Origin of the sequence: Aquabacterium sp., from assembly GCF_041915145.1 — a bacterium.
Taxonomy (GTDB): Bacteria; Pseudomonadota; Gammaproteobacteria; order Burkholderiales; family Burkholderiaceae_C; genus Aquabacterium.
This window is the reverse complement of record NZ_JAYSBZ010000013.1, coordinates 1-54,667: the sequence shown is the minus strand read 5'-3', so window position 1 is coordinate 54,667 and position 54,667 is coordinate 1. Positions and strand designations below refer to the sequence as shown.

49 protein-coding genes and 1 other RNA gene are annotated in these 54,667 nt (G+C 67.9%); 17 read left to right on the top strand and 33 right to left on the bottom strand.

Annotated elements, in window-relative coordinates:
- Positions 1-155 precede the first annotated feature (155 nt).
- Together ACE3SS_RS04285 and ACE3SS_RS04280 are read left to right on the top strand one after the other, a co-directional pair.
- The gene (locus ACE3SS_RS04285; protein ID WP_374591698.1) at positions 156-845 is read left to right on the top strand and encodes a response regulator; all 690 of its coding nucleotides are present in this window, start codon (positions 156-158) and stop codon (positions 843-845) included.
- Positions 846-861: 16 nt separating this feature from the next.
- The gene (locus tag ACE3SS_RS04280) at positions 862-2,754 is read left to right on the top strand and encodes an ATP-binding protein (protein ID WP_374591696.1); all 1,893 of its coding nucleotides are present in this window, start codon (positions 862-864) and stop codon (positions 2,752-2,754) included.
- A 55-nt stretch (positions 2,755-2,809) separates the two neighbouring features.
- On the opposite strand, the gene ftsZ is transcribed toward ACE3SS_RS04280, so the two are convergent.
- The 16 genes from ftsZ to ACE3SS_RS04200 all read right to left on the bottom strand — a co-directional run bounded on the left by ftsZ (position 2,810) and on the right by ACE3SS_RS04200 (position 20,879).
- Positions 2,810-4,018, bottom strand: a complete 1,209-nt coding sequence (gene ftsZ / locus ACE3SS_RS04275; RefSeq protein ID WP_374591694.1) for a cell division protein FtsZ — start codon at positions 4,016-4,018, stop codon at positions 2,810-2,812.
- A 57-nt stretch (positions 4,019-4,075) separates the two neighbouring features.
- On the bottom strand, positions 4,076-5,305 hold the full coding sequence (gene ftsA / locus ACE3SS_RS04270; RefSeq protein WP_374591692.1) for a cell division protein FtsA: 1,230 nt from the start codon (positions 5,303-5,305) through the stop codon (positions 4,076-4,078).
- 8 nt (positions 5,306-5,313) lie between these two features.
- Positions 5,314-6,135 (bottom strand): cell division protein FtsQ/DivIB, encoded by an 822-nt coding sequence (locus ACE3SS_RS04265; protein WP_374591690.1) that lies wholly within the window; start codon positions 6,133-6,135, stop codon positions 5,314-5,316.
- 8 nt (positions 6,136-6,143) lie between these two features.
- Positions 6,144-7,103, bottom strand: coding sequence for a D-alanine--D-alanine ligase (locus ACE3SS_RS04260; protein ID WP_374591688.1), 960 nt, complete (start codon positions 7,101-7,103; stop codon positions 6,144-6,146).
- Positions 7,100-8,518: a UDP-N-acetylmuramate--L-alanine ligase gene (murC, locus tag ACE3SS_RS04255; RefSeq protein ID WP_374591686.1), complete on the bottom strand. Its 1,419-nt coding sequence runs from the start codon at positions 8,516-8,518 to the stop codon at positions 7,100-7,102. The genes ACE3SS_RS04260 and murC overlap by 4 nt, the downstream gene beginning before the upstream one ends.
- Positions 8,515-9,612: an undecaprenyldiphospho-muramoylpentapeptide beta-N-acetylglucosaminyltransferase gene (gene murG, locus ACE3SS_RS04250; protein WP_374591684.1), complete on the bottom strand. Its 1,098-nt coding sequence runs from the start codon at positions 9,610-9,612 to the stop codon at positions 8,515-8,517. Before murG ends, murC begins: the two co-directional genes overlap by 4 nt.
- 82 nt (positions 9,613-9,694) lie before the next feature.
- Positions 9,695-10,972: a putative lipid II flippase FtsW gene (ftsW, locus tag ACE3SS_RS04245; protein ID WP_374591682.1), complete on the bottom strand. Its 1,278-nt coding sequence runs from the start codon at positions 10,970-10,972 to the stop codon at positions 9,695-9,697.
- Entirely contained in the window at positions 10,969-12,828 is a 1,860-nt protein-coding gene (gene murD / locus ACE3SS_RS04240; RefSeq protein ID WP_374591680.1) for a UDP-N-acetylmuramoyl-L-alanine--D-glutamate ligase, read from the bottom strand. The genes ftsW and murD overlap by 4 nt, the downstream gene beginning before the upstream one ends.
- Positions 12,829-12,838: 10 nt before the next feature.
- A complete protein-coding gene (gene mraY, locus ACE3SS_RS04235; protein ID WP_374591678.1) occupies positions 12,839-14,017 on the bottom strand; it encodes a phospho-N-acetylmuramoyl-pentapeptide-transferase in 1,179 nt (392 codons plus the stop codon).
- The gene (murF, locus tag ACE3SS_RS04230; RefSeq protein ID WP_374591676.1) at positions 14,007-15,452 is read right to left on the bottom strand and encodes a UDP-N-acetylmuramoyl-tripeptide--D-alanyl-D-alanine ligase; all 1,446 of its coding nucleotides are present in this window, start codon (positions 15,450-15,452) and stop codon (positions 14,007-14,009) included. The genes mraY and murF overlap by 11 nt, the downstream gene beginning before the upstream one ends.
- A complete protein-coding gene (locus ACE3SS_RS04225; RefSeq protein WP_374591674.1) occupies positions 15,449-16,963 on the bottom strand; it encodes a UDP-N-acetylmuramoyl-L-alanyl-D-glutamate--2,6-diaminopimelate ligase in 1,515 nt (504 codons plus the stop codon). The genes murF and ACE3SS_RS04225 overlap by 4 nt, the downstream gene beginning before the upstream one ends.
- Positions 16,963-18,711 carry a peptidoglycan D,D-transpeptidase FtsI family protein gene (locus ACE3SS_RS04220; RefSeq protein WP_374591704.1) on the bottom strand — a complete coding sequence of 583 codons (1,749 nt, stop codon included), beginning with the start codon at positions 18,709-18,711 and terminating at the stop codon, positions 16,963-16,965. The genes ACE3SS_RS04225 and ACE3SS_RS04220 overlap by 1 nt, the downstream gene beginning before the upstream one ends.
- Before the next feature lie 89 nt (positions 18,712-18,800).
- Complete coding sequence (ftsL, locus tag ACE3SS_RS04215; protein ID WP_374591672.1) at positions 18,801-19,121, bottom strand: cell division protein FtsL; 321 nt, start codon at positions 19,119-19,121, stop codon at positions 18,801-18,803.
- Complete coding sequence (gene rsmH, locus ACE3SS_RS04210) at positions 19,118-20,149, bottom strand: 16S rRNA (cytosine(1402)-N(4))-methyltransferase RsmH (protein ID WP_374591670.1); 1,032 nt, start codon at positions 20,147-20,149, stop codon at positions 19,118-19,120. The genes ftsL and rsmH overlap by 4 nt, the downstream gene beginning before the upstream one ends.
- 6 nt (positions 20,150-20,155) lie before the next feature.
- The gene (gene mraZ, locus ACE3SS_RS04205; RefSeq protein ID WP_374591702.1) at positions 20,156-20,584 is read right to left on the bottom strand and encodes a division/cell wall cluster transcriptional repressor MraZ; all 429 of its coding nucleotides are present in this window, start codon (positions 20,582-20,584) and stop codon (positions 20,156-20,158) included.
- A 154-nt stretch (positions 20,585-20,738) separates the two neighbouring features.
- Positions 20,739-20,879 (bottom strand): hypothetical protein, encoded by a 141-nt coding sequence (locus ACE3SS_RS04200; RefSeq protein WP_374591668.1) that lies wholly within the window; start codon positions 20,877-20,879, stop codon positions 20,739-20,741.
- Positions 20,880-20,913: 34 nt separating this feature from the next.
- Here ACE3SS_RS04200 and ACE3SS_RS04195 point away from each other — a divergent pair, with 34 nt between their 5' ends.
- Positions 20,914-21,636, top strand: coding sequence for a GntR family transcriptional regulator (locus ACE3SS_RS04195; protein WP_374591666.1), 723 nt, complete (start codon positions 20,914-20,916; stop codon positions 21,634-21,636).
- On the opposite strand, the gene ACE3SS_RS04190 is transcribed toward ACE3SS_RS04195, so the two are convergent.
- On the bottom strand, positions 21,633-22,325 hold the full coding sequence (locus tag ACE3SS_RS04190; RefSeq protein ID WP_374591664.1) for a DUF4197 domain-containing protein: 693 nt from the start codon (positions 22,323-22,325) through the stop codon (positions 21,633-21,635). The genes ACE3SS_RS04195 and ACE3SS_RS04190 overlap by 4 nt on opposite strands.
- Positions 22,326-22,557: 232 nt before the next feature.
- Here ACE3SS_RS04190 and ACE3SS_RS04185 point away from each other — a divergent pair, with 232 nt between their 5' ends.
- The 4 genes from ACE3SS_RS04185 to ACE3SS_RS04170 all read left to right on the top strand — a co-directional run bounded on the left by ACE3SS_RS04185 (position 22,558) and on the right by ACE3SS_RS04170 (position 26,711).
- A complete protein-coding gene (locus ACE3SS_RS04185; RefSeq protein WP_374591662.1) occupies positions 22,558-24,048 on the top strand; it encodes an ATP-binding protein in 1,491 nt (496 codons plus the stop codon).
- A 31-nt stretch (positions 24,049-24,079) separates the two neighbouring features.
- Positions 24,080-25,306, top strand: a complete 1,227-nt coding sequence (locus ACE3SS_RS04180; protein WP_374591660.1) for a hypothetical protein — start codon at positions 24,080-24,082, stop codon at positions 25,304-25,306.
- 23 nt (positions 25,307-25,329) lie between these two features.
- The gene (locus ACE3SS_RS04175; protein WP_374591658.1) at positions 25,330-25,773 is read left to right on the top strand and encodes a hypothetical protein; all 444 of its coding nucleotides are present in this window, start codon (positions 25,330-25,332) and stop codon (positions 25,771-25,773) included.
- Positions 25,774-25,946: 173 nt separating this feature from the next.
- On the top strand, positions 25,947-26,711 hold the full coding sequence (locus tag ACE3SS_RS04170; protein ID WP_374591656.1) for a GntR family transcriptional regulator: 765 nt from the start codon (positions 25,947-25,949) through the stop codon (positions 26,709-26,711).
- A gap of 13 nt (positions 26,712-26,724) precedes the next feature.
- Here ACE3SS_RS04170 and ACE3SS_RS04165 read toward each other — a convergent pair whose 3' ends face one another.
- Positions 26,725-27,198 (bottom strand): AtaL-like protein, encoded by a 474-nt coding sequence (locus tag ACE3SS_RS04165; RefSeq protein WP_374591653.1) that lies wholly within the window; start codon positions 27,196-27,198, stop codon positions 26,725-26,727.
- 177 nt (positions 27,199-27,375) lie between these two features.
- Here ACE3SS_RS04165 and bioB point away from each other — a divergent pair, with 177 nt between their 5' ends.
- Together bioB and ACE3SS_RS04155 are read left to right on the top strand one after the other, a co-directional pair.
- Positions 27,376-28,392 (top strand): biotin synthase BioB, encoded by a 1,017-nt coding sequence (gene bioB, locus ACE3SS_RS04160; protein WP_374591651.1) that lies wholly within the window; start codon positions 27,376-27,378, stop codon positions 28,390-28,392.
- Positions 28,393-28,666: 274 nt separating this feature from the next.
- On the top strand, positions 28,667-29,359 hold the full coding sequence (locus ACE3SS_RS04155; RefSeq protein WP_374591649.1) for a PEP-CTERM sorting domain-containing protein: 693 nt from the start codon (positions 28,667-28,669) through the stop codon (positions 29,357-29,359).
- A 10-nt stretch (positions 29,360-29,369) separates the two neighbouring features.
- Here the strand turns inward: ACE3SS_RS04155 and ACE3SS_RS04150 are convergent, their stop codons facing one another.
- Both ACE3SS_RS04150 and rnpB read right to left on the bottom strand, forming a co-directional pair.
- A complete protein-coding gene (locus tag ACE3SS_RS04150) occupies positions 29,370-30,572 on the bottom strand; it encodes a carbonic anhydrase family protein (protein ID WP_374591647.1) in 1,203 nt (400 codons plus the stop codon).
- An 80-nt stretch (positions 30,573-30,652) separates the two neighbouring features.
- Positions 30,653-31,032: RNase P RNA component class A (gene rnpB / locus ACE3SS_RS04145), an RNA gene on the bottom strand.
- A gap of 67 nt (positions 31,033-31,099) precedes the next feature.
- On the opposite strand from rnpB, the gene ACE3SS_RS04140 reads away from it, so the two are divergent.
- The gene (locus ACE3SS_RS04140; RefSeq protein ID WP_374591645.1) at positions 31,100-31,441 is read left to right on the top strand and encodes a Rieske 2Fe-2S domain-containing protein; all 342 of its coding nucleotides are present in this window, start codon (positions 31,100-31,102) and stop codon (positions 31,439-31,441) included.
- Between the two features lie 4 nt (positions 31,442-31,445).
- On the opposite strand, the gene ACE3SS_RS04135 is transcribed toward ACE3SS_RS04140, so the two are convergent.
- Both ACE3SS_RS04135 and dsbD read right to left on the bottom strand, forming a co-directional pair.
- Positions 31,446-32,243: a GAF domain-containing protein gene (locus tag ACE3SS_RS04135; RefSeq protein WP_374591643.1), complete on the bottom strand. Its 798-nt coding sequence runs from the start codon at positions 32,241-32,243 to the stop codon at positions 31,446-31,448.
- 91 nt (positions 32,244-32,334) lie between these two features.
- Positions 32,335-34,242: a protein-disulfide reductase DsbD gene (gene dsbD, locus ACE3SS_RS04130; RefSeq protein WP_374591641.1), complete on the bottom strand. Its 1,908-nt coding sequence runs from the start codon at positions 34,240-34,242 to the stop codon at positions 32,335-32,337.
- 111 nt (positions 34,243-34,353) lie between these two features.
- Here dsbD and cysK point away from each other — a divergent pair, with 111 nt between their 5' ends.
- A complete protein-coding gene (cysK, locus tag ACE3SS_RS04125) occupies positions 34,354-35,271 on the top strand; it encodes a cysteine synthase A (RefSeq protein ID WP_374591639.1) in 918 nt (305 codons plus the stop codon).
- Positions 35,272-35,283: 12 nt separating this feature from the next.
- Here cysK and pyrC read toward each other — a convergent pair whose 3' ends face one another.
- The 5 genes from pyrC to ACE3SS_RS04100 all read right to left on the bottom strand — a co-directional run bounded on the left by pyrC (position 35,284) and on the right by ACE3SS_RS04100 (position 41,463).
- Positions 35,284-36,327 (bottom strand): dihydroorotase, encoded by a 1,044-nt coding sequence (gene pyrC, locus ACE3SS_RS04120; RefSeq protein WP_374591637.1) that lies wholly within the window; start codon positions 36,325-36,327, stop codon positions 35,284-35,286.
- 91 nt (positions 36,328-36,418) lie between these two features.
- Positions 36,419-37,243, bottom strand: a complete 825-nt coding sequence (locus tag ACE3SS_RS04115) for a PEP-CTERM sorting domain-containing protein (protein WP_374591635.1) — start codon at positions 37,241-37,243, stop codon at positions 36,419-36,421.
- A 36-nt stretch (positions 37,244-37,279) separates the two neighbouring features.
- A complete protein-coding gene (locus ACE3SS_RS04110) occupies positions 37,280-38,392 on the bottom strand; it encodes a hypothetical protein (protein ID WP_374591633.1) in 1,113 nt (370 codons plus the stop codon).
- Between the two features lie 92 nt (positions 38,393-38,484).
- Positions 38,485-39,393: a hypothetical protein gene (locus tag ACE3SS_RS04105; RefSeq protein ID WP_374591631.1), complete on the bottom strand. Its 909-nt coding sequence runs from the start codon at positions 39,391-39,393 to the stop codon at positions 38,485-38,487.
- Between the two features lie 243 nt (positions 39,394-39,636).
- A complete protein-coding gene (locus ACE3SS_RS04100; RefSeq protein ID WP_374591629.1) occupies positions 39,637-41,463 on the bottom strand; it encodes an ABC transporter ATP-binding protein/permease in 1,827 nt (608 codons plus the stop codon).
- Between the two features lie 94 nt (positions 41,464-41,557).
- Between ACE3SS_RS04100 and ACE3SS_RS04095 the strand changes: the two genes are divergently transcribed.
- Together ACE3SS_RS04095 and ACE3SS_RS04090 are read left to right on the top strand one after the other, a co-directional pair.
- Positions 41,558-41,977, top strand: a complete 420-nt coding sequence (locus ACE3SS_RS04095) for an acyl-CoA thioesterase (protein WP_374591627.1) — start codon at positions 41,558-41,560, stop codon at positions 41,975-41,977.
- A gap of 166 nt (positions 41,978-42,143) precedes the next feature.
- Complete coding sequence (locus ACE3SS_RS04090) at positions 42,144-42,791, top strand: glycine zipper 2TM domain-containing protein (protein WP_374591625.1); 648 nt, start codon at positions 42,144-42,146, stop codon at positions 42,789-42,791.
- 3 nt (positions 42,792-42,794) lie between these two features.
- Here the strand turns inward: ACE3SS_RS04090 and ACE3SS_RS04085 are convergent, their stop codons facing one another.
- The 6 genes from ACE3SS_RS04085 to ACE3SS_RS04060 form a co-directional block, all read right to left on the bottom strand.
- Entirely contained in the window at positions 42,795-43,568 is a 774-nt protein-coding gene (locus ACE3SS_RS04085; RefSeq protein WP_374591623.1) for an enoyl-CoA hydratase, read from the bottom strand.
- 125 nt (positions 43,569-43,693) lie between these two features.
- Positions 43,694-44,917 carry an acetyl-CoA C-acyltransferase gene (locus ACE3SS_RS04080; RefSeq protein WP_374591621.1) on the bottom strand — a complete coding sequence of 408 codons (1,224 nt, stop codon included), beginning with the start codon at positions 44,915-44,917 and terminating at the stop codon, positions 43,694-43,696.
- A gap of 18 nt (positions 44,918-44,935) precedes the next feature.
- Complete coding sequence (locus ACE3SS_RS04075) at positions 44,936-47,335, bottom strand: 3-hydroxyacyl-CoA dehydrogenase/enoyl-CoA hydratase family protein (protein ID WP_374591619.1); 2,400 nt, start codon at positions 47,333-47,335, stop codon at positions 44,936-44,938.
- Between the two features lie 63 nt (positions 47,336-47,398).
- Positions 47,399-47,842 (bottom strand): DUF2147 domain-containing protein, encoded by a 444-nt coding sequence (locus tag ACE3SS_RS04070; RefSeq protein ID WP_374591617.1) that lies wholly within the window; start codon positions 47,840-47,842, stop codon positions 47,399-47,401.
- 90 nt (positions 47,843-47,932) lie between these two features.
- Positions 47,933-49,723: an acyl-CoA dehydrogenase C-terminal domain-containing protein gene (locus tag ACE3SS_RS04065; protein ID WP_374591615.1), complete on the bottom strand. Its 1,791-nt coding sequence runs from the start codon at positions 49,721-49,723 to the stop codon at positions 47,933-47,935.
- 39 nt (positions 49,724-49,762) lie between these two features.
- Positions 49,763-50,452: a TetR/AcrR family transcriptional regulator gene (locus ACE3SS_RS04060; protein WP_374591700.1), complete on the bottom strand. Its 690-nt coding sequence runs from the start codon at positions 50,450-50,452 to the stop codon at positions 49,763-49,765.
- A gap of 321 nt (positions 50,453-50,773) precedes the next feature.
- Here ACE3SS_RS04060 and ACE3SS_RS04055 point away from each other — a divergent pair, with 321 nt between their 5' ends.
- From ACE3SS_RS04055 to ACE3SS_RS04040, 4 genes are all read left to right on the top strand, one after another.
- A complete protein-coding gene (locus tag ACE3SS_RS04055; RefSeq protein ID WP_374591613.1) occupies positions 50,774-52,072 on the top strand; it encodes a glutamate-5-semialdehyde dehydrogenase in 1,299 nt (432 codons plus the stop codon).
- Positions 52,072-52,773 carry a 7-cyano-7-deazaguanine synthase QueC gene (queC, locus tag ACE3SS_RS04050; protein ID WP_374591611.1) on the top strand — a complete coding sequence of 234 codons (702 nt, stop codon included), beginning with the start codon at positions 52,072-52,074 and terminating at the stop codon, positions 52,771-52,773. The genes ACE3SS_RS04055 and queC overlap by 1 nt, the downstream gene beginning before the upstream one ends.
- 105 nt (positions 52,774-52,878) lie before the next feature.
- The gene (locus tag ACE3SS_RS04045) at positions 52,879-53,454 is read left to right on the top strand and encodes a LemA family protein (RefSeq protein WP_374591609.1); all 576 of its coding nucleotides are present in this window, start codon (positions 52,879-52,881) and stop codon (positions 53,452-53,454) included.
- Positions 53,455-53,487: 33 nt separating this feature from the next.
- On the top strand, positions 53,488-54,667 hold a 1,180-nt coding region (locus ACE3SS_RS04040; protein ID WP_374591607.1), incomplete at its 3' end, for a M48 family metalloprotease.

The following is a 54,667-nucleotide window of genomic DNA, read 5'->3' as shown; positions in this document are numbered from 1 at the left end:
CGACCGCGCCCCTCACCACCAAGAGGCCCGCGGGCCTCTTTTTTGTTGCTTGCCCCCTTGTGGGGGAGTCCGCCACAATCGCGCGTTGACGCCCGCCGGATCAGCCGGCAGGCGGCGCAGCCCCCCTTTTTCAGACGTTCTCCGCCGTCACCCGCATGAATCCCCCGGTATTCAAGCCCCGCCTCTCCACCAGCTACCTGATCGTCGACGATCACGCGCTGGTGCGCGAAGGCATCGTGCGCGTCGTCACCAACACCTGGCCGCATGCCCATCTGTCGCATGCGGCGTCGCTGCACGAAGCCAACAAGCTGCTGGCGGAGCCGGGCGCGTCGTTCGACACCGTGGTGCTCGACCTCAACCTCGGCGACAGCGACGGCATCCAGACGCTCAAGACCCTGCGCGCCGCCGCGCCCATGGCCCGCGTGGCGGTGGTGTCGGCCAACAACGATCTCGACCTGGCCCTGGCCTGCCTGCACGAAGGCGCCTGCGCGTTCATCCCCAAGATGGGCAGCATCGACCACTTCGTGCGCGGCCTGCAGACGCTGGCCTCGGGCGGCACCTACTTCCCGCGCGATCTGCTGGCGCAGGCCCAGCAGCGCGAAGGCGCGCCGACCGGCGTGCAACCGGTGGCCGCGATCAGCCTCACGCCGCGCCAGCACGAGGTGCTGCACCTGCTGCTGCAAGGGCTGACCAACACGCTGATCGCGCAAGAGCTCGGCATCAGCGCCGAAACCGTGAAGCTGCACGTCAGCGCCATCCTGCGCTCCTACGGCGTGGCCAACCGCGTGCAACTGCTGTTGGTGTGCGCGGGGCAAGACGACTCGACCGCGCCGCAAACGCACTGAGCCCGGACGCCCCACCGTGTCCGCCCCGCGCCTGCTCTGGTCGCCCCTGCGGGCGCGGCTGTCGATCCACAACCGGCCCGAGATCGACCAGGCGATCTACCTCGAAAACCTGCGCAACCACTGGCAGATCGACATCTGGTCGATCCCCGGCCAGCTGATCGCGCTGCTCGCCATGAGCCGCGTCATCGCCCAGACCGCGCTGACGCCCGCCGAGTGGGGCGGCCCGGTGGCGCTGCTGCTCGGCACCTGGGCCTGGGGCAGCCTCTCGCTGTGGCGGCTGCGGCGCATCGCCCTGACCGTGTCCAACTACCCGCTGTGGCGCGGCGTGACGCTGCTGCGCGAGGTCACGCAAAGCATCGGCTGGGGCTGGCTGGGGGCGATTCTGTGGGGCGCCCTGGCGCCGCAGTGGCACCTGCTGCTGCTCACCGGGCTGATCGTGTTCGCCTACACGGCGATGTTCTTCACCACCGACGACTGGGCCGTGGCGGCCTGCGGCAACCTGCCCATCCTGCTGATCCTGGTCACGCGGCTGCTCACCGACCCGAGCGACGGCAACGGCTACATCGTCCTGATCCTGGTGCTGTCGATGGTCACCTGCCTGATCGTCGGCCGCGTGCTTGAAACCCGCCTGATGGACGCCGCGCGGCTGCGCATCCACAACGAGCGGCTGGCGCGCGAGCTCACCGAAGAGGTCCACAAGGTGCGGCTGGCGCGCGACGAGGCCGAGCAGGCCAACCGGCAGAAGAGCGAGTTCATCGCGGCCGCCAGCCACGACCTGCGCCAGCCGCTGCACAGCCTGTCGTTGCTGTCGGGCCTGATGGAACAAAGCCAGCGCGGCCTGCCGCAACACGACCTGGCCGAGCGCATGTCGGCGGCCGTGGGCGCCTTGCGGGTGATCTTCGAGCAGCTGTTCGACATCGCCCGCGTCGAAGCCAACAAGCTGCAGCACCGCCCCGGGCCCTGCTCGGTGCAGGAGATCTTCGACACCCTCGACAACGAATTCGGCCTGCTGTGCGAGCAGCGTCATCTGCACTGGGAGGCCCGCCCCACGCCGGCCTGGATCATGGCCGACGCACTGTTCGTGCAGCGCATCCTGCGCAATCTGCTCGACAACGCCCTGCGCTACACCCCCTCGGGCGGCGTGCTGCTGCGCGCGCGGCAACGCGGCCCGCACCTGGTGCTGCAGGTGTGGGACAGCGGCATCGGCATCGCGCCCGCCGACCGGGCCCGCATCTTCGACGACTACTACCAGGTCAGCAATCCGGCGCGGCGGCTGCGCGACGGCCTGGGTCTCGGCCTCGGGTTGGTGCGTCGGCTGGCACAAGGCGGCGGCTACCGGCTGGCCGTGCGGTCGCGTCCCGGCCGCGGCTCGTGCCTCATGTTGGTCGTGCCGCTCGGGCGCGCGCCTTGCGAGTCAGACGACCTCGGCCTCGACACCGACGACCCGGCGCTGACGGCGCGTGACTCAACGCACGCCGCCCTGCCGCTTCCGCCGGCGCATCGCCCGGTGCTGTTCATCGACGACGAGGCCGACGTGCGCGACGCGGTGCACACCGTGCTCACGGTGGAAGGCTGGCCCTGCCTGGTGGGCGATACGCCCGGCAGCGTGATCCAGCAGGTGGCAGAAAACGAGGGGTGGCCCTGCGCGGTGCTGTGCGACTACCGGCTCGGCCTGCAACAAGACGGCCTGGACGCCATTGCGCAAGTGCGGCACGAATTCGGTCTGGGCTTGCCGGCCGTGCTGATCACCGGCGACCTGGACCCGACGATTGCCGAGCGCGCCCACGAATGCGGCATCGCGGTGCTGCGCAAGCCGCTGGCCCTCGAAGAACTGGTGGGCGCCCTGACCCTGGCCCTGGAAATACGTCACGCGGCCGAGGCTGGCACTGCCTCGGCCGCATCTCACTGACGACGACAAGAAACGAAGGCCGCCGGGCCGAGTCACCCGGCGGTCAACTCAGGCCTCAGTCGGCCTGCTTGCGCAAGAACGCCGGGATCTCGATCTCGTCCATCCCGTTGCTGGCCAGCGCGTCGACCTTGGCGGCCGCCTGCGTGCGACCACTGCGCCACACGCTGGGCGTGTTCAGGCCGCTGTAGTCGTGCGTCTGCGGCGCACCGAAGCCCGGCGCCACCGGGTTGCTCAGGATGGGGATGTTGTCCGTGCCCGTGCGTTGCACCGGAGCGCTGTGCACCACGCTGATCGGCGCGGCGGCGCGCTTGGCCGGGGTCAGGCCGGTGGCGATCACGGTGACGCGCAGCTGGTCGCCCAGCGATTCGTCGTACGCGGTGCCGTAGATCACGTGCGCGTCTTCGGCGGCGTAGCGGCGGATGGTGTTCATCGCGTTGCGGCTCTCGCTCAGCTTGAAGGTGCTCTTGCCGGCTGCAATCAGCACCAGCACGCCGCGCGCGCCCGACAGGTCGATGCCCTCCAACAGCGGGCAAGCCACGGCAGCCTCGGCGGCCTTGGTGGCGCGGTCCGGGCCGCCGGCGGTGGCCGTGCCCATCATGGCCTTGCCCGGCTCGCTCATCACGGTCTTGACGTCTTCAAAGTCGACGTTCACCAGGCCCGGGATGTGGATGATGTCGCTGATGCCGCCCACGGCGTTCTTCAGCACGTCGTTGGCCTGCTTGAAGGCTTCTTCTTGAGTGATGTCGTCACCCAGCACTTCGAGCAGCTTTTCGTTGAGCACGACGATCAACGAGTCGACATTGGCTTCGAGTTCGGCCAGGCCCACGTCGGCCTGCTTCATGCGGCGGTTGCCCTCGAACTCGAACGGCTTGGTCACCACGCCCACGGTCAGGATGCCCATTTCCTTGGCCACGCGCGCGATCACCGGTGCAGCGCCCGTGCCGGTGCCACCACCCATGCCGGCGGTGATGAAGACCATGTGCGAGCCCTCGAGCGACGCGCGGATCTGATCCACCGCCTCTTCGGCCGCGCCACGACCGGCCTCGGGTTTCGAGCCGGCGCCCAGACCGCTGTTGCCCAGTTGCAGCTGCACCTCGGCGCTCGAGCGACCGAGCGCTTGCGCGTCGGTGTTGGCGCAGATGAACTGCACGCCCTGCACGCCTTGCTCGATCATGTGATCGACCGCGTTGCCGCCGCCGCCGCCCACCCCGATCACCTTGATCTGGGTACCCTGATTGAAGTCCTCGATCATCTCGATTGCCATGTCAAACCTCCGTTGTCGTCAAGCAGTTGCCAATTGATTACGTTGCGGTTCACTTCGTCAGAAGTTGCCAATGAACCAGTCTTTCACGCGACCGAACAAGGTCTGGACCGAACCAGCCTGTTGTGCCGCTTTGATGCCGCGCGTGCGCGCCATCCTTGCTTCTTCGAGCAAGCCCATCACGGTGGCCGACCGCGGGTTGGCCACCATGTCAAACAGTGCGCCTGAATACGTCGGCACGCCCTTGCGCACCGGCTTCAGGAAGATGTCTTCACCCAACTCGACCATGCCGGGCATCACCGCCGCGCCGCCGGTCAGCACGATGCCGCTGGACAGCAGCTCTTCGTAGCCGCTCTCGCGAATCACCTGGTGCACCAGCGAGAAGATTTCTTCGACGCGCGGCTCGATCACGCCGGCCAGCGCCTGGCGGCTCAGCATGCGCGGCACGCGGTCGCCCAGGCCGGGCACTTCGACTTGCTCATTGGGGTCGGCCAGCAGCTGCTTGGCCACGCCGAAATCGACCTTGATCTCTTCGGCATCTTTGGTGGGCGTGCGCAACGCCATCGCGATGTCGCTGGTGATGAGGTCGCCCGCGATGGGGATGACGGCCGTGTGGCGGATCGCGCCGCCGGTGAAGATCGCGACGTCGGTGGTGCCGGCGCCGATGTCGACCAGCGCCACGCCGAGATCGCGCTCGTCGTCGGTCAGCACCGAGGCGCTCGACGCGCTCGGGTTGAGCACGAGCTGCTCGACCTCGAGGCCGCAGCGGCGCACGCACTTCACGATGTTCTCGGCCGCGCTTTGCGCGCCGGTGACGATGTGCACCTTGACTTCGAGGCGGCCACCGCTCATGCCGATCGGCTCTTTGACTTCGTGGCCGTCGATCACGAATTCTTGCGGCTCGACGAGCAGCAGGCGCTGGTCGTTCGGGATGTTGATGGCCTTGGCGGTTTCGACCACGCGACTCACGTCGACCGGGCTGACCTCTTTGTCGCGCACGATCACCATGCCGGTGCTGTTCTGGCCGCGGATGTGGCTGCCGGTGATGCCGGTGTAGACGCGACTGATCTTGCAGTCGGCCATCATCTCGGCCTCTTTGAGCGCTTGCTGAATCGACTGCACCGTGGCGTCGATGTTGACCACCACGCCGCGCTTCAAGCCATGGCTCGATGCCACGCCCAAGCCCGCCACGCGCAACTCGCCGGACGGCATCACCTCGGCCACGACTGCCATCACTTTGGCAGTGCCGATGTCGAGTCCGACAACGAGATCTTTGTATTCTTTTGCCATGAGCTTGCTCAGTGGTGATTATGTGTTTTATTCACGGGCGCGGAGGCTCCGGCGGGCAAGGTGGTTACCCCACGAACCCGCAGCGCGTAGCCCTGCGCGTAGCGCAAATCGACCGACTCGACCGGGCCGTGATAGTGCGAAACGACTTGCGCGATCGTCGCTGCGTAGCGCTGCACGCGCGCCAACAACTCGGCCTCGGTGCCACGCCCCAGTTCGAGCGTCGCCCCATCGTCGAGCGTGGCCGACCACGAACCGCGTTCGCTCAACCGCAACGTATCGACATGCACCTGCAGCGGATCCAGCGCGCCATCGAGACGCCGCAGCAACGACAGCATCTGCGCCGACGTGCCGTCAGGTCCTTGCAAGGTCGCGAGGTTGTCGTCCTCCACGTCGCCGAGGTTGGCCACGAAGACTTCGCCTTGCTGGTTCACCAATTGATCGTCGCCCTCGTCGCGATGCCAGTAGGCCACGGCGTGATGCTCTTCGAGCGTCACGGCCAGGCTGTTGGGCCACACGCGCCGCACGGTGGCGTGGCGCACCCAGGGCACCGACTCGAAAGCCTGCCGCGTGTGCGCCAGATTGATGCTGAAGAAGTTGCCGGCCAGCTTGGTGAGCGCGTTGGCGCGGATGGTGGTGGCGCTGTTGCGCGCCACCTCGCCATCGACCTGCACGGCGCGGATCGTGAAGATCGGCAGGCGCGCCAGCGCGGCCAGCGCCAGCGCCACGAACACCGCGCCCGCCACGAAGAACAGCACGCTGGCGCTCGCGTTCAACGCGCGAACGTCGAACGACTGCTCAGCCGTGTGGTTCATGGGGTAGGCGGCGCTCATGGTCGTGCTCAGGCCTTCTTGGCCAGGGTTTCGTCGAGCGTTGCGGCGGCCAGCAGGCGCACGCACAGCTCGTCGTAGCTGATGCCCGCCACCTTGGCCGACATCGGCACCAGCGAATGGCCGGTCATGCCGGGCGAGGTGTTGATCTCGAGCAGGAAGGGCTGGCGGTCGGAGGCGCGGATCATCACGTCGGCGCGCGCCCAGCCGCGGCAGCCCAGCGTGCGGTAGGCGCGCACCACCATCTGCTGGATCTCGGTTTCTTCGCCGGCCGGCAATTCGCTCGGGCACAGGTACTTCGTGTCGTCGGTGAAGTACTTGTTCTGGTAGTCGTACTTGCCTTCGGGCGCCTTGATCTGGATGACCGGCAGCGCGTGCGCGCCATCGCCTTCACCCAGCACCGGGCAGGTGGTTTCGTCGCCCTCGATGAACTGCTCGCACAGCACGGCGCTGTCGTATTGGGCGGCGGCCTCGAACGCGGCGCGGCATTGCGAGGCGTCGGTCACCTTGGTCAGCCCGATGCTCGAACCCTCGTGCGCGGCCTTGATGATCATCGGCGCGCCGAGTGCCGCCAGCGCGGCTTCGCAATCGGCCGCGCTGTGGGCGATGCGCCAATCGGGCGTGGGCAAGCCTTCGAAGCGCCAGATGCGCTTGGTCATGATCTTGTCCATCGCGATGGCGGAGGCCATCACGCCCGAGCCGGTGTACGGAATGCGCAGCAATTCGAGCGCACCTTGCACGGCACCGTCTTCGCCGCGTCGGCCATGCAGGGCGATGAAGCAGCGGGCAAAGCCATCGCGCTTGAGATCGGCCAGATCGCGCTCGGCGGGGTCGAAGGCGTGCGCGTCCACGCCGCGCGATTGCAGGGCCTGGAGCACGCCCGAGCCCGACATCAACGAAATCTCGCGCTCGGCCGAGTCGCCCCCGAACAGCACGGCCACCTTGCCCAGGTTCTTCACATCGATGCTCATGCGGCACCTCCACTCTTTCCACTCAACTCCAGCACCTTGGCGGGCACGCCGCCAATCGAACCCGCGCCCATGCAGATCACCACGTCGCCGCTCTGTGCGTGGTTGACGATGGCTTGCGGCATCTCGGCGATGTCGTCCACGAACACCGGCTCGACCTTGCCGTCCACGCGCAAGGCGCGCGTCAGGGCGCGGCCATCGGCAGCGACGATCGGCGCCTCGCCGGCGGCATAGACCTCGGCGAGCAACACGGCATCGGCCGTGCCCAGCACCTTGACGAAGTCCTCAAAGCAGTCGCGCGTGCGGGTGTAGCGGTGCGGCTGGAAGGCCAGCACCACGCGCTGCCCCGGGAAGGCGCCGCGCGCCGCCGCGATCACCGCCGCCATCTCGACCGGGTGATGCCCGTAGTCGTCGATCAGCGTGAAGGTGCCGCCCGACTTGGCGGGCAGCTCGCCCCAGCGCTGGAAGCGGCGGCCCACGCCCTTGAACTCGGCCAGGGCGCGCACGATGGGCTCGTCCGGCAGCTCGATCTCGGTGGCCACCGCGATCACCGCCAGCGCGTTGAGCACGTTGTGACGGCCGGGCAGATTGAGCGTCACCTCCATGTCAGGCAGCACCACGCCGTTGCGACGCTGGGCGGTGAACTTCATCTGCCCGCCCGGCAACGCCTCGACGTTGACGGCACGCACTTGCGCGTCGTCGCCGAAGCCGTAGGTGACGACCGGGCGCGAGATCAGCGGCACGATGGAGCGCACGCCGGGGTCGTCGGCACACAGAATGGCCGCGCCGTAGAACGGCATGCGGTGCAGAAAGTCGACAAACGCCTGCTTGAGCTTGGCGAAGTCGTGCCCGTAGGTGTCCATGTGGTCGGCGTCGATGTTGGTGACGACCGACAGCATGGGCAGCAGGTTGAGGAAGGACGCGTCGGACTCGTCGGCCTCGACGACGATGTACTCGCCCGAACCCAGGCGCGAGTTGGCGCCGGCGCTGTTGAGGCGCCCGCCGATCACGAAGGTCGGGTCGAGCCCGGCCTCGTGCAGCACGCTCGCGGCCAGCGAGGTGGTGGTGGTCTTGCCGTGCGTGCCGGCGATGGCGATGCCGCGACGCAGGCGCATCAGCTCGGCCAGCATCACGGCGCGCGGCACCACCGGCACCCGCTTGGCGCGCGCGGCGATGACCTCGGGGTTGTCGCCCTTCACGGCAGTGGAGGTGACCAGCGCGTCGGCGCCGTTGATGTGCGCAGCCTCGTGGCCCACGAACACCTTCGCGCCCAGGCTGGCCAAGCGACGGGTGGTCGCGCTCTCGGCCTGGTCGGAGCCCGAGATGGTGTAGCCCAGCGTGAGCAGCACCTCGGCGATGCCCGACATGCCCGAGCCCCCGATGCCCACGAAGTGGATGTGTTTGACGGCGTGCTTCATGCGTCCGCCCTCTGGTTGTTGGCGTTCATCAAATACTCGATCTCGTCGGCCACGGCCGCTGCGGCCTTGGGGCGCGCCAAGTCGCGCGCGCGCTCGGCCATCGCCAGCAACTCGCTGCGGGGCAAACCCGTGAAGCACTCGGCCAGGGCTTGCGGGCTCAATTCGTTTTGCGGCAAGTGCAGCGCCGCGCCATGTCGGGCCATGTACTCGGCGTTGTCGCGTTGGTGCGCGGTGGTGCTCACCACCAGCGGAACCAGCACGCTGGGCACGCCTGCCGCGCACAACTCGCTCACGGTGATGGCGCCGGCGCGGCACACCACCAGGTCGGCTTCGCTCAGGCGCTGCGCCATGTTGTCAATGAACGGCACGATCTCGGCCTCGACGCCCGCGGCGGTATAGGCCGCCTGCACGCTGTCGAGGTTGGCCGTGCCGGTTTGATGCGTGACCAGCGGACGCTGCTCCGGCGCGATGCGAGCCAGGGCTTGCGGCACGGTGGCGTTGAGCACCTGCGCGCCCAGACTGCCGCCCACCACCAGCACGCGCAACGGGCCACGACGCCCCGCGAGGCGCTCGGCCGGCGCGGCGATGGCCTCGATCTCGGCGCGCACCGGGTTGCCGGTGACGACGGCGCCCGACATGCCGCGTGCCGCCGGGCCGTCAAAACCGAACGCGATGCGATCAGCGAACGGCAGCAGCGCACGGTTGCTCATGAGCGGGGCGGCGTCGGCATTGACCAGCACCAGCGGCTTGCGACGCAGCGCGGTCACCAGGCCACCAGGGAAGCACACGTAGCCGCCCATGCCCAGCACGGCATCGGCGCCGCGTTGACGCAGGATGCGCCAGCAACTGCCGAAGGCGCGCAGCAGCTTGAAGGCGCCCGCCACGGTGTGCGCCAGGCCCTTGCCGCGCACGCCGCTGAAGTCGATGGCGTCGAGCGGGATGCCGCTGGGCGGCACGAGGCGGTTTTCCATGCCGTGCGTGGTGCCCAGCCAGCTTACCGACCAGCCACGGCGCTGCATCTCTTGCGCCACGGCCAGGCCCGGCATGATGTGGCCGCCGGTACCGGCCGCCATGATGACGAGGTGACGGCTCATGCGCGCCCCCCTCTCATCAATGACTGCTGCGCAGCCACACGTCGCTGCGCGCCGTGCTGTCGATTCTGGTGAAACAGCCTACTCATGCACGGCCTCCGCGCATGAGTTGTCTGTTTTCAATGTCCACTCGCACCACGATCGCCAGCGCCACCACGTTGAGCAGGATGGCCGAGCCGCCGTAGCTCATCAGCGGCAGCGTCAGGCCCTTGGTGGGCAGTACGCCGAGGTTCACGCCCATGTTGATGAAGGCTTGCCAGCCCATCCAGATGCCCACGCCTTGCGCCACCAGGCCGGAGAACACGCGGTCCAGCGCCACCGCCTGCCGACCGATGTGGAAGCACTTGCGGGTCAGGTAGAAGAAGGCAAAGATCACCAGCGCGACGCCGGCGAAGCCGAGCTCTTCGCCGATCACGGCGAGCAGGAAGTCGGTGTGCGCCTCGGGCAGGTAGTGCAGCTTCTCCAAGCTCGAGCCCAGGCCCTGCCCGAACACCTCGCCGCGCCCGAAGGCGATCAGCGAGTGCGTGAGCTGGTAGGCCTTGCCCATGGCGTATTTCTCGTCCCACGGGTTGAGGTAGGCGAAGATGCGCTGGCGGCGGAATTCGCTGAAGGTGATCATCAGCGCGAACGAGCCGAGCAGCACCGCCGTCATCAGCAGGAACATGCGGCCGTTCACGCCACCGAGAAACAGGATGCCCATCGCGATGGCCGCGATCACCATGAAGGCGCCCATGTCCGGCTCGGCCAGCAGCAGCAGGCCGACGATGCCCACCGCGATGGCCATCGGCATGACGGCGCGGAAGAAATGCTCCTTCACGTCCATCTTGCGAACCATGTAGTTGGACGCGTACAGCGCGATGGCCAGCTTGGCCAGCTCGGACGGCTGGAAGTTCAGCACGCCCAGCGGGATCCAGCGCTTGGCACCGTTGACGCCCTTGCCGACGTGCGGAATCAGCACCGCCACCAGCATCAGCAGCACGACCACGAAAAGCCACGGGGCAATGCTCTCCCACCAGCGCATCGGCACACGCACGGTCACGAACCCGGCCAGCGCGGCCAGCAGCAGCGAGAACACGTGCCGCGACAGGAAATGCGTGGGCTTGTAGAGCGCGAACCGGGGGTTGTCGGGCATCGCGATGGATGCCGAATACACCATCACCAGGCCCATCAACAGCAAGCCGATGGTGACCCAGACCACGCCCTGGTCGAAGCCCGACAGGCGCGCCGGTTGACCCGACGACACGCTGACCCAGTCGCGCACCGGCACCGCGCCGCCCGTGGCTTCGTCGGGCGCGCTGCGACGCAACCGCGCCAGCAGGCGCGCCACGATCGACGGCGAGGCGACGGCGGCGGCTTGGCTCATGCCAGCATCTCCCCACGGTCGGCCGCGATGGCGTGCACGGTGTCGATGAACACCTGCGCGCGGTGCGCGTAGTTGCGAAACATGTCGAGGCTGGCACAGGCCGGGCTGAGCAGCACGGCGTCACCCGCGCGGGCTTGCTCGTAGGCCCAGCGCGTGGCGGCCTCCAGGGTGTCGTGACGCTGCATCGGCAGGCCAGCGGCCTCGACCTCGGCACGCAAAGCCTCGTCAAGAGCCGGCGCATCACGACCGATGAGCGCCACTGCGCGTACAAAGCGCGCCACGGGTGCGGCCAACGGAGCGAAGTCCTGCCCCTTGCCGTCGCCACCCAGAATGATCACCAACTTGCTCGGCGCAATGTCGGCGCCCAGGCCATTGAGCGCCGCCACCGTGGCACCCACGTTGGTGCCCTTGCTGTCGTCGTAGGCGTCGACGCTGCCCACCGTGGCCACGTGCTCGACGCGATGGGGCTCGCCGCGGTATTCGCGCAAGCCATGCAACATGGGTGCGAGCGGCAGGCCGATGGCCGTGGCCAGCGCCAGCGCGGCCAGGGCGTTCGATGCGTTGTGGCGCCCGCGAATGCGCAGCGCATCGGCCGGCATCAGGCGCTGGATGATGAGCTCGTCTTCGGCCTCGCCGCGCTTGCGCTTGATGGCCGGGTCGGACTCCATGGCGCGCACCAGCCAGGCCAGGCCGCCTTCGTGCACCAGCCCGAAATCGCCCGGGGCTTGCGGCGCGTCGAGCCCGAAGCGCACCACCTTGCGGTGCACGGTCTTGCTCGGGCGCCCCTTGACCGCGGCCTTGATGACTTGCGGCGGCGGCACCAGCGCCTCGACGCGGTCGTCATCGCGGTTGATGACCAGCACGCCGTCCTTGCCGAAGATGCGCGCCTTGGCCTCGCCATAGGCTTGCATCGAGCCGTGCCAGTCGAGGTGGTCTTGCGTGATGTTGAGCACCGTGGCCGCGCTGGGCTCGAAGTTGGTCACGCCGTCAAGCTGGAAGCTCGACAGCTCCAGCACCCACACCTCGGGCAGCACCTCGAACACCGGCTCGCGCGGCGCGGGCGGCGCCAGCACGAGCGGAGATTCGGCTTCGTCGGCCACGTCACCGGTCGGGGCGAGTGGCACGTCTTCGATCGGGGCCGGCAAGGTCGGAGCGACATCGCCGTAGTCATCGACCAGATCGTCGGCCAGTTCGTCGCCCTCGCCTTCGTTCACCCATTGGCTGCCGCCCTCGGTGCCGGGTTGCACATCGGTGTTGTCGGGCACGTGCGGCACATCGACCTCGACGTCGGCCTCTTCGACCGGCTCGGCCTCGGGCTCGAACTCACCCGTCGGCTCGCGCACCGGCTCGGCGTCCAGCGCGGCCGCCAAGGTGTCGAGCAGGGTCGGGCCGATGTTGCCGGCCAGGCCGACGCGCTTGCCGGCACGCTCGGCCAGTTGCGCGGTCAGCGAGGTCGTCGTGGTCTTGCCGTTGGTGCCGGTGATCGCCAGCACCTTGGGCGCGTAGCCGCGCTCGGCCTTCAGGTCGGCCAGGGCCGAGGCGAACAGGCTCAGCTCACCGCGCACCGGCAGGCCGAGCTCGTCGGCACGCGCCAGCAGCGGCTGCACGTTGGCATCGTTCGGCGCCAGGCCCGGGCTCTTGAGCACGAGGTTCACGCCGTCAAGCAGGCTCGCGTCCAGCCCGTGGTGCAGCGTGGCGGCGGGCACGTCTTGCGCAAGCTGCGCAGCCTGCGGCGGCGCCTGGCGCGTGTCGGCCACGCGCACGTTGGCCCCACAGCGCGCACACCAGCGCGCCATGGCCAAGCCCGAGTCACCCAGACCCAGGATCAGCACGGTGAGGCCATTGAGGTAGTTCATCTCGATTCGGTCAACGCAATTTCAGGGTGGACAGGCCGATCAGGCACAGCAGCATGGTGATGATCCAGAAGCGCACCACGACCTGCGTTTCCTTCCAGCCGGACTTCTCGAAGTGGTGGTGCAGCGGCGCCATCAACAGGATGCGGCGACCTTCGCCGAACTTCTTCTTCGTGTACTTGAAGTAGCCCACCTGCACCATCACCGACAGCGCTTCGAGCACGAAGACGCCGCCCATGATGGCGAGCACGATTTCTTGGCGCACGATCACGGCGATGGTGCCTAAAGCGCCGCCCAGCGCCAGCGCGCCGACGTCGCCCATGAACACCTCGGCCGGGTAGGCGTTGAACCACAAGAAGGCCAGCCCCGCGCCGCCCATCGCCGCGCAGAACACCAGCAGCTCACCCGCGCCGGGGATGTGCGGCAAGAACAGATAGTGCGCGTACACCGTGTTGCCCGTGAGGTAGGCAAAGATGCCCAGCACCGTGCCCACCATCACCACCGGCATGATGGCCAGGCCGTCGAGCCCGTCGGTCAGGTTGACGGCGTTGCTGCTGCCGACGATCACCACGTAGGTCAGGAAGATGAAGCCGAACACGCCCAGCGGGTAGCTGATCGTCTTGAAGAAGGGCACGATCAGGTCGGCCTTGGGCGGCAGGTCGTTCGAAAAGCCCGACTGCACCCAGCGGAAGAACAGCTCCAGCACGCGGATGTTCGACGTCTCGGACACCGAGAACGCCAGGTAGAGCGCCGCGACCAGACCGATCACCGATTGCCAGAAATACTTCTCGCGCGAGCGCATGCCCTCGGGATCCTTCTTGACGACCTTGCGCCAATCGTCCACCCAGCCGATCGCGCCGAAGCCGGTGGTGACGATCATGACGATCCACACGAAGCGGTTCGACCAGTCGAACCACAACAGCGTGGACAAGGCGATCGCCAGCAGAATGAGCACGCCCCCCATCGTCGGCGTGCCGCGCTTGGCGAGATGCTCTTGAATGCCGTACTCGCGGATCGGCTGGCCGATCTTGAGCTCGGTGAGCTTGCGGATCACCAGCGGGCCCAGCACCAGCCCGATGAGCAGTGCCGTCATGGACGCCATCACCGAGCGGAACATCAAATACTGGAACACGCGCAAGAAGCCCCACTCGGGGTGGATCGACTGCAGCCACGAGGCCAGACTAAGCAGCATGCGAGCCTCCCGCCGGAGCGGCGTCGGCCAGCGCCTGCAGCGCGGCGACCACTTGTTCCATCTTCATGAAGCGTGAACCCTTGACCAGGATGGACGCTGCCTCGGGCCGGGCCGCGCCTGCTTGTTGCAGGGCCAGCGCGATGTCGGCCGCGCTGGCAAACCGCCGGGCGGCCTCGCCATAGGACTGCGCCGCGTGGGCACACAGCTCGCCCGCGACCCACAGGTGTTCGATGCCCCGCTCGCGGGCATAGGCGCCCACCTCGGCATGGAAGGCCGGGCCTTGCGTGCCGACCTCGCCCATGTCGCCCAACACCAGCCAGCGCGGGCCGGGCAAATGCGCCAGCATGTCGATGGCGGCGCGCACCGAGTCGGGGTTGGCGTTGTAACTGTCGTCCACCAAGGTCACGCCCCGCCCGCCCAGCGCGATGCCGCGCACCTGCGACCGCCCCTTGACCGGCGCGAAGGCCGTCAAGCCGCGCTCGATGGCCTCGAACGGCACGCCGGCGGCCACGGCGCATGCCACCGCCGCCAGAGCGTTGCGCACGTTGTGGGCACCGGCGATGGCCAGGGTGAAGTGCAGCTCTTCGTCGGGCGTGGCGACACGCACCTGCCAGTGATCGCCCAGCCAGGTGCCGGCGCCACGCACATCGGCATGACCGGAATCATCGCGATCCGAGAACGTCAGCACGCGACGATGCCCCGCCAGCTCGCGCCACAGGGCGGTGTAGTCGTCGTCCGCCGGAAAGACGGCCGTGCCCTCGTCGCCCAGCGCTTCGATGGCGGCGCCGTTTTCACGCGCCACGGCCTCGACCGACGCCATGAATTCTTGATGCTCGCGCTGCGCGTTGTTGACCAGCGCCACGGTGGGCATGGCCAGGCGAGCCAGCTCGGCAATCTCGCCGGGGTGGTTCATGCCCAGCTCGACCACCGCGCAGCGGTGCGCGTGCGCCGCGTCTTGCCGCAGGCCCAGCAGTGTGAGCGGCACGCCGATGTCGTTGTTGAAATTGCCCTGCGTGGCATGAGCCGCGTCGCCCGCCCAGGCCCGCAGGATGGACGCGATCATCTGCGTCACCGTGGTCTTGCCATTGCTGCCCGTGACCGCGATGAGCGGGATCTCGAAGCGGCCGCGCCAGTTGTGCGCCAGCTCGCCCAGCGCTTCGCGCGTGTCGTCCACCAGCAGACCGGGCAAACCGCACTCGGCCACGCCGCGCGAGCCGATCACGGCCACCGCGCCGGCGGCCCGGGCCTGCGGCAGAAAGTCGTGCGCGTCGAAGCGCTCGCCCTGGAGCGCCAGGAAGAGATCGCCCGACTGCAAGCTGCGAGTGTCGGTGTGCACGCGCCCGATCACGGTGTGGCCCGCCTCGAAGGCACTGAGGCCGCCATGCAGCAAGGTGCTGCCCGGCAACAACTGGTGGGCCAGACTCAAGGTCATCATGCTGCGAGCCTCCTGCTCAATGCGGCTTGCGCGTGTTCTGCATCGGCGAACGGCGTCTTGACGCCCGCCACTTCCTGCGTGGTTTCGTGGCCCTTGCCGGCGATCAGCACCACGTCTTGCGACGCTGCCTCGTGCAGCGCCTGGCGAATGGCCTCGGCACGGTCTTCGATCACATCGACCTCGTCGTGCCCCGCCACGCCGGCCAGGATCTGCGCCAGGACGAAGGCCGGCGGCTCGTCGCGCGGGTTGTCGCTGGTCAGCACGACCCGGTCGGCCTGTTGTTGGGCGATGCCCCCCATCAACGGGCGCTTGGTGGCATCGCGGTTGCCGCCGCAACCGAACACCACCCACAGCTTGCCGCCGCGCGCCTGGGCCAGCGGACGCAGGGCGCGCAGAGCCTTGTCGAGCGCATCGGGGGTGTGGGCGTAATCGACCACGGCCAGCGGCTGCCCCGGCGCGCCACCCAGGCATTGCATGCGGCCCGGCACCGGCACCAGCCGCGCGCAGATCGCCGCGGCCTGCTCGAGCGAGGCGCCCAGGGCGCGCACCGCGCCGACCACGGCCAGCACGTTCGATACGTTGAACTCGCCCACCAGCGGCGTGCGCAAGGCGAGGCGATGCTCGCCCTCGATCAGGTCGAACGCCATGCCGTCGGCTTCGTAGCGCAGGTTGGTGGCGCGCAGGCAAGCGGGCTTGTGCAGACTGGTGGTCCACACGCTCAGGCCCGCGCCGCGCAGTTCGTCGGCCAGCAACTCGGCGGCCAGGCTGGCACCGTATTCGTCGTCGATGTTGATGACCGCCGCGCGCAGGCCGTGCCAATCGAACAAGGCGCGCTTGGCTTGCCAGTAGGCCGCCATGCTGCCGTGGTAGTCGAGATGGTCTTGCGTGAAGTTGGTGAACTGGGCCACGGCCACGCGCAGGCCGGCCATGCGGTGCTCGTCGATGCCGATGCTCGATGCCTCGAGCGCGCAAGCCTGCGCGCCCTGGTCGGCGAAGCGACGCAAGGCCGTGTGCAAGGTGACCGGGTCGGGCGTGGTGAAGCCGGTCGGCGTCACGCCGGCGGCGGAGCCGTCAGCATGAAACGGCAGCCCTTCGCCGAGCGTGCCGATCAGACCGCAACGTCGCCCCAACGCGGTCAGCGCCTGCGCCGTCCACCAGGCGGTCGAGGTCTTGCCATTGGTGCCGGTGACCGCGATCACGTCGAGCTGCTCGCTGGGCTCGCCCGTGTAGCGGTGAGCGATCTCGCCGGTGGCCGCCTTGAGACCCGGCAGCGCGGCAATGCGCGCGTCGTCGAAGGCATAGGCCTCGACCCCCTCGGCATCGACCAGGCAGGCCGACGCGCCTGCCGCCAGCGCCGCGCTCACGTAGCGGCGCGGGTCCACCGCCAAACCGGGCCAGGCGATGAAGGCATCGCCGGCTTGCAGGCGACGCGTGTCGCTCGCCAGGCCGCTGGCGCCTCGGGCGCGCAGGAAGTCGAGCGCGGCTTGAGCGTGGGGCAAGGTGGTGAGCATCAGAAGCTCTCCTCTTCGGCCTTGACCACGATGCGCGGGCGCACGGCGATATCGGGCTGCACGCCCAGCGTGCCCAGGGTCTGCTGCACCACGTCGGCGAACACCGGGGCGGCCACGTCGCCACCAAAATACTTGCCGGCGCTGGGCTCGTCCACCATCACGGCCACGACGATGCGCGGATGCTCGATGGGCGCGATGCCGACAAACCAGGAGCGGTACTTCTTGGCCGCGTAACCCTTGCCTTCTTGCTTGTTCGCGGTGCCGGTCTTGCCGCCGGTCGAATAGCCCACCGCCTGTGCCTTGGGCGCCGTGCCGCCATCGCCGGTCACCATCTGCAGCATGTGGCGCACCTCGATCGCCGTCTTGGGCGAGAAGATCTTGACGCCCGGCACACCCGGCGAGTCGCCGGGCAACGGCTCGGCGTGCTTGATGAGGGTCACCGGGATCAGTTCGCCGTCACGCGCCCACACGGTGTAGGCATGCGCCAGCTGGAACAGCGACGCCGACAAGCCGTAGCCATAGCTCATGGTGGCCTGCTCGATTGGCCGCCAGCTTTTGTAGGGGCGCAGACGACCGCCCGCCGCGCCCGGGAAGGACAGCTGCGGGCGCTGGCCCAGGCCGATGCCCGAGAAGACTTCCCACATCTCGCGCGGCTGCATCGTCAGGGCGATCTTCACCGTGCCGACGTTGCTCGATTTCTGGATCACCTCGGCCACCGTCAGCGGGCCGTGCGGGTGCGAATCGGTGATCGTGGAGCCGGTGATGTTGATGTGGCCGGGCGCCGTCTGGATCACGGTGTCGGGCTTGACGCGGCCGGTTTCGAGCGCGAGGCCGATCACGAAGGGCTTCATCGTCGAGCCGGGCTCGAAGGTGTCGGTGAGCGCGCGGTTGCGCAGCTGCTGGCCGGTGAGGTTGCGGCGATCCTCGGGCGTGTAGCTCGGCACGTTGGCCAGCGCCAGCACCTCGCCGGTCCGCACGTCGAGCACCACCACGCTGCCGGCCTTGGCCTTGTTCTCGGCGACGGCATCGCGGATCTTCTGGTAGGCGAAGAACTGCACGCGCGAGTCGATCGACAACTCGATGTCGCGCCCATCGACGGGCTGCACGCCTTCGCCGAGATCGTCGACGGTGTGGCCCAGACGATCCTTGATGACCTGGCGCTTGCCGTTGCGACCCGACAACTCCTTCTGGAAGGCCAGCTCGATGCCTTCCTGCCCGTTGTCCTCGATGTTGGTGAAGCCCACCAGATGCGCCGCCGCCTCGCTCTCGGGGTACTGGCGCTTGTATTCGTTGATCTGGTGCACGCCCTTGAGCTTGAGCGCGGCCACCTGCTTGCCGACGTCTTCATCCACCTGCCGTCGCAGCCACACGAAATTGGGGTTCTCGTCGAGCCGCTTGCCGAGGTCGGCCGCCGACAGACCCAGGAGCTTGGCCAACTGCTTGCGCTCCTGCGGGCTGGCCTCGAAGTCCTTCGGGATCACCCAGACCGACGGCGTCGGCACGCTGGAGGCCAGGATCATGCCGTTGCGGTCGATGATGCGGCCGCGGTTGGCGGGCAATTCGAGCGTGCGGGCGTAGCGGCTCTCGCCCTGCTTCAGATAGAAGTCGGTGGCGACGATCTGCACGAAGACGGCGCGACCCAGCAGCACGCAAAAGCCCAGCCCGATGGCCCCCACCAGGAATTTCGAACGCCACGGCGGCGTGACCGACGCGAGCAGCGGGCTGCTGGCGTAGCGCACCGCCGGCATGGCGGCCTTGCGCTGACGCCGGCCCGGCGTGGCACCCGAGCGCGACGCGCCCTCACCACCGCCACCACGCTTGAAACGATCGAGCAGACTCATCGCGCGGCTCCCGTGGCCGCCGACGCCACCGCCGGCGCCGCGTCGGACGCGGCACCGTTGAGCCCCACGTAATGCGTCAGCGCGGCTGTGGTGTTGAACATGCGCAGCCGCTCGCGGGCAATCTTTTCGACGCGCAACGGCGTCGCCTGCGCCCGCTTGGTCACCTCGAGACGCTCGAACTCGGTCTGCAACTGCACCTCGCGGGCACGCTCGGACTCGGCCGCGTCGAACAAGCGCCGCGCCTCGTAAGAAGTGCGAACCAGATAGAGCGCGCTGGCCAGCACGGCCAGCAGCAACACGATGTTGAGGCGAGTCATGCGCGCCCCCCGGCCCGGCGCGCCGGCTTCTTGCCACGCGCGGGCGCTGCGACCTCCGGCTCGGCCACGTAAGGCGCATCGGTGCGCTCGGCCACGCGCAGGATGGCGGAGCGGGCGCGCGGGTTGGCCCGCACCTCGGACTCGGACGGCTTGATGCGCGCCACCGCGTGCAGCAGCGGCGGCACCTCGGGCTGCACCAGATACGCCGGCGAGCGCCGATCGACCTCGCGCTTGCTGTGGCGCGCGATGAAGGTCTTGACGATGCGGTCTTCCAGCGAATGAAAGCTGATCACGGCCAGGCGCCCTTGAGGAGCAAGCAGCTCAAGCGCAGCGCTCAGGCCTTGCTCGAGCTCCGCCAGTTCGGCGTTGACATGAATCCGAAGAGCTTGAAACGTGCGTGTGGCAGGGTCCTGACCGGGCTCACGCGTCTTGACCGCGCGAGCCACGACGTCGGACAGCTCGGCAGTGGTCGCCACGGGTTGGCCGCCTGCTCGGCGAGCCACAAGCGCCTTTGCAATCGGCCCAGCAAACCGCTCTTCTCCGTATTCACGTATCACCTCCGCGATCTCGCGCTCGTCGGCCCGCAACAGAAATTCAGCCGCGCTCTCGCCGCGCGTCGGGTCCATTCGCATGTCGAGCGGACCGTTGAAACGAAAGCTGAAGCCGCGCTCGGGGTTGTCGATCTGGGGCGACGACACGCCGATGTCGAGCAGCACGCCGTCAACATGGCTCACCCCTTGCGCGCGCACGGCGTCGGCCAGGTGCGCGAAGCTGGTGTGGGCAATCGAGAAGCGTGGGTCGGCAATGGCCTGCGACCCGGATCGCGCATGCGCCACCGCCTCGGGGTCGCGATCGATGGCCAGCAGCCGCCCGCGCGGCGACAGCCTCGAAAGAATGAGACGCGAGTGCCCACCCCGACCGAAGGTGCCGTCGAGATACACCCCGTCGGCCGTCGTGACCAATGATTCGACGGCCTCGTGCAGCAAGACGGTGCGGTGCTGCCAAGGTTCGGTGCCTCCTGCTTGCATCGCGCTCTAGAACGAAAAGTCGTTGAGCGCCTCGGGCATGCCTTGCTGCATGACCTCGGCTTCGTGCGCCGCATAACGCGCGGCGTCCCAGAGCTCGAAATGGCTGCCCATGCCGAGCAGCATCACGTCCTTGCCCAACCCGGCAGCGGCGCGCAACTCGGGCGCCACCAGCACGCGCGACGAGCCGTCGATCTCGACGTCGGACGCGTTACCCAGAAAGATGCGCTTCCAGCCTGATGCCGACATCGGCAGCGCCGCCACCTTGTCGCGGAAGACTTCCCACGCCGGACGCGGAAACACCAGCAGGCAGCCGTCGGGGTGCTTGGTCAGCGTCAACTGGCCGGCGCAGAGGGCTTGCAGCGCGTCGCGATGCCGGGCCGGGACGCTGATGCGACCCTTCCCGTCCAAAGCGAGCGCCGAGGCACCCTGAAACACCAGACCCGACATGATTGACACGAATCCCCACTAAATTGCACTTTCTCCCACTTTAGCTGAGCCCCCCACCCCGGTCAAGGTAGAAACCCGAAAAATTTCAATCAAATCAAGTACTTAGCACCGATAGCAAAAGTCAAAGCCATTAAAAAGTCGTTCAAAAAGAAGCACTTGCAAACCGGTTTGCAAGTGAGTTGTGAAGACCTGATTGCGCATCAACGAAGCGCGTCTCCCTCACCACCCACTCCGGCGCATCGGCAAAAGCCTGCATGCCAAAGGCATACATGGTCGTGGACAATTATGTATACCGACGAACCATCCACTTCAGCCGCATGTCAACCCGCCCTTTCGCCAGCGATGACGCCCCTCGCAGCAGCCTGTCCGAGCAGATCTATGCCGCGCTGAAGTCCGACATTCACGACTTCCGGCTGATCCCGGGCGATCGCCTCTCGGAGGCCGACATCGGCAACCGCATGGGCGCGAGCCGCACCCCGGTGCGCGAGGCTCTGTTTCGACTGCGCAAAGAGGGCTTTCTGGAGGTGGAACCCAAGACCGGCTGGTTCGTGCGGCCGCTGGACTTTGCCAAACTGGAAGAGCTCCACGATCTGGTGGCCGTCCTGGAGCTGGCCAGCGTGGCGCGGTTGTGCGCCCGCGCCGACGACGGCTCGCCGACGCTCGCCGCGCTGCAGGCGGCGTGGCTCGCGCCCGAGGCGGAACGACTGACCGACGCGCACCAGGTGAGCGCGCTCGACGAGGTCTTTCACTCGACGCTGGTCGACTCGGCCGACAACGCCGAGATCAGCCGGGTGCACCGCGAGGCGACCGAGCGCATCCGCATCATGCGTCGGCTCGATTTCACGCGCCCCGACCGCATCGCCGCCACTTACGACGAGCACGCCAAGATCTTGCGCGCCATCTCGACGCGGCGCGCCGACATCGCGCAATACATGCTGCGCTCGCACATCGAGCAGAGCAAAGCCGAGGTGCGCAAGATCACCTTGCAGACGCTGTTCGAGGCGCGCGAGAAGGCGCGCCTCCAGTCTGCGGCGGTCTAGAGCGAGCCGAACACCTTCTGCAGCAGCTTGCTGCCCGTGCCCACCGGGTCGCGGCGGATCTGCCGTTCTTCTTCGCCGATCATCAGGAACAGGCCGTCGAGCGCCTTGCCGGTCACGTAGGTGGCCACGTCGGCGTCTTGCTCCTTGACGAAACCGAACTGCCTGGCGCGGCCCGCCACGTCGTTGTACTTGCGCGCCAGCGCGGCCTTGTCGGTGGTCTGGCGCACGATGGGCAGGAAGCGCTCGGTGAGCGGCGCGCGCGTCTTGCCGGCGAAGAAGTCGGTGACCGAAGTGTCGCCACCCGCCAGCACCTTGCGGGCGTCGTCCACCGTCATCGACTTGATCGCGTCGGCGAGCAGCGGCTGAGCCAGCGGCACGGCCGACTCGGCGGCGCGGTTGAGCGCGAGCTCGAGTTCGTCGAGCCGCTTGCCCTGCCCCATGGCGCGCATCAGCGACTCGACCTTCTTGAGCGACGCCGGCAGCGGAATGTGCACCTGCGGGTTGCCCATGAAGCCATCGGCCTTGCCGAGGCTGGCAACCGCCGCCTGGGCGCCGCGCCCGAGCGCCTCGCGCAGCCCGGCCAATGCGTCGACCTGGCTCAAGTCCAGCGCCCAAGCCGCCCCCGGCAGCGCCGCCAGCATCCAGCCAGCCGGCGCGGCCCGCACCAGCGCACGTCGATCGATCTTCATTCCGGCCTCCCGAGAGATCCACCAGGGTCTGACCCGCCAGCCCCTGCGCCGGCCGATCTTGCCACGCGCGGGTCTACCCTGACGCGCTCGCCCCCCTGGCCGCAGTGGTAGCTAGGACACACCCGGCTTGTTCGCGCCCTGCCGCGTGCCTACGATGGCACGGATTCGGACGCACGTTGCCGCCGTTGCAGCCACGGCTGCCGACGGGTTCGCCACCACGCCCCAGGGATTCATGCCGCCGTCCCGCTACATTCTTCAATCGCTGCGCTTCCGGTTGCTGGCCGTCAGCATCGCCATCGTGGTGGCGCTGTTCCTGGCCACGCTCTGGAACACCGCCCGAGCGCTGCGCGAGGTCTCGATCGGCGACACCCGCGCCAGCGTCGCCCAGACGGCCGAGGCGCTCAACCTGGCCATCGCGCCCAACACGACCCGGCAAGACCTGCCCAAGATCCGCGACTACTTCACCGAGATGGTCAGCGGCGAAGACACCCGCATCACCTATCTGGCGCTGCTCGACGACCGCCAGAACGTCATCGTGCAGACCCCGGCCACGCCGCAGCCGCTGCCCGACCCCAAGCGCCCCATCGAATTGCAGATCGAAAGCGGCACGGTGCACGTGGCCCAGCCCATCCTGATCTACGAGAGCGGCATCGGCAGCCTGCGCTACGGGCTGTCCACCCGGCACGCCAACGCGGCGCGCGAGCGCGTGGTCGTGCAGAACATGCTGGCGCTGGGCGTGACGCTGGTGCTGGTGGTGGGCACCATCGTGTATTTCGGCACGCGCCTGAACCGCCGCATCACGCGGTTGGTTCAGGCGTCGAGCGCGCTGGCCGGCGGCGACCTCTCGGCACGCGCCCAGCTGCGCGGCGACGACGAGCTGGCGCTGCTGGCCCGCACCTTCAACCAGATGGCGCTGTCGATTCAAGAGCGCATTGCCGACAGCGACGCCCGGCGCGCCGAGATCAGCGCGCTCAATCAAGACCTCGAACGCCGGGTCACCGAGCGCACGGCCGATCTGCAAGAGATGGTCAGCGCGCTCGAGAGCTTCAACCGCAGCGTGTCGCACGATCTGCGCGGGCCGCTGGGCGGCATCGCCGGCCTGGCGCAGATGGCCGCGCAGGCCCTGGATCGCAACGACGACTCCATCGCGCGCCGCGTGCTGCCGATGATCGCCCGACAGGCCGAGTCCTCGACTCACATGCTGACCTCGCTGCTCACGCTGGCCCGCGTGGGCGACGCGACCCTGCACCCGCAGCCCGTGGCCCTGAACACGCTGGTGCGCGAGGTGGTGGATCAGATCGCCATGGCCCAACCGGCCCGCGCCATGCCCGAGGTGGTGATCGAAGACCTGCCAACGGTGCTCGCCGACCCCGACCTGCTGCGCCCGGTGTTCGTCAACCTCATCGGCAACGCCGTCAAGTTCACGTCGAACAGCGCCGAGCCGCGCATCGAGATCGGCGCGCGCCACCCCGGCAACGGCTCGACCACCGTCTTCGTCAAGGACAACGGCCCCGGCTTCGACCCCGCCGCCGCCGCCAAGCTGTTCGAGCCCTTCGTCCGGCTGCACACGCCCCAGCAGTTCGAGGGCCACGGCGTGGGCCTGAGCATCGTGCGCCGCGCCATCAGCCGCCACGGCGGCCGGGTCTGGGCCGAGGCGCGCCCGGGCCTGGGCGCCTGCTTCTATTTCGCGCTGCCCGATACCGAACTGCCGTTGGCGGCCTGATGCCCAGATGCGCCATTCCTCGCCACGCGTCATGAAACGTCACCCCCGCCGTCCCACCCTCCCCTGCGCCGCGACGCTGGCCGTCGCGCTGAGCGCGCCCCTGATGCCCGCCCAGGCCGCCCCCCGCGAGCCGGGCAGCCCGTTCTTCGTCGATGCGTTCGGCACCTTCGGCCTGGCCGTGGCCGATCGGGATCAGCCCCGCTACCGCACCGACCAGATCTACACCGACGGCATCGGCTCCACGCCCACCGCCAAGATCGACTCCCGCGCCGGACTGCAATTGGGCGGCTCGCTCGGCCCGCGCGTGGAGGTCAACGTGCAAGGCCTGCTGGCCAACAACCAGAACGACGCGACCCGGCTCGAAGTGTCGTGGGCCTACGCGCAAATCGAGCTCGACCCGGCGTGGTTCTTGAAGCTGGGGCGCTACCGCACGCCCTGGTTCTTGTACTCCGACACCCTCGACGTGGGGTACGCCTACCCGTGGGTGCGCCCGCCCGTCGAGCTCTACACCACGGCCGCCACGTTTCACAGCGACGACGGGCTGCTGCTTCAGTACCGTCGCCCGCTCGACAACGCTCGGCTGCAGATCGACTTCCACGCCGGGCGCACCTCGGGCGACGTCTATGCCCGGTCCACCCACTCGTCGCACGTGCAACTGCACCAGATGGGCGTTGCAGCCACCTACAGCCGCGACAGCACCGACTGGTTTGCCACCGTCGTCCACAGCAAGGACTTCGTGCGCAGCGCCACCCTGGGTCAGCTCGCGGATCACTGCGCCGCGCTGGGCGGCAACGCCCCGTGCGGCGACTACAGCCTCGACGGCGTGCACGCCACTCAGTACGGGCTGGGCGTGCGGCGCGACGACGGCCGCTGGATGCTCGCTGGCGAAGTCGCCCGCAACTTCCCCGGCAACCGGCTGAACGAACAGTCGCTGGCCTACTACCTGTCTGGCGGCTATCACTTGGGCAATGTGCTGCCCTACGTCACCTACAGCGCATTGCGCAACCTCGGGCCCGCGAGCGAGACCCGATTCGATGCCTACCTGAACAGCGCCTTCACCGCCCGGCAAGCCAGCCAGCCCGAGCAGCGCACCTGGAGCCTCGGCGCCCGCTGGGACGCCCGGCCCGGGCTGGCCCTCAAGGCCCAATTCGACAACGTGCACCCCGACAGCCCGTCGCCCGGCACGTTTTCCAGCCCGTTGCCCGCCAACGCGCACTCGGCCAACGTGTTCAGCCTGACGCTGGACTGGACCTACTGACCCGGCCCCCGCCCCCCGCCGCCATGCACCCCGCTCGCAACGCCCCCACCTGCCCGCTCTGGCTCCGTTGGCTGGCGATGCTGGGCTGGCTGGTCGCGCACGCCGGCGCGGTCGCCGGGCCGCTACTGGTGGTGGTGCCCGACACCTCCCCCATCCAGGCGCTCAGCCGGCAAGAGCTGATCGACATCTACCTCGACCTCAATTCGGCGCGCGTCGCGCAGCAAGCCATGCCCCTGGATCGCAGCGAGGACGGCTTGCGCGAGCGCTTCTACCAAAGCCTGGGCGTCAGCCCCAGCGCCGTGCGGGCGCACTGGGCCAAACGCGTCTTCACCGGGCGGGGGCGCCCGCCACCCGTGGTGTCCAGCGCCAGCCTGGGCGCCACGCTGGCCCAGGAGCGGCGCGCGCTGATCTACCTCGACGCGACCGAACGCCCGCGCAACACCCGGGTCGTGATCACGCTCGACTGACCTCGCCCGCTCGCGGCAACCGCCCCCCAACCCAAGACGCTCAGGGATAGCACCGGGTGTAATTGATGACACCGCGCACACAAATTCGTCCCCGTTCGGCAAAATTCAAACGTTCGTTTCATCCATACGAATAATCGGCCAACTACCCAAGCAGCACACGGGGCGACGCCATGATGAATGACTCTTCCTTCTCCGACTTCGATTCGCTCAGCCACAACCAGACCACGCACACGCTGGCGCGACTGCGCGAGCTGATCCTGAGCGGCGACCTGCTGCCCGGCACGCGCATCACCGAGCTGGCCATGGTCGAGCGGCTGGGGGTGTCGCGCACGCCCATCCGCGCCGCGCTGCAGCGCCTGGAGCTCGAAGGCCTGCTCGACCCGCTGCCCGGCGGCGGCTACAAGCTGCGTCATTTCACTGAGGCCGACGTCGAAGACGCCATCGAGGTGCGCGCCACGCTCGAAGGGCTGGCTGCCCGGCTGGCCGCCGAACGCGGCGTGACCCAGGCCCAGCTGACGCGAGCACGCGAGGTGCTGATGTGCATCGACGCCATCCTCAGCGAGCCCACCCTCACCGAGCAGGGCATGGCCAGCTACATGCTGCGCAACGAAGAACTCCACACCCTGCTGGGCGAGATGTGCGGCAGCGACGTCGTGCGCCGCCAGCTCGAGCGCGCCAGCACGCAACCGTTCGCGGCGCCGGGCACCTTCCTGATCGTGCAATCGATGATGCCGCAGGCCCGCATCGAGCTCATGAAGGGGCAAGACCAGCACCACGCCCTGCTCGACGCCATCGTTCGCCGCGAGGGCTCGCGCGCCGAGGCTCTGGCGCGCGAGCACGCCCGCCGCGGCCGCCGCTCGCTGGTGCATGCCCTGCACCAGCGCAACACAAATCTCGAGCCGGGTGGCGCCCTCTTCAAGCGACGCGCGATGGGCTGAACCAGGCGCCGCGTCAACTCAGCGTGAGCGCGCCCTCGACCAGCCATTGGCGCAAGGCTCGCACCATGTCGCGATCATTTTCGAGCCAGGCGTTCTGGCGGTATTCGTTGTAGAACGCCTCGTCCGCCGTCAGCGGGCCGCGACTCTCGTACACGAAGCGCAGCAGCAAGCCCCCGTCGTCCAGCGCCTCGATGCGAATCGTCAGATCGACGGGCGTGGTGTCGCCATGCGGGTCGGGCCGGAAGTACACCGCCTCGCCCGACTCCAGGCGCACGGTGTCGCTGAAGCGCAGCGCGCCGAACGCCAGGGTGCGCCGCAGCACGCCGGGTTGATCGCTCTCGGCCACCTCGCAGCGATCCGGCCCGAGCGGAAAGCGTTGCGGCTCATGCACGCGCAACATCAGCCCCCGCCACAAGGCCGACCGCGGGAAGGGCTCGATCACCGTCTGCCGGGGTGCATTGATCTCGATCAGGTGTTCAAAATGCATGCCCCGGACTCTACCCGCGCGCCTTGATTGCCGCAGCCCTCGAATCGGTGCAGGCGGCGGTCGACGCGCCGCGCCACGTCACACGGCACATGAGGGTTTTGCGCCCCGCGCGGCGTCGACGGTGCCCTAAACTGACAGTCCGTTTTTCTGTTTTGTTTGCCCCGAGCCCCAGAAGTCATGAGCCAAGCCCAACCGATCCAATGGTCGCAGCGTCCCACGCCGCCTGTTCCTGCTGACGACGCCACGGCGCGCTGGCCGCGAGCCAAGGTGCTGGCGCTGCTCAATCTGCCGTTCAACGATCTGCTGTGGCAGGCGCAGCAGGTGCATCGCGCCAACTTCGACGCCAACACCATCGAGCGCGCCACGCTGCTGTCGATCAAGACCGGCGGCTGCCCCGAAGACTGCGGCTACTGCCCGCAATCGGCGCACTACAACACCGGCGTCGAGGCCGGCAAGCTGATGCAGGTCGATGCCGTGCGCAGCGCCGTCGTCGCAGCCAAGCAGGCTGGCGCCACGCGCTTTTGCATGGGCGCGGCCTGGCGCTCGCCCAAAGATCGCGACATCGAACAGGTGTCCGAGCTGATTCGCGCCGTGAAAGACGAAGGCCTCGAAGCGTGCTGCACGCTGGGCATGCTCAACAAGGATCAGGCCGTGGCGCTCAAGGCCGCCGGGCTCGATTACTACAACCACAACCTCGACACCGCGCCCGAAACCTATGGCCGCATCATCGGCTCGCGCGATTACCAAGACCGCCTCGACACGCTCGATGCGATTCGCGGCGTGGGCGTCAAGATCTGCAGCGGCGGCATCGTCGGCATGGGTGAGTCGCGCGATGAGCGCGCCGGCCTGGTCGCGCAGCTCGCCAACCTCGATCCCTACCCCGAATCGGTGCCGATCAACGATCTGGTGCGCGTCGAAGGCACGCCGCTGACCGACACCCTGGCCGAGACGCCCCCGCTCGATCCGCTCGAGTTCGTGCGCGTGATCGCCGCCGCCCGCATCACCATGCCCACGGCGCGCGTGCGCCTGTCGGCCGGTCGCCAAGCCATGAGCGAGGCCGTGCAGGCGCTGTGCTTCCTGGCCGGCGCCAACTCGATCTTCTACGGCGAGAAGCTGCTGACCACCGGCAACGCCGACGTGGCCGCCGACGAAGCGCTGTTCGACAAGCTGGGGCTGCGCGGCGCGGTGGTCTGACGCCACGCCACGCCGCACCCCGAGGCCGCTCGTCGAGCGGCCTTTTTCTTTTGTCGCGCGCCGCCGCGCGGGCCGATTAGCGTCTGGTTACCAACGCGCGGCTTCTGACGACAGCACCTGCATACAGCTCATCGACAAACCCGCGCCAAAGCCCCTGAGCCACGGGGGAAGACGGGGTAAACGCGCAAACGCGCCCCGGCAGGCAGCCAGACACTGCGCACCTCGCCGCGATGCCGCTCGCGCATCCGCCGTCCACCTTTTCAGGAGCCCTGACGTGTCCTTCTCCATTCGTACCGTGTCCGCCGCCGTGCTCGCCCTCACCGGGTTGTCGTCGGCATTCGCCGCCAATCTGCCCGTGACCCTGACCTCGGGCAGCGGCGCGCTGACCGTGTCCGGTTCCGCGCAAACCAATCTGGGCTACGGCGGCATCACCTTCGGCGCGCTGTCGGGCTCGACCACCTCGCAAAGCGGCAGCGTGCTGACGCAGGCTGAAACGGCCGTCACAACCACGTCTGGCAACGCGGCGCTGGCCACGACCGACTTTACGGGCTCGGGCTGGCTGCTGAAGAACTCGTCGCTGGCGATCACCTACACGAACATCTCGGCCGACTTCGCCAACAAGCTCATCTACGCCGACGTGACCGACTCGCTGGGCACGACCCGCCTGGATCTGTTCAACGTGGCCACGGTGTCGGGCTCGACCGCCATCCCCGCCGGCCTGCTCAACGGCCAGACCGCCAGCTTCTCGAACACGATGTCGGGCCTGACGCTGACCTCGGCCGCCGCCACGCGCATCGGCACGGTGGCCAACGCCGCCAACCTGGTGGGCTTCCTGCAATCGATCGATTTCGGCACGCTGGCCGTCAGCACCAAGGTCGCGGCCGTGCCGGAGCCCTCGACCTACGCGCTGGTCGGCCTGGGCCTGATCGCGGTGGGCGCCGTGGCGCGTCGTCGTCGCGCCGCCTGAGTCGACTCGACTAGTTCGACTCTTTGATGATGCGCCCGCTGCCCGGCTGGGTCGGGCGGGCGTTCATCGGATACAGCCGCGCGAAGATGCCGATCTGATCGAGCGACAGCTCCGCCGGCTGCTTGAGCACCATCCACAGCACACCCTCGCTGCAGGGCGGCGTGGTGAGCGAGCCCATATACGTGTAGTAGTTGCGGCTCTCAGGCAGCAGCGCGGCCACGTCCAGCAGGGCCCCGGCGCGTTGCTCCTCGTTCTTCTCGAGCGGCAGGTTGTTCCACACCTGCTGCACCACCGGGTGGGCCTTGCCCGGCTCGATCAGCACCGCCACCACGGCGAGCTTGCCTTCCAGATCCTTGTGCACGAGGTGCGCCACCATGGCGAACTGACGGCCGTTGATGCGCTCTTCGCTCGGGCGATGGAAGTGGAACTGCACGAGCTCGAAGCGCCGTCCCATCACCGAGATCGCATTGCCCGGGTCGACGTTGACCTGCACGGTGTGGCCGTTGTCGAGCACGCGAAACGCGGTCGGGTGGTAGTCGAACTTGATCGGCTCCAGATCGACGCGGATGCCGTCGCGGATGTCGATGGGGCTTTGTCGTTGTCCGCTCGAACACTGCGCGAACTCCGGCTTCATGCCGCCCCAGGCTTGCGGGCCGGCGGGGCCGGTGTAGTCCCAATGGGCTGACGAGCCATGGGCCGGCATCGGGATGGGGGTGTCGAGCGCGCCGCCGCGATGGGCGCGGGCCAGCGCCTTGGCTTGCGGCGAATTGCTGTCGTCGTCGTCGAGCCGGGCGATGGGCTGCGCGGCCGGCCTGTGCTTGCGCGCCGCAGGCGGCTGGGGCGCGCCGGCGCGCTCTTGGGCGGCACGCACCTCGGCCAGCTTCTGGTCGAGCCGCTCACGCAACTCTTTCATGTCGGGCGCGGGCGCCGAGGCCGCCGGCTTGCTGCTGCGGGCCCGCGACGCGCGGGCGCGGCTGGGCTTGGCGTCGGCCTCGTCTTCTTTCTTGGGCGGCGGTTCGATGATTTCTTCGCCCTTCGAGGCCGAAGCCGCCGCGTCGCGCGAACCGTGCGACTCTTCGACCACCTTGCCGCTGGTCTCGCGGGCATGGGCCGACGACTGCCACAGCGCGCCCCCGGCACACAGCAGCCAGGCAGCAGCCCAGGCGGTGAGTCGCCAGGATGGAGTGGATCGCAAGGTGGTGAGTTGGGGCATCGTGGGTCTCCGCGCGCCCAGGCATCTGGCCGGGCGCCATCACGACCCTTTTCGACCGCCGCGGGCCGAAACTTGAGAAAGTGTGAAGTCAGCCGATAGGCCGGATTCTGTGCACCCCTGCCGACTTGCGCCGACCGGAGCGTGACCGCCATTCTTCTGGGCCGCCTGTCGCCAGAGCGGCTCGATGCCACCTACCCGCACACTCTCCGGGCCAGATCAATGTGTGCCTATTTGGTGTTGCTGCGCGTAGAGATTGCCCGTTTCACCTCGTGCCCCAGCCCTTCTTTCGAAAGGCCTTTGACGACGCTTGCGCGTCGCCAAGGGGCACGAACTCGTCTCTGTTGCTCTGATCCTCACCTCGCGGTGGACAGCCGTTAGCTGCTACGTCGCCCTATGCAGTCCGGACCTTCCTCCAGTGCGCCCTTTCGAGCCTTGCACCAGCGGCGGTCTGGCTGACTTCACGGTGGGCATTATCGCTGCAGGGTCGGCGCTAACCCTTCACAATGCGCGCCGAACGGAGTTTTAGCGTGACCAAACCTGCTCAATTTCAAGCCCTGTGCAAGCAGCGCCAGATCGTCGAAGGCGAGATGACGCCTTTCGAGGTGAACGGCGTCGAGGTGATCGTGCTGTGGCCCACGGGCGGCCAACCCAAGGCGTTTCAGGGCACCTGCCCGCATCAGGACCTGCCGCTGAAAGACGGCTACTTCAACGGCGAGATCCTCACGTGCCCGGCGCACGAGTGGGTGTTCGACGGCTGCACCGGCGAGGGCCTCAGCCCCACCGGCTGCGCGCTGCGCGAGTACCCCACGCGAGTCGTCGAGGGCGTGATCGAGATCGACGCGGCGGCCGTCGGCCCCTTCGACGCTTGATCGCCTAGCTGTACAGCACCATCACTTCACCGACCCCGCCGTTGCACGGCACCGGCAGGGCCACCAGCGCGCTCAGTTGCGCATCGCCGGCCGAGCGTGCCAGGGTGGCGGGCTCGTTGCTCAGGGTGGTGCGGATCACCGGGCGTTGCTCGGCGAAGGCCACGCCCACGGCGCCGGCGTGGTGGAGCGGCAGCATCTGGGGCGGCAGGGCGCCGACCACCTCGCAATGCCCGTGGTCGCGCAGCACGGACACGCCATCCGCCGCTGGCACCCAGCTTTCGATCCGCATGGCCACCGGCAAGGCCGACGACGACCGCAGCGTCAGCACATAGCTGGCGCCGTCCAGGCTGCCGCAGGGCACGGCGAGCGTGCGGTCGAGGCCCGCCACGGCGGCGGCCGACGCGCCGTAGTAGCCGTCGACCAGGTTCCGGTCGGACGCGACGCGCGCGTCGTTGCGCCACAGCTCGACAGCGCCGGCCGGCTGGTTGCGGTCGCCGCAGAACAGCACCAGGACGGCGCTCAACTCGCCATTCTTGAACGTGGGCACCGCGACGGCGCAGGCGAGCCCCGCTTCGTGCGCCGCCACGATGCGCAGGAAGTAGGTGTCGTCGAAGCGCTGCAGCACGATGGGGCGCCCTTCTCCCCAGGCGCGGCCAGGCAGGCCCTCGCCGCGCCCGAAGCACAAGGATCGGCTCACGGCCCCGAAATAGGGCACGGCGGCATAGGCGCCGCCGCCGAATTCGAGCAGGCTGCGGTCAGCCGAAGGCAACCAGACTTCGGCAGCGCGGATGAAGGTGTTCATGAGCCAAAACAGGGTTCGTTCGACAAGGCAATGCCCCTGCGCGCTGCAAGTAGCGGGCCATGCCGCCCGCGCGACGCGAGCGTCGGAGCGGTCACCACCCCGCCGCGTCCAGGCCGGACAAGAAAGCCTCGGGCGCCTGATAGCCGATGACGCGCGCCTGGCCATTCTCGCGGCCCTGCCCGTCGAAAAACAAGATGCCCGGCGGGCCGAACAGGCCGAAGCGCTTGAGCAGCGCCTTGGTAGCCTCGTTGCTCACGGTCACGTCGGCCTGCACCAGCACGGCACCGGCCAGGCGTTGGCGCACGCGCTCGTCGCTGAAGGTGCTGTGCTCCATCTCCTTGCACGAGACGCACCAGTCGGCGTAGAAGTCGAGCATCACCGGCTTGCCGCCGGCGCCGGCCAGCGCGGCGTCGAGCTCGGCCGGGGTGGTGATGCGCTGGAAAGGCAAGGCAGAGGCGCCCGGCGCGGCCTGCGCTGATGCCATGCGAGCCACCAGCGGGCGCAGCGGCTGCAGCGGGTTGTCGGCGCCCGTCAGCGCCCCGACGATCTGCGCGATGGCGCCGATGAACAGCACCAGGCCCAGGCCCTTGGCGGCGCGGTGCGCCACGCTGGCCGTGGCGCCCAGCGTGTCGAAGCCGCCCAGAAAGGCCGCACCCAGCGCCAGCAGCACCCCCAGCAGCCCCAGCGACACCGACGCCGGCAGCACCGGCTGCACCAGCCACCACGCCACGGTGAGCAGCAGCATGCCGAAGAAGGTCTTGACCGACTCCATCCACATGCCGGCGCGCGGCAGCAGCGAGCCCGCCGACAGCCCCATCAGCAGCAGCGGCACGCTCATGCCCGAGGCCAGCGCGAAGAGCGCCACGCCGCCGATCACCACGTTCTTGGTCTGGCTGATGTAGACCAGCGCGCCGGCCAGCGGCGCCGCCACGCAGGGCCCCACCACCAGGGCCGACAGGCCGCCCATCAGGAAGGCGCCCACATAGGTGCCGCCCCGCAAGCGGCTCGACTGCTCGCTCAAGCGCGTCTGGATGAAGCCCGGCATCTGCAGGTTGTAGGCGCCGAACATCGACAGCGACAGCGCCACCAGCAGCAGCCCGAAGGTGCCCAGCACCCAGGGGTTTTGCAGCGAGGCAGCCAGGCCCTCGCCCGCCAGCCCCGCCGCCACGCCGAGCGCGGTGTAGATCAGGGCCATGCCCAGCGAGTAGGCCAGCGACAGCGCGAAGCTCTTGCCGCGCGACAGCGGCGCCTCGCCGTGCTGGCTCTGCCCGACGATGATCGACGACAGGATGGGCAGCATCGGCAGCACGCAGGGAGTGAACGACAGCAGCAGACCGGCCACGAGGAACACCCCGGCGATGGTCAGCAGGTTGCCCGACTGCAAGGCGTTCTGGATGCGCGAGTTCTCGTTGGCGGGCGCGGCAGACTCGACGGACGCGACGGACGCGACCGATGAGGCGGCGCCGGATGCCGCCGGCACGGCCGACGACGCACCGCGCTGCGCGTCGTCCGCGCTGATCGCGTCCACCCCTTGCGCCTGGCCGCCCGCCGCCACGCTCACGCGCAGGTAGGCGGTTTGCGGCGGGTAGCACAGGCCGGCTTCGGCACAGCCCTGGTAGTCCACCTTCAGCACGGTCGCCCCGGCAGCGGTTTGCGCGTCGAAGCGCGCCGCTACGGTGATGGGGTCGTGATAAACCTCCATGTCCTGATCGAAATTGGGGTCGTGCTTGATCTGCCCCTTTGGATAGTCCACCGAGCCCAGCTTGACGTTGGCATCGAGCGGCTCGACGTGGATGCGCTCGCGGTAGAGGTAGTAGCCGTGCGCGATCTCGAAGCCCAGCACGACGCGGCCCTGCTCGGCGCGCGGCTGCAGCTTGAAGGCGGCATCGGCGGGCAGGAAGTCGGTGGCGTGGGCCGCGCGGCTCAGTGCGACGAGGCCCAGCAGCCCGGCGAGCAGCAGGGTCGGCCAGCGCCGCAAGGAAAACGATTTGAAAAACATGTCGAATACCTGTCCGGTTGCCAAAATCGGCCGGTGCCCCCCGCGTGGCAAGTCAGCCATTGTGACGCGAGCACTCGGCTTATCCTACGCAGATCGAATTTGGAGTCCGTCATGAAAGCCCAGACCATCCTCGACACCATCGGCCGCACGCCGCACGTGCGAATCAACCGCCTGTTCGGCGACCAGGCCCAGGTCTGGATCAAGTCCGAGCGCAGCAACCCGGGCGGCTCGATCAAGGACCGCATCGCGCTGGCCATGATCGAAGCAGCCGAGGCGAGCGGCGCGCTCAAGCCCGGCGCCACCATCATCGAGCCCACCTCCGGCAACACCGGCGTCGGCCTGGCCATGGTGGCAGCCGTCAAGGGCTACAAGCTGGTGCTGGTGATGCCCGAGAGCATGAGCGTCGAGCGCCGCCGCCTGATGCTGGCCTACGGCGCGAGCTTCGACCTCACCCCGCGCGACAAGGGCATGAAGGGCGCCATCGAGCGCGCCGCCGAGCTGGCCGCGCGGACGCCCGACTCGTGGATTCCGCAGCAGTTCGAGAACCCCGCCAACATCGACGTGCATGCCCGCACCACGGCGCAAGAGATCCTGGCCGACTTCCCCGAGGGACTCGACGCGCTGATCACCGGCGTCGGCACGGGCGGCCACCTCACCGGCTGCGCGCAGGTGCTCAAGAAGGCCTGGCCGAAGCTGAAGGTGTTTGCCGTCGAGCCCACCGGGTCGCCGGTGATCTCGGGCGGCAAGCCGGGGCCGCACCCCATCCAGGGACTCGGCGCCGGCTTCATCCCGAAGAACCTGCACACCGACTTGCTCGACGGCGCGATCCAGGTCGATGGCGAGGCCGCCAAGGACTTTGCCCGTCGCAGCGCCAGCCAGGAGGGCATGCTGGTGGGCATCTCGTCGGGCGCCACGCTGGCGGCCATCGCCCAGAAGCTGCCCGAGCTGCCGGCCGGCGCCAAGGTGCTGGGCTTCAACTACGACACGGGCGAGCGCTACCTGTCGATCGAGGGCTTCTTGCCGGGTTGACCGGCCCCGGCCTCAGGCGGCCTGCAGCTTCCAGCTCAGAGTCTCGCCGCCGCGCAGCGGCTTGATCTGCGCGTCGCCGAAGGGCAGCGCCTCGGGCACCGTCCAGGGTTCGCGTTTCAGCGTCACGCGCTCGGTGTTGCGCGGCAGGTTGTAGAAGTCCGGGCCGTGGAAGCTGGCGAAGGCTTCGAGCTTGTCGAGCGCGCCGGCGGCCTCGAAGGCCTCGGCATAGAGCTCCAGCGCGGCCGGTGCCGTGTAGCAGCCGGCGCAACCGCAAGCGTGCTCCTTGAGGTGCGCGGCGTGCGGCGCGCTGTCGGTGCCCAGGAAGAACTTGCCGCTGCCGCTGGTGGCCGCTTGCACCAGCGCCACGCGGTGCTCTTCGCGCTTCAGGATCGGCAGGCAGTAGTAGTGCGGCCGGATGCCGCCTTGAAAGATGGCGTTGCGGTTGTAGAGCAGGTGCTGCGGCGTGATGGTGGACGCGGTGAATCGACCGGCCTCGCTCACGTATTGCGCGGCCTCTTTGGTGGTGATGTGCTCGAACACCACCTTGAGCTCGGGGAAGTCGCGGCGCAGCGGGATCATCTTGGTGTCGATGAAGGCCTGCTCGCGGTCGAACACGTCCACGTCGGAGTCGGTGACCTCGCCGTGCACGCAGAAAACGAGCCCCTCGCGCTGCATGGCTTCGAGCGTCGCATACGTCTTGCGCAGGTCGGTGACGCCCGCGTCGCTGTTGGTGGTGGCGCCGGCCGGGTAGAGCTTGACGGCGACCACGCCGGCGTCTTTGGCGCGCTTGATCTCGTCGGGCGGCGTGTTGTCGGTCAGGTAGATCGTCATCAGCGGCTCGAAGCTCAGCCCGGCCGGCACGGCGGCGCGGATGCGGTCGCGGTAGGCCACGGCCTGCGCGGCGGTGGTCACCGGCGGCTTGAGGTTGGGCATGACGATGGCGCGGGCGAACTGGCGCGCGGTGGCCGGCACGACGGCCGCCATGGCGGCGCCGTCGCGCACGTGCAGGTGCCAGTCGTCGGGGCGGGTCAGGGTGAGCGAGGTGGGGGCATTCATGCCGCGATTGTCCCACCCGGGTTGCCCCGCCCGACTGCGCCACGCACGCCAGACCAACGGCACGAGCTTCATGCCGTCGGCCTGGCGAGACTCAACCCCCGCGACGGCGCCGCGCCGCCACGCCCATCGCGCCGAGCCCCGCCGCCAGCAAGGCCAGTTGCGAGGGTTCGGGCACGGCCGGCGTGACCGTGCTGATACCCGAGAAGGTGAGCGCGTTGCTCACGCCCCCGGTGGGGTCGGCGGTGATGGTGAAGTAGCGCGACGACAGGTGCTGTCCGTTGTCGGACAAGCCCACGCGCACCAGCCAGCTGTCGCCCGGGTTGAGCGTGGCCACGTCCCACTGCAGGCCGACGAAGGTGTCGCATACCGACGGCGCCTTGCAGGTGGATGGCACGGCGGTGCCGTCAACAGCCGGGGCGCCCTTGCCGAGGATCCAGGGGTCGAGCGCGTTGGTGGAGCCGTCCCAGTCCTGCGTCTGGCGGCGCGTCGGGTCGGTTGCCGTGGCGGCCCCCCACGTCTCGGCCACCGATTCCTTCAGCGTGGTCGGGTTGCCATCGACGCCCAACACGATCATCAAGCGCAGGTCGTTGTGAGCCGCGGCACCGACGTTGGTGATGCGGTAGTCGTACTCCTGCAGGCCGGTGCCCGAACCTGTGGGGCCAACGCTGATGGCGTCGAACTTGAAGTCGGGCAGCGTAAACACGCGCGTCTTGATCTGCTGGGTATCCAGGCCATCACCGGGGTAGAGCAGCGACTCCAGTTGGAAGACGCTGCCGTCGCCCGCCGCGCCGTAGCTGATGTTGAAGTAGTTGCCATTGCCGTCGTCGACGCCCGGGGCCGACATCACGGCGTGAGCGGACCAGGCCGACAAGGCCAGGGCAACAGCCAGGGCCGAGCGAAGTTGCGTTCGAGTCATGTGGTTCTCCTGTTTGATATGCGGTCGGGGCGGGCGTCAGTTCTGCAGACGGGCCGGTTCGGCTTCGCGGCCATCGACGAGCTGGTAGTCCTGCATGAAGCCCGGGGCAGCCACGTCACCCTGGGCCGGGCCCTTGGCGTCCTGGGCATAAAGCGCCATGCGCAGCACGGGGCGCAGGCAGACCGGGCAATGCGGCGAATTCGGGTCGTCGGGGTTGGGGTAGGCCGAGGGCGCGAGCGCAAACGAGAACGCCAGCTTGTTGATGTGCAGGCCGCCCTTGGCAAACAGGTCGTCGGCGATCTCGTTGATGAGGTCGTCGGCCGACTTGGCCAGCTTGGGGTCGAGCGCCGGGTCGATGGGCGCCGACACCCAGTTCTGCACGCGCGCGCCTTGCAGGCCCGAGTCGTTGAACAGGAACGAGGCCTCGCCGGGCATGACGAGGTAGCCCAGCACCGCATTGCCGCCGCTGGGGTCGCGCACCGGCGTGGGCAGCACGGCGGCGCGTTGCAGGTGCACGACCTTCATGAGGTTGACCTGGCCGGCGGGCTTGTCCTGGTTGCCCAGGCCCAGCGTGAGCGTGGCCACGGGCAGGCGGTCGGCGGACAGCTTGGGCAACTCCATCGACGACATGCCCAGCGTGCCGACGGCGAACTTCATGGCCGCCTCGTAGGCGGCGCCGTCGCTCAGTTGCACGGCCGGCAGGCTGGTGGGCGTGATGTCCTTGCGCGCCGGGCGCTTGAGGATGGTCACGCTGCCGTCGCCCAGGTTCTTGCCGTAGCTGAACACGGTGAGCGCGCCGGTGCCGTTGGGGTCGCCGCTGATGGCCGTGCACAGGCCGTGGTCGGCATCGCCAGACGCGGTGAGCGGCTGCGCGCAAGACGGGTCACGCGTGGGCTGCACCCGGCCGAACACTGCGGTGCTGACCTTGCTCGGCACGAAGGTCTTGCTGAACGGCCGATCCAAGTCGACCTGCGCCTTGAGCAGCAGGCCGATCAGCTCGACGTTGTTGCCGCCGATCACCGGCGGCAGCGACTGCTTGACGATCGCACGAATTTCGTCGAGCGACAGCGACGGGTTGGACGCGGTTTGCGCGTGGGCGGAGCCAGCCGACAGCAGGGCCGCCAGCGCGAGGGTGGAAAACTTTTTCATGATGAAGTCCTTGTCCTGGTAGAGATGCCCGCTCGAACGCGGCGGCATCTGGTTCGGCATGCAATGCGCCCGGTTGACGGGCCGTGGTCACATCAAGGGTGGAAGGCGTGATCCACGCATTGCGGCGTGCAGCCCACGTAGCCCATCCAGGCGTACCAGCCGTGGCCGCTCGGCGTGCTCCAGTACGCGGCGTTGCCGTAGCTTTCGTAGTACAGACGGGTCAGCGCTTCGGTGGACGATGCGCCGATCGTCACCGCCACCGGGCATTGCTGCGTGCAGGTGCCGAAGACGTTGAACGGGTCGTACCACGCGCAGTTGATGTTGGTCTTGTGGTGGTTGTGCACCCAGGCGCTGGCCACGCTGCCCCATTGCCCGTCGATCGCCGTCTGCTTGTAGTCGTTGTTGAAGCCCGACGAGATCCACATGCAGCCGTGGAAGCCGGTGAAGAGGTGCAGCCGCTTGCCGTTGCCCTTGTCCATCGAGCGCCACAGATTGGGCAGGTAGGTGTCCTCGGCGCTGCGGCAGCTCGACGCGTGCAGGATCTTCAGGCTGCTGTCGCCGACCTTCATGTTGGGGCTGGTGCCGCCAAAGCGCGTGTTGCACGAGCCCTTCCAGGCCTTGCGCATCAGGCCGCTCCAGGCATTGCCGTCGTTGCCGCCATGGAAGGCGGTGATGGCGGCGTCGGGCCAATCGACCCAGGCCCAGTCGGTGCACGAGGCATCGACCGATGGGTCGCAGAAGCGCGCCAAGCTGGTGTTGCCATCGACGAACTTGCCCGTGAGGCTGTGGCCCTGGGCGCCCATCTGGCTCCACCAGGCCTGGGCCATGCCCGGCCAATCGGGGCGGTTGTCGGCGGCGTTGGTGTCGCAATCGCCGGCGCTCCAGTTGCCGATGGCGTACATGTCGACTCTCAAGGCATGCGCCGGGTGAAAGGTCAGCAGCGCGGCGGCCGTCAAGGCAAGCTTGACCAGCCAGGCCCGCAGGGTGGTGGGGTGGTTCATGTTTCGGTCCTCCAGGTCTGATTTAAGAATCGAGACACCGCATCGCGAGGATGCAAGGCGGTCGATCTTGCGAGGCCACCACGCGCACGCGCCGCCAGGATGGATGCGCCCGCATCAAACGCTGGCAACGTGCCGGTGAATGGCAGACCGAAGGGTAGGAGCCGCCCCCGCGCGCCACAACGCATCGGCGCGCCTCGACTTAGGGAAGCCCGCGCTGAAAGTTAGGGAGGCAACGGGGTAGGCCTACGACAGGTGTCGCAACCCGTGCTCCCCCGCCTGCTGCAAGCGCCACATCTGCGCGTAGCGCCCGTTGGCCGCGAGCAAGGCCGCGTGCGTGCCCCGCTCGGCGATGCGGCCGCCCTCCATCACCAGAATCTCGTGCGCCTGCACGATGGTGGACAGGCGGTGCGCGATCACCAGCACCGTCTTGCCCTGCGCCACCTCGGTGAGCTGGGCCTGGATGGCGCGCTCGTTGGCCGAGTCGAGCGCCGAGGTGGCCTCGTCGAACACCAGGATCGGCGGGTTCTTGAGCAAGGCGCGCGCGATCGCCACGCGCTGCTTCTCGCCGCCCGACAGCTTCAGGCCGCGCTCGCCCACCATGGTCTGATAGCCATCAGGCGTGCTGACGATGAAGTCGTGGATGCGCGCCGCGCGGGCGGCGGCCTCAACCTCTTCTTGCGTGGCGCCCACACGGCCATAGGCGATGTTGTAGGCCACCGTGTCGTTGAAGAGCACGGTGTCTTGCGGCACGATGCCGATGGCCTGGCGCAGGCTGCCCTGCGTCACGGCTCGCGTGTCCTGCCCGTCGATGGCAATGCGGCCCGCGTTGATGTCATAAAAGCGATAGAGCAGCCGCGCGAGCGTCGACTTGCCCGCGCCCGATGGGCCCACCACGGCCACCATCTGCCCAGCCGGTATCTCGAAGCTCACGTCGTGCAGGATGGGCCGCGCCGGCGTGTACGCAAAGCTGACGTGCTCGAAGCGCACCGCGCCCTCGCGCACCTGCAGCGGCAACGCGTCGGGCGCATCGGGCACCTCGCGCTCGCGGTCGAGCAGGTTGAACATGCGGTCGATGTCGGCGATGGACTGCTTGATCTCGCGGTAGATCACGCCCAGAAAATTCAGCGGAATGTAGAGCTGGATCATCAGCGCGTTGACCATCACCAGATCGCCCAGCGTCATGTGGCCCGCCGCCACCCCCGCCGTGGCCCGCCACAGCATGGCCACCAGGCCGGTGGCGATGATGAGCTGCTGCCCGGTGTTGAGCAGCGACAGCGTGCTCTGCGACTTGATGGCGGCGCGGCGCAGTTGCTCCAGGCTCTCGTCGTAGCGCTTGGCTTCGAAGTCTTCGTTGTTGAAGTACTTGACCGTTTCGTAGTTGAGCAGCGAGTCGATGGCGCGCGTGTGGGCCTTCGAATCGAACTCGTTCATCTGGCGCCGAAAGCGCGTGCGCCATTGCGTGAACGACACGGTGAACGCGATGTAGAGCACCAGCGCCGCCAGCGTGATCCACACGAAGCCGAGATCGAAGCGCGTGCCCAGCAGCCCGAGCACGATGGCCACCTCCACCACGGTGGGCAGCACGGTGTAGAGCGAGTACGAGATCAGCGAGCCGACTGCGCGTGTGCCGCGTTCGATGTCGCGCGTCATGCCGCCGGTCTGGCGTTCGAGGTGAAAGCGCAGGCTCAGGTCGTGCAGGTGGCGAAACGTCTGCAGCGAGATGCGGCGCGACACGCCCTCGGTAGCGCGCGCAAACAGCAACTCGCGCAACTCGGTGAACAGCGAGGTCGAAACCCGCAAGCCGCCGTAGGCCACGATCAGGCCGACGGGCACCACCAGCAGCGAGGTCTGCAGGCTCGCCCCGCCCGGGGTCATGCGGTCCACCAAGGTCTTGAGCAACAAGGGCACGCCCACGTTGGCCACCTTGGCCGCGATCATGAAACCTAAAGCAATGCTCACACGCAGCCGATACGGCCAGAGATACGGCAAGAAGCGCCGCAGCGTGGCCCAGTCGGAACGAGACGAACCCGCAGGGTCAATGGGCGCCACGCCCCCATGCTCACGACGCATCTGAAACAATCCTTTTCATAGCTTGTAGGAACCGGCCTCACGCGCCGCGGTAGTTTTTCACGCTCCGCGCGCAGGCCTTGCGATCGAGGACACCATGACCAACCTGAACGACCCCCACACCCCCGCCGGCCTGCCCACCGACATGGAGCTGGTGATGCGGGTGATGCCCATGCCCAAGGACGCCAACGGCAATGGCGACATTTTTGGCGGCTGGATCATGGCGCAGGTCGATCTGGCCGGCTGCGTGCTGCCGCTGCGCATTGCCAAAGGCCGCGTCGCAACCATCGCGGTGAACGAGTTTGTGTTCAAGAATGCCGTTTCCATCGGCGATCTGCTGTCTTTTTACGCCCGGGTCGAGCGCATCGGCAACACCTCGATCACCGTGCACGTGGCGGTCTACGCCGAGCGCAACCCGGCAGACCCGCAGATCGTCAAGGTCACCGAGGCCACCGTCACCTACGTCGCCATCGACCTCGAAGGCCGCCCGCGCGCCATCCCGAAGCCGGCCCACTGAGGCCATCGACACGGCCGGCTGGCCTGAGCCAAGCGGCTCGCCTGCGCCACGCCCGGTCGTCAGCATGCCGACACAAATCGTGACACCGCCGGCGGCGGCCGGTCGTCACACTCTCGATATTGACGCTCGGCATCGTGCCGAGTGCGTCCTGGAAGTACCGATACCCATGAACAACGCGCATCATTCGCCGATCTTTGAAGAACTCCACCCCTCGTCGCCCATGCCTCTGCAAGACGCGGCGCCCGCCGCAGCCGCCGTCAAACAACCGGGCGGTCTGCCGCGCAAGATCTGGGTCATGGGCGGGGTGATGTTGCTGGGCATCGTCGGGCTGGGCTCGGCGCTGGCCGTGCGTTCCAACTCGCAACCCATCGACCCCAATGCCGAGCTGAGCAAGGCAGCGCCGTCGGCTGGCGCCACGACGGCCGGCAAGGCCGCCCCGGCCGCCAGCGCGGCGTGCCAGACATGCGGCGTGGTCGAATCGGTTCAGTCTGAGCGCCGCAAGGGCGAAGGCTCGGGCGTCGGCGCCGTGGCCGGTGGTGTGCTGGGCGGCCTGGCCGGGCATCAGGTGGGCAAGGGCAGCGGCAAGACCGCGATGACCGTGCTGGGCGCCGTGGGCGGCGGCTTTGCCGGCAACGCCGTCGAGAAGAACATGAAGGCCTACACGGTCTATCACGTCAAGGTGCGTATGGCCGATGGCAGCGAACGCAGCTTCGTCGAGAAGGCCGCACCAGCCGTGGGCGCCCACGTCATCGTCGAAGGCAACCACTACCGCGTGGACACCAGCGCCGCCAATGCGGCGCCGGCGCAGCAATAAGCGTCAGAACTTCGAGAAGTCCGGCAGGCGCTTTTGCATGAAGGCCGACATGGCCTCGTGCGCCGCCGGGCCCACCAGCATCTCGCCGAAGATCTTGCCCTCATCGGCCATCAGCGCCGGCACGTGGGCCTGCGACTTCTTCATCAGCATCTTGGTCGCCACCAGCGACGCCATCGGCTTGGCTGCCAGCTTGGCGGCTTGCGCCTGGGCGTAGGCATTCACCTCGTGCGGCGGCACGATGCGGTTCACCAGGCCCATCTCGACCGCCTCTTCGGCGTAGAACGGCTCACCCAGCATCAGCTTCTCAGCCGCGCGGTGGTAGCCCACCAGTGCCGGCATGAACCAGCTCGAACCGGCCTCGGGACACACCCCCAGATTCACGAAGGGCATGCTGAACGCGGCGTTGTCGCCGGCATAGATCAGCTCGCAATGGAACAGCAGCGTCGTGCCGATGCCGACTGCGGGCCCGGCGACGGCCGCCACGATGGGCTTCGGGAACTCGCTGATGTACTTCAGGAAGCGGAACACCGGCGGCAGCTCGCCACCCGCGCCCAGCTTGGGCGGGTTCATCATGAAGTCCATCAGGTCGTTGCCGGCGGTGAACGCTTCGGCATGCCCCTGGATCACGACCACGCGCACGCTGTTGTCGGCCGTGGCGGCCTGCAGCTCGTCGGCCAGCTTGGTGTACATCGCCCCGGTGATGGCGTTCTTCTTTTCGAGCCGGTTGAACGTGAGGGTCAGGACGCCGCCTTCGCGGTGCGCCAGGATGTCGCTCATGGGTGTCTCCTCGTGCAGCGATCTAAAACAATGTCAGCAAGTTGCCGCGCGCGTCTTGCGCTGCAGGCAAAAGAAAGCCCGCGCGGCGGCGGGCCTTCTTGGGTGCAACGAACGCAGTCAGCCGATTACAGGCTGTCCACGCGCTCGAAGATGCCGGCGGCGCCTTGGCCGGTGCCGATGCACATCGTGACCATGCCGTACTTGCCGCCCGTGCGACGCAGACCGTGCACCACGGTGGCCGAGCGGATGGCACCGGTGGCGCCCAGGGGGTGACCCAGAGCGATCGCGCCGCCCATCGGGTTGACCTTGGCGCGGTCCAGCACGTGGCCCTTGCTGTCGAGGTCCTTCAGCACAGCCAGAGACTGAGCAGCGAACGCTTCGTTGAGCTCAACCCAGTCCATGTCCGAAGCCTTCAGGCCGGCGTATTCCAGCGCCTTGGGGATGGCTTCGATCGGGCCGATGCCCATGAGCTCGGGCGGCACACCCTTGACGGCGAACGCCACGAACTTGGCCAGCGGCTTCAGGCCGTACTTCTCGCAAGCCTCCTTCGAAGCCAGGATCAGGCAGCCCGCGCCGTCCGACGTCTGCGACGAGTTGCCGGCCGTGACCGAACCCTTGGCAGCGAACACCGGGCGCAGCTTGGCCAGGCCTTCGACCGACGTCTCGGGGCGGGCGCCTTCGTCGCGGGTGATGGTCTTCTTGGTGACCGTCACTTCGCCGGTTTCGAGGTTGGGCGTACGCACTTCGATTTCGATCGGCGTGGTCTCGGCGTCAAAGAAGCCAGCTTGTTGAGCGGCGATGGCGCGGCGGTGCGATTCGGTGGCGAAAGCGTCCTGCTCTTCGCGGGTCACCTTCCACTGCTCGGCCACCTTCTCGGCGGTCATGCCCATGCCGTAGGCGATGCCGACGTTCTCGTCGAGGTTCACCACGGCGGGGTTGAACGAAGGCTTGGAACCGCCCATGGGCACCATGGACATCGACTCGACGCCACCAGCCAGCATGACTTCAGCTTCGCCGACGCGGATGCGGTCAGCAGCCATCGACACGGCGGTGATGCCGGCCGCGCAGAAGCGGTTCACGGTGGCACCGGCCACGGTCTTGGGCAGGCCCGACAGCAGCGTGGCGATCTTGGCCACGTTCATGCCTTGCTCGCCTTCGGGCATCGCGCAGCCCACGATGGCGTCTTCGATGGCAGCCGGGTCCAGCGTCGGGACTTGCTTGAGGGCGTTCTTGATGGTGGCGACCAGCAGATCGTCCGGGCGGGTGTTCTTGAACACGCCGCGGCCAGACTTGCCGATCGGGGTGCGGGTGGCGGCAACGACGTAAACGTCGCGGAGTTGCTTAGACATGTTTTCGTCTCCGATCGATCAGTTGCGGACGGGCTTGCCGGTCGACAGCATGCCCATGATGCGTTCTTGCGTCTTGGGGTTGTCCAGCAGCGCGCAGAAGTGCTTGCGCTCCAGGGCGTGCAGATACTCTTCGCTCACCAGCGTGCCAGAGTCGACGTCACCGCCGGTCAGCACATCGGCGATGCACGAGCTGATGTGGTAGTCGTGGGCCGAGATGAAGCCGCCGTCGCGCATGTTGATGAGCGACGATTGCAGCGTGGCCTTGACGTTGCGGCCCGCCACCGGGAACAGCTTCTTGGCCGGAGCGCGGTAGCCCGACTCGTACATGGCCTTGGCCTGTGCGATGGCGACGTAGAGCACTTCGTCCTTGTTCGGCACGATCACGTCGCTGTCCAGCAGGTAGCCGAACTTGCGCGACTCGATCGCCGAGGTACCCACCTTGGCCATGGCCGAGGCTTGGAAGTATTCCTTCACATAAGCCATCAGGTCGACCGGGGTCGAGCCCGACACGCCCTTCGAGGTTTCGAGCAATTCGGCAGCGCGACGAGCTTGGTAAGCCAAGCCACCGCCGCCCGGGATCAGACCCACGCCCACTTCCACCAGACCGATGTAGCTCTCTTGAGCCGCCACGCGCTTGGCAGCGTGCACAGCCAGCTCACAGCCACCGCCCAGCGCCAGGCCGTGGATCGCGGCGACGGTCGGGACGTTGCTGTAGCGCAGGCTCAGCATGAAGTCTTGCAGTTGCTTCTCGAACGGAGCGATGGCCTTGCCGCCACCAGCCATGAAGGCCGGCATCATCGACTGCAGGTCGGCGCCAGCCGAGAACGGGCCGTCTTGCGACCAGATCACCAGGCCCTTGTAGCCGGCTTCGGCGATTTCGAGACCCTTGCTCAGGCCAGCGGTGACTTCGGCCGAGATGGTGTGCATCTTCGACTTGATCGAGGCGATGACCACTTCGTCGTCCAGCGTCCACAGGCGGATCGCGGCGTCCTCGAACAGGGTCTTGCCAGCGGTGGCACCGGTTGCGGCCTCGGCGCCGTAGACGTTTTCGCGGAAGAACTGGCGCTTGTAGACCGGCAGGTCGCGCAGCGGCACGTACTTGCCAGCCTTGGGCGACCACGAGCCGGCTGCGGAGTGCACGCCATCACGGCCGTCGAACACCCAGGCGGGCAGCGGAGCCTTCGACAGCGCCTTGCCGGCGTCGATGTCTTCCTTGATCCACTGGGCGACTTGCTTCCAGCCGGCTTCTTGCCACAGCTCGAAGGGGCCTTGCTTGAAGCCGAAGCCCCAGCGCATGGCGAAGTCGATGTCGCGAGCCGATTCGGCGATCGATTCGAGCGTCACGGCGGCGTAGTGGAAGCCGTTGCGCAGGATGCCCCACACGAACTGGGCCTGCGGGTTGGTCGATTCACGCAGCCCCTTCAGGCGTTCGGCCGCGGGTTTCTTGAGGAGCTCGACGACTTCCTTGTCGGCCTTGCCGCCAGCGGCACCGTATTCGCCGGTGGCGGCGTTGAATTGCAGAATATCTTTGCCGACCTTCTTGAAGAAGCCGGCCTTGGTCTTCTGGCCGAAGTTGCCCAGCTCGAGCAGCTTGGTCAGCGCGGCGGGCGTGTCGAACGCGCCATTGAACGGGTCGTCCTTGGCACCGTTTTGCAGCGTCTTGATGACGTGCGCCATCGTGTCGAGGCCGACCACGTCGGCGGTGCGGAAAGTGGCCGACGAGGCGCGGCCCATCTTCTTGCCGGTCAGGTCGTCAACGATGTCGTAGCCCAGGCCCGACTTCTCGACTTCGCGGAAGGTCAGCAGCATGCCGGCCACGCCCACGCGGTTGGCCACGAAGTTGGGGGTGTCGTAGGCGCGCAGCGCGTTCTTGCCGACCACCGAGGTCGAGAAGGTCTCGAGCTGATCGACGACTTCGGGCTTGGTGTACTCGGTGGGGATCAGCTCCAGCAGCGACATGTAGCGCGGCGGGTTGAAGAAGTGGATGCCCAGGAAGCGCGAGCGCAGTTGCTCGGGCAACACGTTGGCCATCGCGGTGATCGACAGACCCGACGTGTTGGTGGCCAGGATGGCCGTGTCGTTCACGAACGGGGCGATCTTCTTGTAGAGGTCTTCCTTCCAGTCGAGGCGCTCGGCGATGGCCTCGATGATCAGGTCGCAGCCGCGCAGGGCTTCGAGGTGCTCTTCGTAGTTGGCTTGCTGGATCAGCGCGGCCTCTTCGGCGACGCCCAGCGGCGACGGCTTGAGCTTCTTGAGGTTCTCGACGGCCTTGGTGACGATGCCGTTCTTCGGGCCCTCCTTGGCGGGCAGGTCGAACAGCACGACCGGCACCTTGCAGTTGACCATATGGGCGGCGATCTGCGCCCCCATCACGCCAGCGCCCAGCACGGCGACTTTGCGAACATTGAATCGACTCACTTCAATTCTCCAGTTATGTGCGAGAGCAAAAAGATGCTGAGCTCGCTGGTTAGTCGCGGTTTCTTACTCGATGCGAATCCACGTCTGGGTCCGTCCGAAGACGGGGGCCCCGATGAAGCCTCGCACCTCCAACTTCTTGCCTGACTCGACGGGAGTCATGCGTACACGGTAAACGTTGCCGTTCTTGGGGTCGAGAATGTCTCCTCCCTCCCACACGGCGGGGTCCTTGTCGCTGTGTTTGACGTTGCGGATCACCGTCATGCCCAGCACGGGCTTGTCCTTGCGGTCGTCGGTGCAGAGATCGCAGACGATGCCGGACTTGACCTCGGGGTCCAGCAACTTCTCGACCCGTCCGAACAAGACGCCGTGATCCTCGACGATGCGGATCTGCGATTTGTCGCGCCCGGTGTGGTCGTCAACGGTCTTCCACAAACCGACGGGCGTGCCTTGCGCCGCGGCGCACACGCTCATCACACCCAGAACAACGGCCCAGAAACTCAGCTTCATCCACGTCTTTCTACTGCTAAGGCATGGTGGTGGTGATCCGGAGGGGCAACACCATGCAGGCCACCCCTCCTCACGTTCAAACGCGGCAGCTTAGAACAAGGCCTCGTCCATTTCCATCAGCGGCTTCAGGCCCGCCTTGGCGGTGATCATCAGCGTTTCGACTTCCGGCTGCAACTTGGCGAAGTAGAAGCGGGCGGTCGTCAGCTTGGCCTTGTAGAACGGGTCGCCGGAGCCTTGCTTCTCGAGCGCGATCTTGGCCATGCGGGCGAAGAAGTAGCTGTAGACCAGGTGACCGACCACGCGCAGGTAATCGACCGCGGCAGCGCCGACTTCGTCCGGATTCTGCATGCCCTTCATGCCGATTTCCATCGTGAAGGCTTGCACCTTCTGACCCAGGTCGGCCAGCGGCTTGGTGAACTCTTGCATGGCTTCGATGTCGGCGCAGTCCTTGACGAAACGGCCCACGACCTTGCCGAACTTGGTCAGCTTGGCGCCGCCGTCGCCCAGCACCTTGCGGCCCAGCAGATCGAGCGACTGCACGGTGTTCGTGCCTTCATAGATCATGTTGATGCGGGCGTCGCGCACGAACTGCTCCATGCCCCACTCGTGGATGAAGCCGTGACCACCGAACACTTGCTGGCAGTGGCGGGTGGCTTCCCAGGCGTTGTCGGTGATGAAGGCCTTCACGATCGGGGTCAGCAGGGCGACGATGTCGTCCGACTCCTTGCGCACGGCTTCGTCGGGGTGGTTGTGCGACTTGTCGAGCTCGACGGCCACGTAGTACACCAAGGCGCGAGCGCCTTCGGCGTAGGCACGGGCGATCAGCAGCATCTTGCGCACGTCGGGGTGCACGATGATCGGGTCGGCCGCCAGATCAGGGCGCTTGGTGCCCGACAGGGCACGCATCTGCACGCGGTCCTTGGCGTAGTTGACGGCGTTTTCGTAAGCCACTTGGGTCAGACCCAGCGACTGGTTGCCCACGCCCAGACGGGCGCCGTTCATCATCACGAACATGGCGGGCAGACCGCGGTGGGGTTGACCCACCAGCGTGCCGACGGCGTCTTCCAGCACCATCTGGGCGGTCGCGTTGCCGTGGATGCCCATCTTGTGCTCCAGGCCGCCACAGTAGATGCCGTTGCGCGAACCCAGCGAGCCGTCAGCGTTGACGTTGAACTTGGGCACGGCGAACAGCGAGATGCCCTTCGAGCCGGCGGGCGCGTCCGGCAGGCGAGCCAGCACCAGGTGGACGATGTTCTCGGCCATGTCGTGTTCACCGGCCGAGATGAAGATCTTGGCGCCGGTGATCTTGTAGGTGCCGTCGGCTTGCGGCTCGGCCTTGGTGCGCAGCAGGCCCAGGTCGGTACCGCAGTGCGGTTCGGTCAGGCACATCGTGCCGGTCCACTCGCCCGAGGTCAGCTTGGGCAGGTAGGTGGCCTTTTGCTCGGGCGTGCCGTGCACTTCCAGGCAGGCGTGAGCGCCGTGGCTCAGGCCGGGGTACATGGTCCAGGCCTGGTTGGCCGAGTTCATCATTTCGTAGATGGCCTGGTTGACCAGCTGGGGCATGCCCTGGCCGCCGTACTCGGGGTCGGCCGACAGACCGGACCAGCCGTTCTCGGTGTATTGCTTGTAGGCGTCCTTGAAGCCGTCCGGCGTCTTCACTTCGTGCGTGGTCTTGTCGAGCACGCAGCCTTGCACGTCACCCACCAGGTTCAGCGGAGCGATGACCTTCGAGGCGAACTTGCCGCCCTCTTCCAGCACGGCGTTGACGGTGTCAACGTCGAGATCCGCGTACTTCGGGATCTGCTTGAGTTCATCAACGGCGCCGAGCAGCTCGTGAATGACGAATTGCTGGTCGCGCAGGGGCGGGTTGTAGCTGGGCATCGTTGTGCTCCTGTTTGGAAGAGTTGGTAGAGAAAAAGACTAGTGGGATGGGGACGCGGCCCCGGGCGTTGCAGCGGCGACTGCCGCTTGAACGGCCGGCGACGCGTAGTAGGCCACCACGCGCTCGAAGGCCGTACGGGCCCGCTCCACCGACCCCGGCGAGCGCAGGAAGCGCGCGTCGTGGTGCAGCGAGAGGATGAGCCCGTGAATCTCGAACAACACTTGCATCGGGTCGGTGTTGGGCAGCAGGTGCCCGCACTCGACCGAAATACGGATGGCCCGGCTGAGCGCCGCGTGCCACATCAGAACCATGCCGGCCAGGGCGTCGCGCACCGGGCCCGGGCGATCATCGAATTCAACCGCGCCACTGATATAGATGCAACCGGAATCGATCTCGGCCGCCACCCGGCGCACCCAGCCCTCGAACAGCGCGCGCAAGCGCGGCAGCCCGCGCGGCGCCTGGATACCCGGGCGGAAGACCTCTTCTTCGAACTTGGCGTGGTATTCGCGGATCACCGAGATCTGCAACTCTTCGCGAGAACCGAAGTGAGCGAATACTCCGCTTTTACTCATCCCGGTCACTTCAGCCAGCGCGCCGATCGACAGGCCTTCGATGCCCATTTGCGACGCCAGGCTCAACGCGGCGTCGAGGATGGCAGCACGAGTTTGCTGGCCCTTGTGCAGGTGGCGGGCGTCGTGGCGCCCCGCATGCCCGCCGGCATGAGCCACCTCGGCGCGACCACGCCCGCGGCCCGACTCCTCGGTCGGGCTGGCAGGGCTGTCTTCGCGCTCGGGGGTGTGCAGATCGCTCACTGGGGCTCGCAAATTAAAACGAACGGTCGTGCTATTTTGCAGAAATCTGATCGTTTGGGGTACTCCTCGGCAAAGTTTTTTTTACCCCACCCCCGAACCGCGTGAAGCAATGAACGTCAACCCCGCCCGGGACAGCTCACAAAGCGCGGGTTAACCCGCAAGCCCGTCACCGCCCCGCCGCCAGGTCGAGACAGCCCCCCGGCCGGTTTGCGACAATGCATAGCCATGAACGTCTCAATGAACACCTCCGCGCCGTTGACGGCTCACGATGCCGATACCCTGATGCAGCAGTTGGGGCGACAAGCGCGAACGGCCGCCACCGTCATGGCTGCCGCGTCCACCGCTGAAAAAAATGCCGCCCTCACGGTGCTGGCCCGCCTGATCCGCGAGCAGGGCGAGGCGCTGCAAACCGCCAATTTGAAGGACATCGCCGCAGCCGAAGAAGCCGGCCTGGCCGCGCCGATGATCGACCGCCTGCGCATCACCGCCAAGATCGTCGAGCAGATGGCGCAAAACGCCGAGCAGGTCGCCGCGCTGCCCGACCCGGTGGGCGAGATCACCAACCTGCGCCGCCGCCCGACAGGCATCAGCGTGGGCCAGATGCGCGTGCCGCTGGGCGTGTTCGGCATGATCTACGAGAGCCGCCCGAACGTGACGATCGAAGCGGCGTCGCTGGCCATCAAGAGCGGCAACGCCTGCATCCTGCGCGGCGGCTCCGAGGCCATCCACTCGAATCTGGCGCTGTGGCAGCTGGTGCAGGCCGCGCTGCTCGAGGCCGGGCTGCCGGGCGACGCCGTGCAGTTGGTGCCCACCACCGACCGCGCCGCCGTCGGCCGCCTGATCGCCATGCCCGAGTTCGTGGACGTGATCATTCCGCGCGGCGGCAAGGGCCTGATCGAGCGCATCAGCAACGATGCCAAGGTGCCGGTGATCAAGCACCTCGACGGCAACTGCCACACCTACGTCGATGCCGAGGTCGACCTCGACCTGGCCGTGAAGGTGACCGACAACGCCAAGACGCAGAAGTACAGCCCCTGCAACGCCACCGAGTCGCTTCTGGTGCATGAAAAGAGCGCCCCGGCCTTCTTGGCGCGCATCGGCCGCGTCTTCGCCGACAAGGGCGTCGAGATGCGCGTAGACGCCGCCGCCAAGAAGATCCTGAGCATGGTGCCCGGCGCCAATCTGGTCGACGCCACCGAGCAAGATTGGTACGAGGAATTCCTGGCCCCGATCATCTCGATCAAGGTCGTGGCCGGCGTGAGCGAGGCCATCGCGCACATCAACCACTACGGCTCGCACCACACCGACGCCATCCTCACCACCAACCACCCGAACGCCATGCGCTTCTTGCGCGAGGTGGACTCGAGCAGCGTGATGATCAATGCGTCCACCCGCTTCGCCGACGGCTTCGAGTACGGGCTGGGCGCCGAGATCGGCATCTCGACCGACAAGTTCCACGCCCGCGGGCCGGTGGGGCTGGAAGGCCTCACCTCGCTGAAGTACGTGGTGCTGGGTCAGGGCGAGGTGCGGGTCTGATGTCGGACGCGCGAACAGCGCTGGTGCTGTTCTCGGGCGGGCAGGACTCCACCGCCTGCCTGGCCTGGGCACTGGAGCGCTACGCCCGGGTCGAGACCATTGGCTTCGACTACGGCCAGCGCCACCGCATTGAGCTCGACTGCCGCCAAACCGTGCGGCGCGAGCTGGCGGCGCAGTTTCCGCAGTGGGCGCCCAAGCTGGGCGACGACCACCTGCTCGACCTGTCGCTGCTCGGGCAGATTTCGGACACGGCCCTCACGCAGGACCGCGCCATCGAGCTGCAGGCCAACGGGCTGCCCAACACCTTCGTGCCAGGGCGCAACCTGATCTTTCTGACCTTTGCCGCCACGGTGGCCTACCGGCGCGGCGCCTCGGTGCTGGTCGGCGGCATGTGCGAGACCGACTTCTCGGGCTACCCCGACTGCCACGACAACACCCTCAAGGCCCAGCAAGTCGCGCTGAGCCTGGGCCTGGCCACGCCGATGACCATCGAGACCCCGCTGATGTGGCTCAGCAAGGCCCAGACCTGGGCGCTGACCGAGCAGCTCGGCGGCACCGCGCTCAACGAGTTGATCATTGAGCACACCCATACCTGCTACCTGGGCGAGCGCGGCCAGCGCCACCCCTGGGGCCACGGCTGCGGCACCTGCCCCGCCTGCGCGCTGCGCCGCGCCGGATTCGAGACATACACCTCGACCTAGGGACTCCCTCCCCCTCAAGCCAGTGGCCGGATGCCGCAAACCGGTCATACTGCTTGGTTTACAGTTTGAAACCGTCCCATCCACGCGCGGGACGAGAGGCGAGCGATGAGCACCCAGCAGTTCGTGACGTTGCTGTTTCTGGCGATCCTGACGTTCTGGGCGGTTGGTGCCATCAACCGCCTGCAGCGCTTGCGCCAAACAATCGTGGACGCACAGCCCGTGCTGGCCGCGCAGCTGCTGCAACGCCACGAGTGGGCCCGCCGCATGGCCAGCGCCCTGCGCACGGCGCTCCCCGGCGAGGCCGACGCCCTCGACCGCGCCCTGGCCGCCGGCAAGCAGGCCGAAGCCGCGCTGGCGCTGGTACAGGCCAAGCCGGTGGCAACGGGGCCGCTCAACAGCCTGCTGCTGGCCGAGCACCTGTTCGACGACGCCGTGCACCCCCTGCTACTGCGCCATGAGGCCGACGAAGCCGTGCAAGGCTGGGTGCAGGAGTGGCTGACCAACCAGAGCAAGCTGGCCAGCGCCCGCCAACAGTTCAATGACGCCGCGCGGCAGTACAACGACGCGCGGCGCCAGTTTCCGACCCGGCTCGTCGCGATGCTATGGGGCTTCCGGGCCGCACCGCTGCTCGATCCCCCGCGTCACCACGCCGAACCCGCCGCGGGCGGGGTGCCGTCCTGACCCCTTTTTGCCACCCGCCGCCGCTTGAAGTTCATGAGCGATCCCCACCACCCGGACAAAGCCCTGCAGGCCTTGCGACAAGTCTCCGGGTACTTCACCCTGCTGTTGCTCGCCCTGCTGGTGGCGGTGGCCGGGGCGCTCACGCTCGTCGCGCTGCTGTTGCCCCCGTATGACCCGCAGGCGGCGTGGCCGCTGATCGGCGCCGCGACGGGGCTGGTGGCGGCCGGCATCCTGGCGCGCGTGGGGTGGACGACCCGCCAGCTGCGTCGCCACGGTGGCGCCTGGGTGGCGCAGTGGGCGCACGGCCGGCTGATCGACGAGCCGACCGGCCCCATCGAAGGCCGCCTGGTCCTGATCACGCAAGGGCTGGCGCAGTACCTCAACCAGCCGCGCCCCGAGGTCTACGTGCTGGAGCGCGAAGACTCGATCAACGCTTTCATCGCCGGCTGGTCGGCCCGCGACGCCGCGCTGGCGGTGACGCGCGGCGCGCTCGACGCGCTGTCGGCCTCCGAGCTGCAGGCGCTGGTGGCGCATGAGTTCGGCCACATGCCCACCGACGACATGCGGCTCAACATGGTGCTGCTGCCCCGCGTGCTGGGCTTCTCGTGGGTCTATGGCTGGGGCCGCAGCCTGATGCAGGCACGCGGCACCGGCACCCGCCCGCACCTGCTGCGCTGGGCGGCCGGCAGCCTGCTGCTCACGCTGGGCTGGCCCGGCTGGGTGGCGGCCAAGTGCCTGCAGGCCGTGGCCTGCGACCGCCACGAATACCAGGCCGACGCCAGCGCCGTGCGCGTGACGCTCGACCGGCGCGGCCTGGGCAACACGCTGCGCAAGATCTGGTATCAGAACGAGTACACCGACGTGCGCCTGCGCCACCCGCAGGCCGACGCGCTGGCGACCATGCTGTTCCACAACCCGCAGGCGTGGCGCGTGCTCAACACCCACCCCGAGTTGCAGGATCGCATCCGGCGCGTGCTGGGCCGCGACCGGGCCCCCATCCCGCCCAAGCGGGCCGAGTCTGCGCCATCGGCGGCCGCGCCGGCTGCCGCACCCGTCGCGCCGCGTGAGCCGGCGGCCCCACCCGCCCGCCCCCCCGCGCGCGTCGTGGCCCAGACGCCCCCCAGCACCGACTTCGAACGCACCGTGGCCACCGTGATGGCGCCCGCCGCGTCGCCGCCCCGCCGCCCTGCCGACGCCGCCCCGCCCCCGGAGC

What these genes read in the sequence shown, in the direction of transcription:
- pyrC (WP_374591637.1), bottom strand. Translation starts at nt 36,327, where the DNA reads ATGAATGCCCCCACCTCGCTCACCCTGACCCGCCCCGACGACTGGCAC.
- ACE3SS_RS04150 (WP_374591647.1), bottom strand. Translation starts at nt 30,572, where the DNA reads ATGCCCCAACTCACCACCTTGCGATCCACTCCATCCTGGCGACTCACC.
- ACE3SS_RS04285 (WP_374591698.1), top strand. Translation starts at nt 156, where the DNA reads ATGAATCCCCCGGTATTCAAGCCCCGCCTCTCCACCAGCTACCTGATC.
- cysK (WP_374591639.1), top strand. Translation starts at nt 34,354, where the DNA reads ATGAAAGCCCAGACCATCCTCGACACCATCGGCCGCACGCCGCACGTG.
- dsbD (WP_374591641.1), bottom strand. Translation starts at nt 34,242, where the DNA reads ATGTTTTTCAAATCGTTTTCCTTGCGGCGCTGGCCGACCCTGCTGCTC.
- ACE3SS_RS04190 (WP_374591664.1), bottom strand. Translation starts at nt 22,325, where the DNA reads ATGAAGATCGATCGACGTGCGCTGGTGCGGGCCGCGCCGGCTGGCTGG.
- ACE3SS_RS04055 (WP_374591613.1), top strand. Translation starts at nt 50,774, where the DNA reads ATGAACACCTCCGCGCCGTTGACGGCTCACGATGCCGATACCCTGATG.
- ACE3SS_RS04195 (WP_374591666.1), top strand. Translation starts at nt 20,914, where the DNA reads ATGTCAACCCGCCCTTTCGCCAGCGATGACGCCCCTCGCAGCAGCCTG.
- ftsL (WP_374591672.1), bottom strand. Translation starts at nt 19,121, where the DNA reads ATGACTCGCCTCAACATCGTGTTGCTGCTGGCCGTGCTGGCCAGCGCG.
- ftsW (WP_374591682.1), bottom strand. Translation starts at nt 10,972, where the DNA reads ATGAGCCAAGCCGCCGCCGTCGCCTCGCCGTCGATCGTGGCGCGCCTG.
- ACE3SS_RS04135 (WP_374591643.1), bottom strand. Translation starts at nt 32,243, where the DNA reads ATGAACACCTTCATCCGCGCTGCCGAAGTCTGGTTGCCTTCGGCTGAC.
- ACE3SS_RS04185 (WP_374591662.1), top strand. Translation starts at nt 22,558, where the DNA reads ATGCCGCCGTCCCGCTACATTCTTCAATCGCTGCGCTTCCGGTTGCTG.
- bioB (WP_374591651.1), top strand. Translation starts at nt 27,376, where the DNA reads ATGAGCCAAGCCCAACCGATCCAATGGTCGCAGCGTCCCACGCCGCCT.
- ACE3SS_RS04165 (WP_374591653.1), bottom strand. Translation starts at nt 27,198, where the DNA reads ATGCATTTTGAACACCTGATCGAGATCAATGCACCCCGGCAGACGGTG.
- ACE3SS_RS04175 (WP_374591658.1), top strand. Translation starts at nt 25,330, where the DNA reads ATGCACCCCGCTCGCAACGCCCCCACCTGCCCGCTCTGGCTCCGTTGG.
- murC (WP_374591686.1), bottom strand. Translation starts at nt 8,518, where the DNA reads ATGAAGCACGCCGTCAAACACATCCACTTCGTGGGCATCGGGGGCTCG.
- ACE3SS_RS04100 (WP_374591629.1), bottom strand. Translation starts at nt 41,463, where the DNA reads ATGCGTCGTGAGCATGGGGGCGTGGCGCCCATTGACCCTGCGGGTTCG.
- ACE3SS_RS04110 (WP_374591633.1), bottom strand. Translation starts at nt 38,392, where the DNA reads ATGAAAAAGTTTTCCACCCTCGCGCTGGCGGCCCTGCTGTCGGCTGGC.
- ftsA (WP_374591692.1), bottom strand. Translation starts at nt 5,305, where the DNA reads ATGGCAAAAGAATACAAAGATCTCGTTGTCGGACTCGACATCGGCACT.
- ACE3SS_RS04045 (WP_374591609.1), top strand. Translation starts at nt 52,879, where the DNA reads ATGAGCACCCAGCAGTTCGTGACGTTGCTGTTTCTGGCGATCCTGACG.
- ftsZ (WP_374591694.1), bottom strand. Translation starts at nt 4,018, where the DNA reads ATGGCAATCGAGATGATCGAGGACTTCAATCAGGGTACCCAGATCAAG.
- ACE3SS_RS04225 (WP_374591674.1), bottom strand. Translation starts at nt 16,963, where the DNA reads ATGCTCACCACCTTGCCCCACGCTCAAGCCGCGCTCGACTTCCTGCGC.
- ACE3SS_RS04085 (WP_374591623.1), bottom strand. Translation starts at nt 43,568, where the DNA reads ATGAGCGACATCCTGGCGCACCGCGAAGGCGGCGTCCTGACCCTCACG.
- murF (WP_374591676.1), bottom strand. Translation starts at nt 15,452, where the DNA reads ATGATGACCTTGAGTCTGGCCCACCAGTTGTTGCCGGGCAGCACCTTG.
- ACE3SS_RS04090 (WP_374591625.1), top strand. Translation starts at nt 42,144, where the DNA reads ATGAACAACGCGCATCATTCGCCGATCTTTGAAGAACTCCACCCCTCG.
- ACE3SS_RS04170 (WP_374591656.1), top strand. Translation starts at nt 25,947, where the DNA reads ATGAATGACTCTTCCTTCTCCGACTTCGATTCGCTCAGCCACAACCAG.
- ACE3SS_RS04080 (WP_374591621.1), bottom strand. Translation starts at nt 44,917, where the DNA reads ATGTCTAAGCAACTCCGCGACGTTTACGTCGTTGCCGCCACCCGCACC.
- ACE3SS_RS04265 (WP_374591690.1), bottom strand. Translation starts at nt 6,135, where the DNA reads ATGAGCGCCGCCTACCCCATGAACCACACGGCTGAGCAGTCGTTCGAC.
- ACE3SS_RS04260 (WP_374591688.1), bottom strand. Translation starts at nt 7,103, where the DNA reads ATGAGCATCGATGTGAAGAACCTGGGCAAGGTGGCCGTGCTGTTCGGG.
- ACE3SS_RS04070 (WP_374591617.1), bottom strand. Translation starts at nt 47,842, where the DNA reads ATGAAGCTGAGTTTCTGGGCCGTTGTTCTGGGTGTGATGAGCGTGTGC.
- murD (WP_374591680.1), bottom strand. Translation starts at nt 12,828, where the DNA reads ATGAACTACCTCAATGGCCTCACCGTGCTGATCCTGGGTCTGGGTGAC.
- ACE3SS_RS04095 (WP_374591627.1), top strand. Translation starts at nt 41,558, where the DNA reads ATGACCAACCTGAACGACCCCCACACCCCCGCCGGCCTGCCCACCGAC.
- queC (WP_374591611.1), top strand. Translation starts at nt 52,072, where the DNA reads ATGTCGGACGCGCGAACAGCGCTGGTGCTGTTCTCGGGCGGGCAGGAC.
- ACE3SS_RS04065 (WP_374591615.1), bottom strand. Translation starts at nt 49,723, where the DNA reads ATGCCCAGCTACAACCCGCCCCTGCGCGACCAGCAATTCGTCATTCAC.
- murG (WP_374591684.1), bottom strand. Translation starts at nt 9,612, where the DNA reads ATGAGCCGTCACCTCGTCATCATGGCGGCCGGTACCGGCGGCCACATC.
- ACE3SS_RS04105 (WP_374591631.1), bottom strand. Translation starts at nt 39,393, where the DNA reads ATGAACCACCCCACCACCCTGCGGGCCTGGCTGGTCAAGCTTGCCTTG.
- ACE3SS_RS04115 (WP_374591635.1), bottom strand. Translation starts at nt 37,243, where the DNA reads ATGACTCGAACGCAACTTCGCTCGGCCCTGGCTGTTGCCCTGGCCTTG.
- ACE3SS_RS04220 (WP_374591704.1), bottom strand. Translation starts at nt 18,711, where the DNA reads ATGCCGGCGGTGCGCTACGCCAGCAGCCCGCTGCTCGCGTCGGTCACG.
- rsmH (WP_374591670.1), bottom strand. Translation starts at nt 20,149, where the DNA reads ATGCAAGCAGGAGGCACCGAACCTTGGCAGCACCGCACCGTCTTGCTG.
- ACE3SS_RS04180 (WP_374591660.1), top strand. Translation starts at nt 24,080, where the DNA reads ATGAAACGTCACCCCCGCCGTCCCACCCTCCCCTGCGCCGCGACGCTG.
- mraY (WP_374591678.1), bottom strand. Translation starts at nt 14,017, where the DNA reads ATGCTGCTTAGTCTGGCCTCGTGGCTGCAGTCGATCCACCCCGAGTGG.